This is a genomic window from Streptomyces flaveus (genome assembly GCF_014647675.1).
Lineage (GTDB): Bacteria > Actinomycetota > Actinomycetes > Streptomycetales > Streptomycetaceae > Streptomyces > Streptomyces flaveus.
In genome coordinates, this window is sequence record NZ_BMPQ01000016.1 from 1 (window position 1) to 57,151 (window position 57,151).

The following is a 57,151-nucleotide window of genomic DNA, read 5'->3' on the forward strand; positions in this document are numbered from 1 at the left end:
TCCTCGAACAGCGACGCCTCCCACAAGGCGGACTCGACCAGCGCCTCGGGCGTCGCCCTGCCGTACTTCTGCAGCAGACGGCGATCCAGCGACCCGGCGTTGACCCCGATCCGGATCGGCGTGCCATGGTCCTTGGCGGCCCGCGCGATCTCTTTCACCTTGTCGTCGAACTGCTTGATGTTGCCCGGATTCACCCGCACCGCGGCACAGCCCGCCTCGATCGCGGCGAACACGTACTTCGGCTGGAAATGGATGTCCGCGATCACCGGGATCTGCGACTTCCGGGCAATCACCGGCAGCGCGTCCGCGTCGTCCTGCGTCGGGCAGGCCACCCGGACGATCTGGCAGCCCGACGCCGTCAGCTCGGCGATCTGCTGCAACGTGGCACCGATGTCCGACGTACGCGTCGTCGTCATCGACTGCACCGACACCGGCGCGTCTCCCCCGACCGCCACCGGCCCGACCTGGATCTGCCGCGAGACACGGCGCTTCGCGATCGGCCGGACCGGCAACTCGGGGACCCCCAGGGAAATGGCGGTCACGGCGTCACCCGCGGTTTCCGGAGACGGTCTCGCGGGCGGCCCGCAGCGACTCCTTGAGGGAGCCCATGGTGGCCATGACGGCGGTCGGCTCGTAGCCGCAGTGCGCCATGCAGTTGGCGCAGCGCGGGTCCTTGCCCCGGCCGTAGGCGTCCCAGTCGGTGTCCTCGATGAGTTGCTTGTACGTCGTGACGTACCCGTCGCTCATCAGATAGCAGGGCTTCTGCCAGCCGAACAGCGAGTAGTTGGGGATCGCCCACGCCGTACACGGGAAGTCGACCTTGCCCTCGAGGAAGTCGAGGAACAGGGGCGAGTGGTTGAGCCGCCAGCGCAGCCGGTTGCCGCCCGCGAAGGCCTTCTTGAACAGTTCGCGGGTCTGCTCGACGCCGAGGAAGTGCTCCTGGTCGGGCGCCTTCTCGTAGGCGTACGCGGGCGAGATCATCATCTCGTCGACCTTCAGGTCGTCGTTGAGGAAGTTGAGCACCTCGATGATGGTCTGCGGGGTGTCGGTGTTGAAGAAGGTCGAGTTGGTGGTGACCCGGAAGCCGCGCTTCTTGGCCTCCTTGATGGCCGCCACGGCCTCGTCGAACACACCCTCCTTCGCGACGGACTCGTCGTGCCGCTCGCGCAGACCGTCGATGTGCACGGCGAACGCGAAGAACGGCGAGGGCTTGAACTTGTCCATCTTCTTGCGCAGCAGCATGGCGTTGGTGCACAGGAAGACGTACTTCTTCCTGGCCACCAGCTGCCGCACGATCTCGTCGATGTGCGGGTGCATCAGGGGTTCGCCGCCGGCGATGGACACCATCGGAGCACCGGATTCGAGCACCGCCCCCACGGCCTGCGCCACCGGCATGCGCTGCTTGAGCACTCCGGCCGGGTGCTGGATCTTGCCGCAGCCCTCGCACTTCAGATTGCAGGCGTACAGCGGTTCCAGCTCGACGATCAGCGGAAACTTGTCCCGCTTGCGCAGCTTCTGTTCGAAGAGATATGTCGCGACCTTGATGGTCTGGCGGAGTGGCATGGCCATCTGGCTCACCTCCTGGGGAGCAGCAAAGAACGGTGCCATTCGAAAAAAGCGGGAAGGACGGCACGAAGTACGCGGAAAGCTGATATTCCACCGCGTATCGTGCCGATCCGGACGAGTTCATGTTCTGGAGCGTCCACGACCACCCGGACGGCCGCAACCGGGCGTGCGCCCGCGCGGAGGGCGCTGTGGAGTGTGGCCGCCGACTCCATGTCGACCGCGATTGCGCCGATCGTGAGCAGTTCCGACCGTTCGTGTCCGCGGACGACGTGGTCGGAGCCGGTGAGCGGTCCGGTGTGGACGGTGCGCCCGGGCACGGCACGCACCAGTTCCTTGACGAGCAGGTCGGTGCCCACGCAGGGGGTGTGGCCCCGCGCGTCCCGGGTCTCCTCGGCGACGACCAGGTCACCGGGGTGCATCCCGGGCGCGAGTCCGGCGCAGAAGCCCGTGGCCAGGACGGCCGCGTCCCTCAGCGCCGGGTCGGCGAGCGCCCGGTCGACCGCTCGGTCGGCGGCCAGGGGTCCCATGCCGGTACGCAGCACGGTGACTGGGCCTGCCGCACCGCCTGCCGCGCCACCGCGAGCGCCACCGCGCAGGGCAAGGCGTTCGATGCCGAGCGCGCAGGCGATCAGCAGCGGGGCGGCGGCAGGTGTCGTGGACATCAACTCCCTTTCGTCTGTGGGCCGGTGAACGGTTCGCCGTGGACGTACCGGCCGAGGGCGGTCAGCGGGAAGACCTGCCGGTAGAGGTGGTAGTTGATCGAGAAGTCCCACGGGAACCCGGTGCCGGTGAAGTACGGCTCATCCCAGGTGCCGTCCTCCCGCTGGGTCTGGGCGAGCCAGGCGATCCCACGCTCCACGGCCTTGGACTCCCGCTCCCCCGCCGAGAGCAGCGCGAGCAGGGCCCAGGCGGTCTGCGAGGCGGTGGAGGTGCCCCGGCCGCTCCACTCGGCGACGTAGCGATAGGAGCGCAGGTCCTCGCCCCAGCCGCCGTCCTCGTTCTGCACCAGTTCCAGCCAGTCGACGGCACGGCGGATCGCCGGATGCGAGCCGGGCAGTCCGGCGGCGACCAGCGCGGGCACCACCGACCCTGTGCCGTATACGTAGTTGACGCCCCAGCGGCCGAACCAGGAGCCGTTCGCCTCCTGTTCGGCGAGCAGCCACTCGATGCCCCGCCGGGTGCGGGGATCGTGGGACAGTCCCTCGACGGCGAGCATCTCCACGACGTGCGCGGTGACATCGGCGGACGGTGGGTCGATGACCTCGCCGAAGTCGCAGAACGGCAGCCGGTTGGGGAAGGAGCTGGTGTTGTCGACGTCGAAGGCGCCCCACGCGCCGTTCTTCGACTGCATGCCGAGGTTCCAGCGCACCCCGCGTCCGATGGCCTTCTCGACGCGCTCCGGGTCGTGGTGCTTGACACGGCGCAGCGCGAGGACGACCTCGGCGGTGTCGTCGATGTCGGGGTAGTTGTCGTTGTGGAACTCGAACGCCCAGCCGCCGGGCGGCAGTTGAGGCCTGCGCACGGACCAGTCGCCGGGCCGTACGATCTCCTCGCCGAGCATCCAGTCCGCGGCCTTCACCAGCTGCGGATGGTCGGCGGGCAGTCCCGCGTCGGCGAGTGCGATGGTCGCGAGGCAGGTGTCCCACACCGGCGACTGGCAGGCCTCGATCATCCGGGCTCCGTCCTCGCGCCATACGGCGAAACGGTCCAGCGACGCCAATCCCTCGCGCATCACCGGGTGTTCGAGGTCGTAGCCCAGCAGGTGCAGCGCGATGACCGAGTACACGGCGGGTGGCTGGATGCCTCCCCAGCAGCCGTCGTTCTCCTGCCGCTCGATGATCCAGCGGGCGGCGCTGTTCATGGCGGCCTTGCGCAGTCGGCGCGACGCGACCTTCCGGTAGACGTGCAGCGCCTTGTCGAGCCGCTGGAAGACGCCGTCCCAACTGGCCGCCGGGGCAAGCGGCTTGATGGGGTTCGGGTTGCGTGGGTCGGTGTGCAGCTCGTCCAGCGGGAACGGCGCGGGCCGCACCGGGCGCTTCGCCGAGACGATGGTGAGGGGCACGATGGTCTGCCGGGCCCAGCACCCGAAGTCGTAGATGTTGAGCGGCATCCACTTGGGGAAGTAGATGAGCTCCGGCGGGAGTTCGGGCAGGTCGTCCCACTTCCACCAGCCGAACAGGGCCAGCCAGATCCGGGTGAAGACCCGGGCCGCGGCGATACCGCCCTGTGCACGGATCCAGGCCGAGGCCTTCGCCATGTGCGGCGCTTCCGGGCTGTCACCGGCCAGCCGCAGCGCGACGTACGCCTCGATGGTGGTGGAGAGTTCGCCTGGCCCGCCGTAGAACGTGGCCCAGGTGCCGTCCTCGTGCTGCTCGCCGCGGATGAACAGTCCGGCGGCGTGCGTCGTCTTCTCATCGAGGATGCCCAGAAACTGGCGGAGCAGCAGGTCCTCGGCGTCCATCGTGACGTTCGTCTCGAGGTCGCCCTTCCACCAGCCCTGGGCGTCCTGCGTGGCGAGCAGGAAATCGGTGGCGCGCTGTATCGCGCGCTGGGCGGCGTCCGATACGTCCAGGCTCCCGGCCGCCACGGGAGTCGTCTTGAGTGTTTCGTTGGCCGAGGCTGCGCGGGGCGGCAGTGCCCCGGTGCTTCCGTCGGTCGTCGCTGTCATGGCTTCCCCTTCGTGCAGTGCTACGTCTCTGCTGTGGGTCCGCCGTCGGCCGGTGCTCGTTCTCCCGCGGCACCGGCCGGCGACTACGCGAGGCTTGTTCGACCGATAGTGATCATCTCTTTCGTACGACGACGAAGTCGGCGAGCGCCACCAGCTCGGCCCGTACCCGGTCCGGCATCGGGATCGAGTCCAGGGCGTCGATGGCGGTCGTGTGCTGGCGGCGGGCCTCCTGGGCGGTCCACTCGCGGCCGCCCGCCTCCTCGATGAGCGCGGCGCGCGCGGCGAACTCCTCCTCGGAGAAGTTCTCGAAGTCGCTGGCCTTGGCGTCCTCGGCGAGCAGCTCGCCGAGCCGCTCGGAGGACGGTCCGCCCGCCGCGAGAGCGGCCACGACCGGCAGGGACTTCTTGCGCTGGCGCAGATCGCTCCAGGGCCGCTTGCCGGTGGCCTCCGGGTCGCCCCAGATGCCCAGCAGGTCGTCCACGGCCTGGAAGGCGAGGCCGAGGTGGTAGCCGTACTTCTCCAGCGTGTCGGCCGTGTGGTCGTCGGCGCCGCCGAGCACGGCGCCGATGGAGCAGGCGCAGGCGAGCAGGGCGCCCGTCTTGTTGCCCTCCATCTCCAGGCACTCCTCGACGGTGACCCGCTCCCGGTGCTCGTAGGAGATGTCCTGCGCCTGACCGTCGATCAGTGCGCGGGTGGCGCTGGTGAGGCGGCGGGTGGCGCGGCCCGCCTCGACGGTGCCGAGTTCCAGGAGCAGCTCGTTGGCCAGGGCGAACAGGGCGTCGCCGACGAGGATCGCCTGGGCGGGACCGTGCACCTTCCATACGGTGTCGCGGTGGCGGCGCTGTTCGTCGCCGTCCATCAGGTCGTCGTGCAGCAGCGAGAAGTTGTGCACCAGTTCAACGGCGACGGCACCCGGTACGCCCACCTCGGGGGCGGCTCCGGCGGCCTGCGCGGACAGGACGGCGAGCGCGGGGCGTACGGCCTTGCCGCCGTCGCCGTCCGCGGGGTTGCCCTCGGCGTCGATCCAGCCGAAGTGGTAGGCGGCGACAGTGTCCATGGGAGGGGCCAGGCGGTCGATGGCCGCCCGCAGTACCGGTGTGGCCAGGGTCCGGCCGCGCTCCAGGAGCGCGGTCACGTCCACCGAGGTCCCTCGAGCGGGCGTTGGTGCCGGGGGCACAGTGGGCACAGTCTCTCCTCTATTTGCGATACGGGGGGTGCGGGAGCCTGCTCTGCTCGGATAAAGCGTCACGCCGCCTCCTCGAATAGCTCGAAGAGGTGATCGCGAGGCCGGCCCAGGGCGCTCAGCGCGGCACCGGCCGCACTCACGCCGCTGCGGACCGCACTCTCCATGGTCGCGGGCCACCCTGTGGCGGTCCACGCTCCGGCCAGGTAGAGGCCGGGTGCCTTGGTGCGGGCGCCGGGCCGCAGCCGCCCGACGCCGGGGGTCGGAGCGAACGTCGCGGTGCGCTCCCTGGTCACGAAGAAGTCCCGTACCTCGGCGCCGCGTGTGCCCGGCAGCAGCCGCTCCAGTTCCGGCAGGTAGCGCTCGCGCAGCTGGGAGACGGGTGCGTCGATCTCGTCGTGTGCGGCCGACTGCGACAGGGCGAGGTACTGGCCCTCGGTGAGGCCTGATGCCTCGGTCCGGTCGAAGACCCACTGCACGGGGGTGCCGAGCGCGGCGAAGAACGGCTTGCCGAGCACCTTGCGGTCGTACACGACATGGATGTTGAGGATGGGCGCGGTGCCGATCTCGAGCAGCCGCTCGGGGGCGTCGAGCGCGCCCTCGGGCAGCAGATCGTGGGCCTCGCGCTGGGGTACGGCGAGGACGACCGCGTCGGCGTGGAGCGTCTCGCCGGGAACCTGAACCCTCCAGCGTCCGTTCTCGTGTTGGGAGATGGAGGTGACCCGTGTTCTCAGTTCGGTACGGACGCCCGCGGAGTCGAGCGCCTTGCGCGCCCTCAGATCATGCAGTTCGCCCAGTGGGACGCGCGCCCAGCCGATGTCGGCCGCGCCCGGGTCGGACAGCAGACCGGTCTTGAACACCATCGCGGCGAGCCCGAGCGAGGCTTCGCCGGCCACCGCGTTGAGGGTGGCGACCCCGACGAGGTCCCACAGTGCTTCGACGGCACGCGCCGACTGACCGTGCCGGGTCAGCCAGCTGCCGAAGTCCTCGGTGTCGAGGGCCGGGTCGGCGAGGTCGAGTGCCTTGAGCGCGAGCGCGGCACGTCCGACCTTGGCGCGCTCGGCGAGCGAGAGATGCGGGTAGGTCGCGAGGCTGCGTCCGAGATGCAGCGGTACGGGCAGCGCGTCGCGTCGTAGTCTGCCGAGCCGGCTGCCCGCCCGTTTCTCCAGGTCGAGTACGGGCACGTCGAGCCGGTCCTGGAGCGGTGCGAGTTCGGCTCCGTCGACGCGGTCGAGAAACCAGCGGTATGCGGTGCAGCAGCGCAGGTACACATGCTGGCCGTTGTCCACGGTGAGCTTGCCGCGCTGGAAGGAGAAGGCGAGCCCGCCGAGCCGTGGCCGGCCTTCGAGCAGCGTGACGCGTACGCCCGCGTCGGCGAGCGCCAGCGCGGCGGTGATGCCGGCGAGCCCGCCGCCGACCACGACAGCCTCCCGCTCGGGGCCGCCCGGTCGGCCCGGTCGGTCCGCGTCGAACCCCTTGGCCTGCGTGGTGTCGCTCATCGTGCACCCTCCCCCGCGGCCGTGCCGTGGCGATGGAGCGGTGCACGGCAGGCCGTTGAAGTCAGGGACGCCGTCACCGACCGGAGGGTTGCGCACCGTTTCCCGGGAGTTGTGTCACCTTGGCCCAGAGTGTCCATCAGACGCGCCTCCTGACGGTCCGGCGGGAGACATGCCGGGCGTCCAGGCCGGAGAGGCCGCGCATGGCGACGTACGCCTTCTCGCGTCCGGGCAGCGAGACACGGCCGCGCAGGACCGCCTCCGGATCGTGCTCGATGCGGTCGAGCAGTCGGCGGTAGATGCCGGCCATCGCGGCGACGCAGGCGCCGCTGCGTCGGTCCAGCATGGGCAGCAGACGGTAGCCCTCCGCGAAAAGTGTGCGGGCCCTGCGCACTTCGAAGTGCACCAGGCCCGCGAAGTCGGAGCCGTCCGGTGGCGTGGTTCCCTTGAACCCGTCCGAGCAGCCGAACTTCGCGAGGTCGTCAGCGGGCAGGTAGGTCCGCCCGCCCTCGGCGTCCTCGCGAACGTCCCGGAGAATGTTGGTGAGTTGGAGCGCGAGGCCGAGTGTGTCGGCGTACTCAGGCGCGCGCTCGGCTCCCCGCGCCCCTGGTTCGGTGCCGAACACGCCGAGCGATAGCCGCCCGATCGCCCCGGCCACGCAGCGGCAGTAGACCTTGAGGTCGTCCCAGGTCTCGTAGGTCTCGCCGCGTACGTCCATCAGGACGCCGTCGATGAGTTCGTCGAGGCCGCCGAGCGGAATGGGGAAGTGGTCCGCGGTGTGGCTGAGGGCGACCGCCACCGGGTCGGTGTCGTCCTCGGCCACGGAGCGGTCCCGGACCCGGGCGAGCAGCGCCCGGGTGTCCTCCAGGCGGGCCGCCTTGACCTCGGGTGCGAGCGCGCCGTCGCCGATGTCGTCGACACGCCGCGAAAACGCGTAGAGCGCCGACATGGCTCGGCGCTTGTGCGTCGGCAGGAGTCTGATGCCGTACGCGAAGTTACGGGCCTGCTGTCCGGTCACTGCCTCGCAGTAGCTGTATGCGGCGAGTACCGGTGCGGACACGTGTGGTGGAGACTCCACCGTCCGGATCACCCCTCTCCTCGCAGAGTCATGCCCGCCTCGCGCAGCAGCCGGAGCTTGCCGGGTCTGGGCGGGCCGGGAAGTACGTCGTATTCGGCGGCGACCATCGCATGGATGGCCGCCTTCCCCCCTGCCACGAACCCTGCGAGCAGCAGCCTCAGCCTGCCGTGGACGCTACCCACGAGGGGGGTGCCTTCATTCAGGAGGTTCCGGGCGCGTTCTGCTTCGTACGCGACCAGTGCGCGCACTGATGCGCCTGCTGTGGCCATGGCGAGATCCGCCTCCTGGACATGGAAGCGCTTCATGTCCTCGGCGGGCAGATAGATGCGGTCGCGGCCGAGGTCCTCGCTGACGTCCTGGAGGTGCTCGACGATCTGGAGCGCGGTGCAGACGGCGTCGGAGCGGCGCACCCGCTCGGGCGTCGAGGTGCCGGTGACGGCGAGGACGAGGCGGCCGACGGGGTTGGCGGACAGCTCGCAGTAGGCGAGCAAGTCGTCGTACGTCTCGTACCGCTTGACGAGCTGGTCCTGGCGGTTGGCCGCGATCAGGCCGAGGAACGGCTCGGGGCTGAGGCCGGCGCGGCGGACCGTCGGCTGGAGGCGGCGCAGGAGGGGGTGGCGCGGGGTCGCGTCGAAGACCCTGCGGAGGTCGGCCTCGAAGGCGTCGAGGAGGACCAGGCGGTCCTCGGCCTGTTCGGGGGACACACCGAGGAGGCGGGCGTCGGCTCCGCCGGGGGCCAGGTCGCCGTCGCCGATGTCGTCGACGAGACGGGCGAAGCCGTACACGGCCATGAGGTCGGCGCGCCAGGCCCTGGGCAGGAAGAAGGGGGCCACGGGGAAGTTCTCGTCCGCGGCCTTGTCGAGGGTGGTGCGCTCCGAGTCGGAGGCGCGCGCCGTGCCGGCTGCCGTCACCGCTCGCTGCCCGGTACGGGGACGGCACACGCTTCGGGGAGCTGGAGAGTTTCCGTAGCCATTGCCGTCACGTCTCCCGTTCTACACCGCTGACCCAATATGCGCCCATTTCGGACACGCCGCCCGGACGTCCGCGCCTTCGCGGGGCGCCGGTCTCGCGCATTATCGCCCTACTTGCCGCGAATAAGCACCGGTACAGCTTACGTTGTACAACGTTCCGTGCTTCCCCTGGGTGTCCTGCACATCACAACAACGCACCGATTGGCGTCAAGCTTCCTGCGGCGAACCAGAGTTGGCTTCCTCTTTGCCCGACTTGATCATCCCCTGCACAAGCCGTGCCCGAGCTCCGCACGCGAGACCCCGCCGAAGCGTTCCGGCGGGGTCAGGAGGGTGTGGCCGGGCTACTTGCCGGTGAACTTCTCGTACTCCTTGAGGACCTCGTCGGTCGGGCCGTCCATACGCAACTCGCCGCGCTCCAGCCACAGGACACGGTCGCAGGTGTCACGGATCGACTTGTTGTTGTGGCTGACGAGGAACACCGTGCCCGCGTGCTTGCGCAGCTCGCGGATGCGGGCCTCGGAGCGTTTCTGGAAGGAGCGGTCGCCGGTCGCGAGCGCCTCGTCGATCATCAGGACGTCGTGGTCCTTGGCGGCGGCGATGGAAAACCGCAGGCGGGCGGCCATGCCGGAGGAGTACGTCCGCATGGGCAGCGTGATGAAGTCGCCCTTCTCGTTGATGCCGGAGAAGTCGACGATCTCCTGGTAGCGCTCGCGGATCTGCTCGCGGGACATGCCCATCGCGAGGCCACCGAGGATGATGTTCCGCTCGCCGGTCAGGTCGTTCATCAGGGCCGCGTTCACGCCGAGCAGCGAGGGCTGGCCGTCGGTGTAGACCTTGCCCTCCTCGGCGGGCAGCAGTCCGGCGATGGCGCGCAGCAGCGTGGACTTGCCGGAGCCGTTGGAGCCGATCAGGCCGACGGCCTCGCCGCGATAGGCGACGAAGGAGACACCGCGCACGGCGTGCACCTTGCGGACGCCGCGCTCCTCGCCGCCTCGCTTGAGTATGCGGCTGAGGGCGGCGGTGGCGCTGCCCTTGCCGGTCTTGGCGCCGTTGACGCGGTAGACGATGTGCAGATCGTCGGCGATGACGGTGGGGATCCGGGAATCGGTGATCTGTTCAGCCACGGCCGTACCGCTCCTCAGCCTTCCAGAAGTACACGAACCCGCTCGCGGCAACGAGTACGGCCCAGCCGACGGCGACCAGCCAGGCGAACGGCGGCAGATTGACGTCCCACTCGTAGCCGTCGATCAGCGTCCAGCGCATCAGGTCCATGTAGATGGCGGCCGGATTCCACTGCAGGACGTCCGTGATCCAGAGCGGCAGGTCGCGGCCTTCGAGCATGAGCGGGATCGAGAACATCACGCCGGACGCGTACATCCACGTACGCAGCACGAACGGCATCAGCTGCGCGAGGTCCGGCGTCTTGCTGCCCAGCCTCGCCATGATCATCGCGAGACCCATGTTGAACAGGAACTGCAGGGCCAGGATCGGGAGGATCGCCAGCCACTTGAGCGAGGGGTAGCTGCCGAAGCCGATCGTGACGCAGAACAGCACGAGCATCGAGAACAGCAGCTGCTGGAGCTGCTGCAGCGAGAACGAGATCGGCAGCGAGGCGCGCGGGAAGTGCAGCGCGCGCACCAGGCCGAGGTTGCCGGAGATCGCCCGGACGCCGGCCATCACCGAGCTCTGCGTGAAGGTGAAGACGAAGACACCGGTCACGAGGAACGGGATGTAGACCTTGATGCCCATGCCCCGGTCGGCCTGGAGGATCAGGCCGAAGATGAGGAAGTAGACCGCCGCGTTCAGCAGCGGCGTCGCCACCTGCCACAGCTGCCCGAGCTTCGCCTGGCTGTACTGGGCGGTGAGCTTCGCCTGGGAGAAGGCGAGGATGAAGTGACGCCGTCCCCAGAGCTGGCGGACGTACTCGACGAGTCCGGGCCGGGCACCGCTCACGGAGAGCCCGTACTTGGCGGCGAGGTCCGCCGCGGAGAGCCCGTCATCGGGCGACGGGGGGACGCTCACCGCGACTGACCCGTCATGCGTTGTCTCACTCACAGATGGAAACTTTCGTCCTCAATGTGCGCAGCCTGGTCGGGCCTAGGCAGGAGCCAGGGACCGGGTACCGCCGAATGCTCTCAGATACCGAGCTTGTCAGATGACGGGTGGGCGGCCCAGTCGAGTCAGGCGCCATACCGTACGCCACTTCATGGGGCGCCGGGGGCCGCAGGCGGTGGTCCAGCCCTCCTTGAAGCCGCCGAACCAGGCCTTCAGCGCAGGTCGCGAGGGGCGGCGGGCGAGGGTGAGCAGCATCCAGACGCCGAGGTACACGGGGACCAGCGGGGCGGGCAGATTGCGGCGGGCGAGCCAGACGCGGTTGCGGGCCACCATGCGGTGGTAGACGGCATGCCGGGAAGGGGCGGTCGTGGGGTGGTTGAGCACCATGTCCGCGCGGTAGTCGATCATCCAGCCGGCGTCGAGGGCGCGCCAGGCGAGGTCGGTCTCCTCGTGGGCGTAGAAGAACTCGTCGGGCAATCCGCCGACCTCGGCCAGGACCTTCGTACGGACCGCGTTGGCGCCGCCGAGGAAGGTGGTGACACGGGAGTTGCGCATCGGGTCGGCGGCGCGCAGACGCGGGACGTGGCGGCGCTGAGTGGAACCGGTGTCGGGGTCGGCGATGCGGAAGCTGATGATCCCGAGCTTCGGGTCGGCCTCGAAGGCCTGGCGGCACAGCTCGGCGGTGTCGTTGCGGGCGAGCAGGCCGTCGTCGTCCAGGAACATCAGGACGTCCACGTCGGTGCCGCCGGGGCCGAAAGCCTCGATACCGACGTTGCGGCCTCCGGGGATGCCGAGGTTCTCGGGCAGCTCGATGGTCCGTACGCCTTCGGGGACGTCCGGGACCGGGGAGCCGTTGCCCACCACGACCGCCTCGACCGGGTCGCCGTCCTGCTTGGCGACCGAGTCGAGGAGGGCGCGGAGTTCGTCGGGGCGGTTGCCCATGGTGATGATCACCGCACCGACCTTCATGGCCGAGCTCACTTCAGCCTGCTCGACGCCAGGATGGACACCAGGTGCAGCAGGGTCTGCAGGAGCGCGATGCCTGCCAGCACGGCGACGCCGAGCCGCGAGAAGAACAGGTCGTCCCTGACCGTGTCCAGGACCGCCAGGACCAGGATCAGCAGCGAGGCCTCGACGCCGAGGACGAGCCGGTGGAACTTCAGCGCGGCGGCGGCCTTGCGGGCCAGCGCCATCCCGGAGGTGCGCGGCTCGGAGGCCGACTCCTGGACCGGCGGCTTCCCGGTCTGGTGCCGGGCAACGCCTACGAGGTCGGTCTCGGCCTTGATCAGGATCGCGCCGAGAGCGGCGAGGGTGCCGAGGAAGGCCCACAGCCAGTCGATCCGCCCGCTGCCCCACAGGTCGGCGGCGCGCAGCCCGAAGCCGACGAGGACCGCGGCGTCGCACAGGTAGGCGCCGACCCGGTCCACGTAGACGCCGGCGAGCGAGTACTGCTTGCGCCAGCGGGCGAGTTCGCCGTCGACGCAGTCGAACAGCAGGTAGAGCTGGACCATCAGCACGCCGAGCACGGCGCCCGGGATCCCCGGCACCAGCAGGGCCGGGGCGGCGAGGACGCCGAAGACGGTCATCAGGTAGGTCAGCTGGTTGGGCGTGACCTTCGTGTTCACCAGGTGCCGGTCGATACGCAGCGAGAGCTCGCGCATGTAGAGCCGGCCGGCCCAGTGCTCGCCGCTCCGCCGGTCCTTCACACCCGGGGGGTGCACGACCGGGCGGAGCTCAGCTACCGATGGCTTTTGCATAGTCGGCGTATGCGTCCCTGATCTGGTCGGCGGACAGGTCGAGGTGCTCGAGGATCGTGTAGCGGCCGGGCCGGGTCTTCGGGGCGAACTTCACCACCTGGACGAACTCGTCCAGGCTGAAGCCGATCTCCTCCGGGAGGACGGGCAGCCCGTGGCGGTGCAGCACCTCGGCCATGTGCCCGGCTGTCTCGTGGTCGCCCCGCAGGAACGTGGCGAACGCGCCGCCGAGGCCGCACTGCTCGCCGTGCAGGGCGCTGCGCTTGGGGAAGCTCAGGTCGAAGGCGTGGCTGATCTCGTGGCAGGCGCCGGATGCGGGGCGGCTGTCGCCGGCCACCGACATCGAAATGCCGCACAGAACCAGCGCCTCGGAGAGCGTCGTCAGGAAGGTGTCCTCGCCGACACCTCCTGGGTGGCGCAGCACGGCCTCCGCGGCCTGGCGGGCCATGGCGGCGGCCAGTCCGTCGACCTGCTCGCCGTTCTCCCGGTGCGACAACTCCCAGTCGGCCACGGCGGAGATCTTGCAGATCACATCGCCGATTCCGGCCCGTACGAATCGCACCGGAGCCTCGCGGATGACATCGAGGTCGATGACGATCCCGATCGGGTTGGGCACGCCGTACGAGCCACGGCCCGCGTCGTTGTCGAGCGTGGCCACGGGTGAGCACAAGCCATCGTTCGCGAGGTTGGTGGCCACGGCCACCAACGGCAGGCCAACGCGTGCGGCAGCGTACTTGGCGCAGTCGATGACCTTGCCGCCGCCGAGCCCGACCACGGCGTCGTAGTGACCGCCCTTCTTGATCGAGTCGGCGAGCCGTACGGCGCCGTCGATGGTGCCGTCGGCGTCGCAGAACCAGTCGGCCTCCGGGAACGCGGGGGCGAACCGGTCGCGCAGCGCCTGGCCGGAGCCGGCGCTGATAGCGAAGGCCAACCGGCCCGACGGCGCGATGCGCTGGTCCGACAGGATCGTCGCCAGATCATCGAGCGCGCCCGGACGGATGTCCACGACGACCGGCGAGGGGATGAGCCTCGTCAGTACTGGCACGCGATCACACGTCCCTTGGCGAGGTCGTCGTGGTTGTCGATCTCGACCCAGCTGACGTCGCCGATGGGCGCCACGTCGATGCGGAAGCCGCGGTTCACGAGCTCCTGGTAGCCGTGCTCGTAGAACTGCTGCGGGTCGGTCTCGAAGACCGTCTTCAGGGCGTCGGCCAGCTCGTCGGCGGCCTCGCCCTCGATGAGGGTGACGCCGATGTACTCACCGGTCGCCTCGGCCGGGTCCATCAGCTTGGTGATCTTCGTCATGCCGCCCTCGGGGCCGACGACGACCTTCATCTCCTCGTCGGCGAGGGACTTCACCGTGTCGAGGGCCAGGATGATCTTCTTGCCGTCGCCGCGGGCGGCGAGCAGGGTCTTCTCGACGGAGACGGGGTGCACGGTGTCGCCGTTGGCCAGGATCACCGAGTGCTTGATGGCGTCACGCCCGCACCACAGGGAGTAGGCGTTGTTCCACTCCTCGGCCTTGTCGTTGTCGATGAGGGTGATCTTGACGCCGTACTTCTGCTCCAGCGCCTCACGACGCTCGTAGACGGCCTCCTTGCGGTAGCCGACGATGATCGCGACCTCGGTCAGGCCGATCTCGGCGAAGTTGCCGAGGGTGAGGTCGAGCACGGTGATGCTGTCCTCGTTGCCTTCCGGGCCCACCGGCACCAGCGCCTTGGGCAGGGTGTCCGTATAGGGGCGCAGACGCCGTCCGGCGCCTGCCGCCAGCACGAGGCCGATCATGCGGGTTCTCCTTCATCGTGTACGGCGGGTGCGCCAAGTTTGTGAGCGGTCACCCAGAAGCGGATGCTCTCCACGAGCACCACGAGGGCCACAGCCACGGCGAGTGCCGTGAGCGCGACCTTGAAATCAGTGGCGGCGAGCAGCGCGGCCAGAACGGTGACCAGCAGCGTCCTGCCTTCGTGCCCGCCGATCGCCCGCACCAGCCAGTTCGGCGGCGCGCCGGCGTTGCCGCGGATGCGGTACACCGTGTCGTAGTGATGGTAGGCGACGGCGCCCACCAGGCCGAAAGCCGCGGGCAAGGCTCCGTTTACGTCCGCTTTGGCTGCCAGCACCAGGACGGTGACGTATTCGGCGGTGCGGAAGAGGGGCGGAACGAGCCAGTCGAGGGCGCCCTTGAGGGGCAGGGCGACGGCCGCGGCCGAGGTCAGCGTGTAGAGCACGGCGGCGAGGACGGGCAGCCAACTGCCGTACGGCTCAAGGCAGGCGGCGGCTACGAGGATCACAGCGCCGGACAGTGCGACGAGAACGCGCGCTCCGAACGGGGGCTTGGCGGGCAGCTTCTTCAACAGCCGCGCCAGTGCCTGAGCGATCGCGCCGCTGTCCGCGAGGTCCGCCAGCGCCCGCGCCGCCCGGTCGGTACGCCGGGCCTTGCGGGTCAGGGACCGCAGGACGCGCCCCGCCGTGGTGTAGGTCGCCGCGAACGCGCACCCGATGAGCAGCGCGTAGAAGGTGATCCGCGGCGTCGTGACCGCCGTGAGCACGGCGATCATCGCCCAGCGTTCGCCGATCGGCAGGACGATCATCCGGCGCACCCAGACCGTCCAGCCGACGCTGTCGAGCCTGCCGGAGAGGGCAGCGGTGGGGCTGGTGTTGGCGGTGGCGTCGTGATTCGCCTCGTTGAAGGAGAAGTCGACGACATGTCGACAGGTCTGCAAAACCATCGCGCCGAGAGCCAGGGCCCATACGTCGTCGCCGCCACGGGCCGCGCCGAGCGCGAGGCCCGCGTAGTAGGCGTACTCCTTGGCACGGTCGAAGGTCGCGTCGAGCCAGGCGCCGAGCGTGGAGTACTGCAGCGAGTAGCGGGCGAGCTGTCCGTCCGTGCAGTCCAGGACGAAGGAGAAGAGGAGCAGCAGTCCGGCGGTGACGAAGCCGGCGCGGGTGCCGGTCGCCGCGCAGCCCGCCGCGATCAGCGCGGTGAACAGCGAGGCCGTGGTGACCTGGTTCGGGGTCAGACCGCGGCGGGCGCACCAGCGGGCGAGATAGCGGGAGTACGGGCTGATGCAGTACGTCGTGAAGAAGCCGTCGCGGGACTTCACGGCCGTACGCAGCCTGATCGCCTCGTCGTCGACGGCGGCCACGGCCTGCCGGGCTTCGTTGCGGGCCTGCGGGTCGCGGGGGACTTCGGCGACGAGTTCGCCGAGTTCGGGGCGGTGCAGTTCGGTGTCGAGCAGTTCGGCGACGCGGTCGGCGACGATACCGACGACCACGGAGCCGTTCGAGGCGTCCCCGGCGGCCGTGCGCAGCGCGCGGTCCAGCGCGGGACGGGCGGCGGGACGGACGGTCACGGCGCCGGGGATCGCGGCGGCGTCGAAGCGGGGGTCGGTGAGCCCGAGGCGCAACGCGTGGACGTGGCCCACAAAGCGGGCGTCGACGACGGCGACCCGCTGGTCAGCGGGTACGGCGGCGAGGAGCGTCTCGGCGTCGGCCGCGTCGGAGGCGACCCGCACGTCGAAGCCGAGCGACCGCAGATCGCCCTCGAGCGACGATCCGGGGACCGGCTGACCGGTGAGGATGGCGGTCGACAGACGAACTCACTCCCTGGGTTCCGACGCATCCGCGGCGCCGGGCATGTACGCGATGGGGGGCGCCCCGGGCGGGGCCCAGGGCGGCGTGTCGGCAGAGGCTATCGGATGATGGGAAGCTGCCGTTCACCGCCTGTTCACGGCCCGATCAGCATGATCTGTGAGCCGCGTCCGCTGCGATCATCATCAAGGATCGGGGCCCCGCGCCCAAATCGCGGTCCCAGAACGGTGCTTTTCAGGGCAAGAATCCCGGCCCGCACCGGAGCCGATCCGTCCGGCATAGGGTGAAGGACCATGACATGGCTGATTACCGGTGGAGCGGGCTATATCGGTGCGCATGTGGCGCGGATCATGGCCGATGCGGGAGAGCGGGTCATCGCGCTCGACGATCTCTCGGCCGGCGTTCCCCACCGGCTGCCGACGGACATCCCTCTCATTCAGGGCTCATCGCTCGACGGAGAGCTACTGAAGCGGACGTTCGCTGAACACACGGTGACGGGAGTGGTGCATCTCGCCGCTCGCAAGCAGGTCGGCGAGTCCGTGGCCCAGCCCACGCACTACTACCAGGAGAACGTCGGCGGCCTCGCAACCCTCCTCGAGGCGGTCGCCGAGGCGGGCATCGAGCGCTTCCTCTTCTCCTCGTCCGCGGCCGTCTACGGCAACCCGGATGTGGACCTCATCACGGAGGACACCCCCTGTGCCCCGATGAGCCCGTACGGCGAGACAAAGCTCACCGGTGAGTGGCTGGTGCGCGCGGCGGGCCGGGCACACGGCATCGCGACCGTGTGCCTGCGCTACTTCAACGTGGCGGGCGCGGCGGCACCCGAACTGGCCGACACCGGCGTCTTCAACGTCGTACCGATGGTCTTCGACCGGCTCACTCGCGACGAGGCCCCGCGGATCTTCGGCGACGACTATCCGACTCCGGACGGCACCTGCGTACGCGACTACATCCACGTCGCCGATCTCGCCGAGGCGCACCTCGCGGCGGCCCGGCGGCTGACCGCGGCCGGCGCGACGGGCGATCTGACGGTGAACATCGGCCGCGGTGAGGGCGTTTCGGTACGCGAGCTCGTGACGCTCATCGGCGAGGTCACCGGCGACACCCGCCCCGCGATCGTCGAGCCGCGCCGCCCTGGCGACGCCCCGCGCGCGGTGGCCTCGGCCGCGCTGGCCGCCAAGGAACTGGGCTGGACGGCGCGGCGCGGGGTGCGCGAGATGGTGGAGTCGGCGTGGCGGGGCTGGCGGCTCCACCACGGCGGTTGATCGCGCATTCCGGCTCCTCGCGCCGCAGGGCGCCGGAGCAGCCGTCGTACGTGCCGTACCGCGCGCCCCTAAGGAGGCCGCAGGCCTCTTAGGGGCGCGGGGCTGTATCGATTTGCGGCTCCGCCGCGTGGGCGCGACCAGCCACAACGGACCCGCAGCTTCGTACCGCATTCCCAGCGGAGCGCTCCGGTTCGGCCGCGCGGCGGAACCGGACAAGCAGGACACCGCGTGATGTCAGGAGTGCCGGTTCAGTACGGCAGACTTGGGGCTCGTAGACCGATGCGAAGGATGGGTATGCCGATCACACGTGGCACCGCGACGCACACCTCGTCGAACGGCTCCGCCGAAGCGATCCTGCTGGAACTGGTCGACGAGGACGGCACGACGATCGGTACCGCGGAGAAACTCGCCGCGCATCAGCCGCCCGGACAACTGCACCGGGCGTTCTCGGTGTTCCTGTTCGACGAGCGGGGCCGACTGCTGTTGCAGCAGCGCGCGCTCGGCAAGTACCACTCCCCCGGCGTCTGGTCCAACACCTGCTGCGGCCACCCCTACCCCGGTGAGGCGCCCTTCGCGGCGGCTGCGCGACGCACGTACGAGGAGCTCGGGGTCTCGCCGTCGCTGCTCGCCGAGGCGGGCACCGTCCGCTACAACCACCCGGACCCGCACTCCGGTCTGGTGGAGCAGGAGTTCAACCACCTCTTCGTCGGCATGACCCAGTCGCCGCTGCGGCCGGATCCGGAGGAGGTCGGCACGACAGCCTTCGTGACGGCCGCCGAGCTGACGGAACGGCACGCCAGGGACCCGTTCTCCGCATGGTTCATGACGGTCCTGGACGCGGCCCGCCCGGCGGTCAGGGAGATGACGGGCCCGACCGCGGGCTGGTGACTGGGACTAGGGCGCGGGCTTGAGGGGCAGGGCTGCCCAGATGACCTTGCCGCCGGTCGCGGTGTGTTCGACGTCGTATACGCCGCCCGCCTCCTTGGTGATCTCGGTCACCAGGAGCAGGCCGCGGCCGCCGGTCTGGGCGTGGTCGGCCTCCAGAGCGGTCGGGCGGTAGGGGTGGTTGTCCTCGACGGAGACCCGCACCCACTCGGCTCCGACGGCGACCTCCACGGCGAGCATCGGCGAGAGCAGCGCCGCGTGCCGCACCACGTTGGTCACCAGCTCGGAGACGATCAGCAGCAGCCCCTGGACGAGGTCGTCCGAGGCGGGCACGCCCTGGCGGGCCAGCAGATCGCGGACGGCGTGCCGCGCCTGTGGCACCGAGGCGTCGACGGAGGGAGCGGTGAACCGCCAGACTCCCTCGTACGGCAGCGGCTCGGGCGGTCTTCTGTCGGCGTTCGTGTCCCCGCCGCCTTCAGGGCGTGGGCCGGGCCCCCGCCCATCGTCGTCCATCGTCCGGTCGCCACCCTTGCGCTCGATTGTCACCACGTGTCAAGTGTTGGTAACGCAGCGGTGCATACCCAAGAGCTGTACAGAAGTCGGCGAATATCGGCGTTTTCTGACCGACCTCGTATGACATCGAGAGCCCGCGCGACAACTCCCTGCCCCCCTTGTACCGAATTCGGAACTCTTCGGGTTGTACGCGTACGGATAGCATCCGGCGTATGGAGCCGCAGTTGTTGCACAGCGTCACCGACGGGGTCGCCACCGTCGTGATTCACCATCCGGCGAAGCGCAATGCCATGACGGCCGGCATGTGGGCGGCGTTGCCGCCGCTGCTCGACGCGCTGGCCGCCGACCCCGTCGTACGGGCGCTGGTGCTCACCGGTGAGGGCGGGACCTTCTGCGCCGGGGCCGACATCTCGACACTGCGGGGCTCCGCCGACGAGGCGCAGGGTCTTGCGGTACGCGCCGAGGACGCGCTCGCGGCTTTTCCCAAGCCGACGCTCGCCGCGGTGCGCGGCCACTGCGTGGGCGGCGGATGCCAGCTCGCGGCGGCGTGCGATCTGCGGTTCGTGGACGAGGGCGCGCTGTTCGGGATCACTCCGGCGAAGCTGGGGATCGTGTATGCGGCTTCGTCCACGCGGCGGTTGGTGTCGCTGGTGGGGCCCCCCACCGCCAAGTACCTGTTGTTCTCGGGCGAGTTGATCGACGCGGAGCGCGCGCTGCGGACCGGCCTGGTGGACGAGGTACTGCCGGAGGGCGAACTCGGCAAGCGGATCGCGGAGTTCACGCGCGTACTGGCCACGCGCTCGCAGCTGACACAGGCCGCGGCGAAGGAGTTCGCGGACGGCCGCATGGACCGGGACGCGTACTGGGCCGAGCAGGCGCGCGGGAGCGGCGACACCTCGGAGGGTGTCGCCGCTTTTCTGGAGCGCCGGCAGCCACGCTTCACGTGGAGCGTGTGACCTCTCGCCCCCAGGGTGGGACCAGTCGGGGTCACGTCAGGATGAAGCGGCTCCTCGCGCGCAGGGCGTCGACGAGGTGTGCGGGCGCCTTCTGCGGGGATCCTGCGTCGTAGGGCGGCTGCGGGTCGTACTCCGTCGCCAGCTGGACGACCTGGGCGCGCTCGTCGCCCGCGATGCGGCCCAGCAGGGCGAGGCCCATGTCGATGCCGGAGGAGACGCCGGCCGCGGTGACGTACTTGCCGTCGAAGACCACCCGTTCTCCCGTGGGCTCGGCGCCGAGCCGCTTCAGCTCGTCGAGGGCCAGCCAGTGCGAGGTCGCGCGGCGGCCCTCCAGAAGTCCGGCGGCGGCGAGCAGCAGGGAGCCCGTACACACGGAGGTCGTCCAGGTGCTGGAGCTGTCGACGGCCCGCAGCCAGCCCAGGAGGGTCTCGTTGTCCATCTGGTCGCTCTGGCCGGGACCTCCCGGGACCAGCACGATGTCGGGATCCGGCACCTCCGCGAGGGTCCTGTCAGCGGTCATCGCCAGGGTTCCGGTGTCGTTACGGACGGGGCCGGTCTCCTCGGCGACGAAGACCGTTTCCGCGTCGGGGAGGCGGCTCAGGATCTCGTACGGGCCCACCGTGTCCAGGGCGGTGAAGCGGTCGTAGAGGACGATCGCGATCTGCATGGGGTTCCCTTCAGCGAGCTTCAGTGAGTGGGCGCGGGCACGGGGCGGAAGCGGCGGCGGTACTCCGCCGGGGCCGCACCGAGGGTCCGTAGGAAGGCGCGGCGCATCGACTCCGGGGTGCCGTAGCCGCAGGCGCGGGAGATCTCCTCGATGCCGTCGGGGGTGTCCTCCAACAGACGCCGGGCGTGTTCGAGACGGACGCGGTCGACGTACCGGCCCGGGGTCATGCCCGTCTCCGTCTGGAAGGCGCGGGCGAAGTGGCGCGGGGAGAGGTTGGCGCGGGCGGCGAGCGACTCGACGGTCAGGTGCCCGCCGGGATGTTCGCTGATCCACTGCTGAACATCGCGGAGCGGTTGGCGCTGTGCGGTCTGCGCGGCGAGCTGGGCGCTGAACTGCGCCTGGTTTCCCGGGCGTCGGAGGAACACGACCAGATGGCGGGCGATGGCGAGGGCGGTCTTGCGGCCGAGGTCCTCCTCGACGAGCGCGAGGGCGAGGTCGATGCCGGAGGTGACGCCCGCCGAGGTCGCCACGTTCCCGTCGCGTACGAAGATGGGGTCCGGGTCGACGTCGATCGCCGGGTGGTCGCGGGCGAGCATGTCGCAGGACGCCCAGTGGGTCGTCGCCCGGCGGCCGTCCAGGAGGCCCGCGGCGGCGAGCAGGAGCGCGCCGGTGCAGACGGACACCAGGCGCTCCGCGCGCGGGCCGTGCTCACGCAGCCAGTCGACGAGGTCCGGGTCCGGGTTCCGGGTGCCGTTGCCGCCCGGGACGAGCAGGGTGTGCGGGGCGGGAGCGTCGGCGAGGGCGTGGTCCGGGACCAGGGTGAGGCCGCTGGTGGCGCGCGCGGGGGCGCCGTCCAGGGTGGCCGTGCGGATGCGGTACGTACCGGGGTGGCCGGTCTCGGCGCCCGCGAAGACCTCCACGGGGCCCGTGACATCGAGACTCTGGATGCCCTCGAAGAGGACGACGAGAACGGTTCGGGGTGCCATGTGCTCGATTCTTGGCGCGCACTGCGACGGCCGCAATGACGAGCACCCCACCTTTCCTGCCACGCCGACGACCCGGCCGCGGGAGTCTGCCGAGGAGGATCGACGGCCGGGCATTCCGCTCGTACTGAGCAGTCGGTTAGCCTGCGGCTCATGACCAGTGCTCTGCAGGAGCGCGCCGGACGGCGCTGCCACAACGTCCTCAATCCGCTTCACTCCGCGCACTACTTCTCGCCGGATCTGGGGCGGGAGCTGGCCGATCTCGGGGTCACCGACCGCGATGCCGCGTACTTCGCGGCGCGGGCCGCGGCCATGGGGGCGGTGAGTGCGGGTGTGGTGACCGCGACGTTCTACAACTTCCGCCATGAGCTGGTGGCGAAGCACGTACCCGAGGTGTGGCGGACCGCGTCGCCGCAGGCGGTGCTCGCGGCACGCGCGCGTGCCGCCGACGCGACGTTGCGGCGGCTGCTCGGTGACGAGGTGATCGGGTCCCGGGAGATGGCCGAGGCGGCGGAGCTGGCGCTGCGGGCGACCGAAGCCTGCGTACGGACCGCGCGCCCGCTGTACGCGGCGCACGCGGACCTGCCCGTACCCGACGAACCGCACCTCGCCCTGTGGCACGCGGCCACGCTGCTGCGCGAGCACCGCGGAGACGGGCACCTCACGGTGCTGCTCGGCGCGGAACTCGACCCCGTGGAGGCGCTGGTGAGCCACACCGCGACCGGCAAGGGCATGTCGCCCAGGTGGGTCCTCGCCACGCGTGGCTGGCGGCGGGCGGACTGGGATGCCGCGGCCGGTCGGCTCCGGAAGCGTGGACTGCTCGACGCCGAGGGCGAGTTGACGACGTCCGGCGTCGAACTGCGCCGAGCCATCGAGTCGGACACGGACCGTCTGGACCAGGCCCCGTACGAGCACTTGGGCGCGGCACACGTGGAGCGTCTGCGGGAGCTGGCGACGGGGTTCCTCATGACGTCGCTCGCGGCGGGGGCGTTTCCCGAGGACATGATCGGCAAGGGCTGAGTGATCCAACCGCCGGAGGCCCACGCATCAGAAGTGTTCTCCGAGGTACCCGGACGTCCCAGGCCGCGACCGAACGGGCCGGGAGACGAAAGGAGAAGCACGTGCTCCGTGCGATCGCTGACGTGTTGCGACAGATTGGCGGGGCGCTCGCCACAGTGGTGACGCTGCCGTTCCGGGCCCTTGCCCGGCTGTTCGGCGGCGCCTCGCACTCGACACGACGCACCGGGCGGGCCCGCAGGATCTGACCGCGGACCGCCTTCGGAGCCGGACCCGCCGAGGGCGTGTCCGGCTCTCTTGATGCTCTGGCGCCGCCCTGATCCCCCGTTGTCGGTGCCACCTGCCACAATTGCCGCGCAACCTCAGTGAAGAAGGCGGTACGGGATCGTGACGACACCCCTCGTAGGGTCCATCGAAGGCAGGATCGCCGAGGAGCTCGGCGTACGGGAGCGGCAGGTCAGGGCTGCCGTGGAGCTGCTCGACGGCGGTTCGACGGTGCCCTTCATCGCCCGCTACCGCAAGGAAGCGACCGAGATGCTCGACGACGCGCAGCTGCGCGCGCTCGAGGAGCGGCTGCGCTATCTGCGGGAGCTGGAGGAGCGGCGGACTGCGATCCTCGAGTCGGTGCGCGAGCAGGGCAAGCTCACCGACGAACTGGAGGCGCGGATCCGCGGCGCCGAGACGAAGGCGCGCCTGGAGGACATCTATCTGCCGTTCAAGCCGAAGCGGCGGACGAAGGCGCAGATCGCGCGCGAGGCGGGTCTTGAGCCGCTGGCCGAGGGCCTGCTCGGCGATCCGACCGTCGATCCCCTGGCCGCGGCAGCGGCGTTCGTGGACGCCGACAAGGGCGTGGCCGATCCGCAGGCGGCCCTCGACGGTGCCCGCGCGATCCTCACCGAGCGGTTCTCGGAGGACGCCGACCTGATCGGCGAGCTGCGCGAGCGCATGTGGGTGCGCGGGCGGCTCGCGGCCAAGGTGCGGGAGGGCAAGGAGGAGGCGGGCGCCAAGTTCGCCGACTACTTCGACTTCGCCGAGCCCTTCACGGAGCTGCCCTCGCACCGCATCCTCGCCATGCTGCGCGGGGAGAAGGAGGAGGTCCTCGACCTCGTCCTGGAGCCCGAGGAGCCGACGGACGGTCCTTCCTCGTACGAGGGGATGGTCGCGCACCGCTTCGGAATCACCGACCGGGGCCGCCCCGCCGACAAGTGGCTGCAGGACACGGTCCGTTGGGCCTGGCGCACCCGCATCCTCGTGCACCTCGGCATCGACATGCGGATGCGGCTGCGGACGGCCGCCGAGGACGAGGCGGTCAACGTCTTCGCGGCGAACCTGCGCGACCTGCTGCTCGCCGCCCCGGCGGGCACGCGCACGACGCTGGGGCTCGACCCCGGTTTCCGTACGGGCGTGAAGGTGGCCGTCGTCGACGCGACCGGCAAGGTCGTCGCCACGGACGTCATCTATCCGCACGTTCCGCAGAACAAGTGGGACGAGGCCGTCGCCAAGCTCGCGCGGCTCGCCAAGGAGCACGCGGTCGAGCTGGTCTCGATCGGCAACGGCACGGCGTCCCGGGAGACGGACAAGCTCGCCGGTGAACTCATCGCCAAGCACCCGGAGTTGAAGCTCACGAAGGTAATGGTGTCCGAGGCCGGCGCCTCCGTCTATTCGGCCTCGGCCTTCGCCTCGCAGGAGCTGCCCGGCATGGACGTGTCGCTGCGCGGCGCCGTCTCCATCGCGCGGCGCCTGCAGGACCCGCTCGCCGAGCTGGTGAAGATCGACCCGAAGTCGATCGGCGTCGGGCAGTACCAGCACGACCTGTCCGAGGTGAAGCTGTCACGGTCGCTGGACGCGGTGGTCGAGGACTGTGTGAACGGTGTCGGGGTGGACGTGAACACCGCCTCCACGCCGCTGCTCTCCCGGGTCTCCGGCATCACCTCCGGACTCGCGGAGAACATCGTGGCGCACCGCGACGCGAACGGCCCGTTCAAGTCGCGGTCAGAGCTGAAGAGCGTGGCGCGGCTGGGTCCGAAGGCGTACGAGCAGTGCGCGGGCTTCCTGCGGATCCGGGGCGGTGACGACCCGCTGGACGCGTCGAGCGTGCACCCGGAGGCGTATCCCGTGGTGCGGCGGATGGTGAAGACGGCGGGCAGTGAGGTGGCCTCGCTGGTCGGCAACACGAGTGTGCTGCGCTCGCTGAAGCCGACCGACTTCGTGGACGAGACGTTCGGTCTGCCGACGGTGACGGACATTCTGAAGGAGCTGGAGAAGCCGGGGCGTGACCCTCGCCCGGCCTTCAAGACGGCGACCTTCAAGGAGGGCGTGGAGAAGATCTCCGACCTGACGTCCGGGATGATCCTTGAGGGCGTTGTGACGAACGTGGCAGCGTTCGGAGCGTTCGTGGACGTCGGTGTCCACCAGGACGGCCTGGTGCACGTCTCCGCGATGTCCAAGACGTTCGTCAAGGATCCGCGTGACGTCGTGAAGTCCGGCGACATCGTCAAGGTGAAGGTCCTCGAGGTCGACATTCCGCGCAAGCGGATCTCGCTGACGCTGCGGCTGGAGGACGAGGCTGCGCCTAAGGAAGCGCGCGGTGGGGGGCGTCCGCAGCGTGGCGGGCGGGCGCCGCAGCAGCAGCGTGGGCAGCAGCAGGGGCGCGGTGGGGGCGGGTCTCGGCAGGCGTCCCCGCCCCCCGGCAACAGCGCCATGGCGGATGCGCTGCGGCGGGCGGGGTTGGTTGACCCTAAGGGGGGTCGGGGGCGGGGGTGAGCCCCGTGGGGGTGGGTGAGGGGTTTTCTTTCCCCAGGCCCGCCCCTTCCCGAAACTGGGGGCTGCGCCCCCAGGCCCCCAGGGGGTGGTGGGTGACAGTCGTGTCGCGGCTGCGGGTGCGTCGTGGCTGGTCGCGCAGTTCCCCGCGCCCCTGCGGGGCGCCCCCTGGCGAGGCGCCCCGCAGGCCGTTGGGCCGAGTGCAGTAGCAGGAGCGGCTGGTCGGGTCCCGGCGAGTGACGCTGGACGCCCAGTCCGGGTGCCCGCTGCCATTCAGGGAGAGCCGATGCCATCTTCCGCCCCGCCCCGTCGCCGTTCCCCGCTTGAGCCCCGCCTGGGCGCGGCCTTCCTCATCGCTGCCTGTCTGGCCTTGCTGGCCCCTGCCGCCGGTGCCTCCACGCCGCCAGGACCGGACCCCCGAGGCTCACTCCAGGACCAGCTGGAGGAGCTGGTCCGCACGCCGGGCGGGCCGCCCGGTGTCATCGCCGTCCTGCGCGACGGCAGGGGCAGCCGGGTCGTCCGGGCCGGCGTCGCGGACCTGGCGACCGGCCGCAGGCCCGACCCTGACGACCACATGCGCATCGCCAGTGCGGCCAAGGCGCTCAGCGGCGCGGTGGCGCTGTCCCTCGTCGACCGCCACGAACTAAGTCTGGACGACACCCTGCGGGAGCGGCTGCCCCGCCTGCCCGAGGCATGGGGCGCCGTGACGCTGCGCCAGCTGCTGAACCACACCAGCGGCCTGCCCGACTACTCGCAGGCCCCGGCGTTCGTGCAGACCGTTCAGGCCGACCCCCGGCACCGCTTCGACTCCCGACGGCTGCTCGACTACGTCGCCGACCAGCCGCTGCGCTTCCGACCCGGCTCCCAGTACCAGTACTCCAACTCCGACAACATCGCCGTCGCCCTGATGGCGGAAGCGGCGACCGGTACACCGTACGAGCGTCTGCTGCGCGAGCTGGTGTATCGGCCGCTGGGCCTGCGCGACACGAGCCTGCCGCAGGGCCACCGGATGCCGAGACCCTATCTGCACGGCTACGACGTGAGCCCGCCCGAACCGCCGGAGGACGTCAGCGAGGTCCTCGGCATGTCCGGTGTGTGGGCTTCGGGCGGCATCGTCTCCACGCCCGCCGACGCGACCCGCTTCATCCGCGGCTATGCAGGAGGCCGGCTGTACGGCCACCACGTCGTACGCGAGCAGAGGCGCTGGATCCCCGGGGCAGCGTCCGAGCCCGCCGGGCCGGGGCATAACGACGCGGGACTCGCGATCTTCCGGTACACGACCCGGTGCGGGGTGGTGCTGGGGCATACCGGCAACACTCTCGGTTACACGCAGCTGATCGCGGCCACGCCGGACGGGCGCCGGTCGCTGACCTTCTCCGCCACCACTCAGATCAACCAAACCCTGAAGCCCGATCTGCTGCGGAAACTGCGCACCGTCCAGGAGAACTTCGTCTGTGCGCTGCTGCGCCCCAGGGGCTGACGCCTCAGCGTTCCGTCACCTTGCCGCCTGCGACCTCCAGGCGGCGGGTGACGTGGACCGCGTCCAGCATGCGCCGGTCGTGGGTGACCAGGAGCAGCGTGCCCTCGTACGAGTCGAGCGCTGATTCCAGTTGTTCGATGGCCGGCAGGTCGAGGTGGTTGGTGGGTTCGTCCAGGACCAGGAGGTTGACGCCTCGGCCCTGGAGGAGGGCCAGGGCGGCGCGGGTGCGTTCGCCGGGTGACAGGGTGGCTGCCGGTCGCAGGACGTGGTGCGAGGTGAGGCCGAACTTGGCCAGGAGGGTGCGGACCTCGGCCGGTTCGGTGTCCGGGACCGCCGTGCAGAACGCGTCCAGGACGGACTCGGAGCCGTAGAACAGTTGGCGGGCCTGGTCGACCTCACCGACCAGGACGCCGGAGCCCAGGGAGGCATGGCCCGCGTCCACGGGTACGCGTCCCAGCAGGGCGGCCAGCAGCGTGGACTTGCCCGCGCCGTTGGCGCCGGTGACGGCCACCCGGTCCGCCCAGTCGATCTGCAACGACACCGGGCCGAACACGAAGTCGCCTCGTCGTACCTCCGCGTCGCGCAGGGTGGCGACCACAGCGCCCGATCGGGGGGCCGCCGCGATCTCCATGCGCAGCTCCCACTCCTTGCGCGGCTCCTCGACAACATCGAGCCGTTCGATCATGCGCTGGGTCTGCCGGGCCTTCGCGGCCTGCTTCTCACTGGCCTCGCTACGGAACTTGCGGCCGATCTTGTCGTTGTCGTTGCTCGCCTTGCGCCGGGCGTTCTTGACGCCCTTGTCCATCCAGGAGCGCTGCATCTGGGCCCGCCCTTCGAGCGCGGACCGCTTGTCGGCGTACTCCTCGTAGTCCTCGCGGGCGTGCCGGCGCGCGACGTCCCGTTCCTCCAGATACGCCTCGTATCCGCCGCCGTACAGCCTGATCTGCTGCTGTGCAAGGTCGAGTTCGAGGACCTTGGTGACGGTGCGGGTGAGGAACTCGCGGTCGTGGCTGACGACGACCGTGCCTGCGCGGAGACCGGAGACGAAGCGTTCCAGGCGTTCGAGGCCGTCCAGGTCGAGGTCGTTGGTGGGCTCGTCGAGGAGGAAGACGTCGTAGCGGGAGAGGAGGAGGGAGGCGAGTCCGGCGCGGGCCGCCTGGCCGCCTGAGAGCGCGGTCATGGGCTGGTTCAGGTCGACGCCGAGGCCGAGCGAGTCCGCGACCTGGTCGGCTCGTTCGTCCAGGTCGGCGCCGCCGAGGTCGAGCCAGCGCTCCAGGCTCGTCGCGTACGCGTCGTCCGCGCCCGGTGCCCCGTCGACGAGCGCCTGCGTCGCCTCGTCCATCACACGCTGGGCCTCTGCCACACCGGTGCGGCGGGCCAGAAACTCCCGTACGGTCTCGCCCGGCCGGCGTTCCGGTTCCTGCGGCAGATGCCCGACGGTGGCGGTCGGCGGGGAGAGCCGCAGCTCGCCCTGCTCGGGTTTCAGCAGCCCGGCGAGCATGCGCAGCAGCGTGGACTTGCCCGCGCCGTTGGCACCGACAAGACCGATCACATCGCCGGGCGCGACAACGAGATCGAGCCCGGAGAAGAGCGAGCGGTCACCGTGACCGGCGGCGAGGTTCTTTGCGACGAGGGTGGCAGTCATCAGGCGCTGATCCTAATCGCCCGCCCAGGAGACGGGCGCCAGGATTTTCCGCGCCCATGGCCGCCTCCGAGACAGCGCGTCCCACGGACCACCGCACCACCCCGCCCCTCAGCCCCCCATCGCCTCCACCAGCACACCCCCCGAAGTCCGCGCCACGATGAAGGACTCCCCCTTCGTCGCCTTCGCGTCCAGCGCGAGCCGGTGCTCCCCCGCTTCCAGCACCCCGTCGAAGACCTCGTACGCGTGCGTGCGGTACAGCCGGTCCAGGCGGTACGCGGTCAGCTGGACCCGGCACGGGGACGTGACCTCGACGCCCGCCGCGCCGTCCGCGGCGACGAGGCGGGTGAGGCGGCGCTGCTCCCGGGGGCTGCGGTCCAGGGCGTGCTCGATCTGGGCTACGAGGAGCGGGACGATCGGGGCGAGCCCGTCGACATACGAGACGTCGACACCGGCGCGCTCGAAGGACTGGCGTACGGCGGCACGTTCCTGCTCGCTGACATCGCGGCCGAAGGCGACGGCGCCGTACGTGCGCAGCTCTTCGTCGGAGACTTCGGCGGCGTCCCGGGTGATCTCGGCGCCGATACCGATGATGCGCAGGGCGGCGGCGAGCTTCGCGAGGACGGCGACGCGGGCGCCGATCAGCAGCACCCGACGGCGCTCGCCACCGGCGTCGCTGAGCAGGGAACCCAGCGCGGCGCGGTACTCGGCGCCGTGGAAACGGAACGGGCCGATGCCGTGGTAACCGTTGAGCTCCAGATCCGCCCGCTCGTCGGTCTGCCAGGCGAAGTCGCGCCACACATAGTCGTCGCCGAGCTTCTCGATCACGGCGGTGACGGCACCGCAGGCGAGGTCCTCGCACTCGGGGCAGCCGTAGATGACGTAGCGGCCGCCCGCCAAGGGGGCGTCGGCTTCCAGGAGGAGACTGCGTACCTGCGCGCTGAAGATCGCGGGTGGTATGTCGGAGGCGAGAGGGGAGACGGCATCGAGGTCGGAGAGCTGGAACAGCAGCGGCCGCCCGTCGACGATGAAGTCCACGAAATCCCGGTGCACTTGGTAGTCACCGTTGGCAAGGACTCCACCGGCGCGCATGGCCGGTGCCAGGCCGAAGGTCGCGTACTCGGCAGACATGCTGTGAGTATCCCCAGACTGCGGGTGTTCTGAGCACGGCATGACAGATTCCGTTAGCGTCCGGCTGTGAACAGTGAGCTGAACGATGACGTGATCGTGGTCGGCTGCGGTGTCGTGGGACTCACGACGGCCGTCGTCCTCGCGGAGAGCGGCAGGCGGGTCCGGATCTGGGCGCGGGAGCCCGCCGAGCGGACCACCTCGGCCGTTGCGGGCGCGCTGTGGTGGCCGTACCGGATCGAGCCGGAGGTGCTCGTCGGTGAGTGGGCGCTGCAATCACTGTCCGTGTACGAGGAGTTGGCGGCGCGGCCCGAGGAGACGGGCGTACGCATGGTCGAGGGCGTACACGGTGAGACGGTGCTGGACGGGCTCGGGTCGTGGGCCGCACGGGTGCCGGGACTGCGGGCGGCGACGGCGGGCGAGTACGCGGGGGTGGGGTTGTGGGCGCGGCTGCCGCTGATCGACATGCCCGTGCATCTGGCCTGGCTGCGCGAGCGGTTCGTGCGGGCCGGCGGGACGGTCGAGGAGCGGTACGTCACGGATCTCGCGGAGGTCCCGGCTCCGGTCGTCGTCAACTGCACGGGACTTGGCGCACGGGAACTCGTACCGGATCCGGGGATGCGGCCCGTGCGGGGGCAGTTGGTCGTCGTGGAGAACCCCGGAGTGACCACCTGGCTGACCTCGGGGGAATCCGACACCAAGGCGACGTACTTCTTTCCGCAGCCGGGCGGACTGATCCTGGGCGGGACCACGGAAGAGGACGACTGGTCCCTGACACCCGATCCGGCCGTGGCCGAAGCGATCGTACGGCGGTGCGCCGCCCTGCGGCCGGAGATCGCCGGGGCCCGGATCATCGACCACCGGGTGGGCCTGCGGCCGGCCCGCGACGCGGTACGGCTGGAGCGTGAACTCCTGCCCGACGGCCGGGTGTTGGTGCACAACTACGGGCACGGCGGGGCGGGTATCACCGTGGCGTGGGGCTGCGCACGGGAGGCGGCGGGCCTCGCCTCCCGCTGACGCGGTCCGGTGCGGTACCGCGCCCCTGAAGGAGGCCGCAGGCCTTCCTTCAGGGGCGCGGGGAACTGCGCGAGCAACCACAACGAACACGCAGCTTCAAACCGCGCCCCAAGCGGAGCGCTAACGGTGCTCGTGCCCGAGCGGGTCCCCTTCCGTATCGGTGCCGGGACCGGGACCGACACGGATCCCGAAGTCGCCGTCGTACTGCTTGTGGCCCTCGATCACCGCGAGCTCGACGGCCTCGGAACCCATCGCGCTGCGCACGATGACCGGGTCCTGGCGCAGATCGCGCATCAGGGCGAAACACATCCCGATCATGACAAGGACGAAGGGCGCGGCGGCGAGGATCGTGAGGTTCTGCAGGCCGGCGAGCGCATCGCCCTTGCCGCTGCCGATGAGCAGCATGATCGCGGCGACGGCCCCGGTCACGACACCCCAGAACACCACGACGAGACGGCCGGGTTCGAGGGCCCCCTTCTGGGAGAGCGTGCCCATCACGATGGACGCGGCGTCGGCTCCGGAGACGAAGAAGATGCCGACCAGGATCATCACGAGCAGGCTGGTGACCGTCGCGATGGGGTACTCCTGCAGGACGCCGAAGAGCTGGCCCTCGGGCGTTGCCTCTTCGCCGAGCCGGTCGGCCTCCTGCAGCTTCATCGCCGAACCGCCGAAGACCGCGAACCAGACGAGAGAGACGGTGCTCGGTACGAGGATGACGCCGCCGACGAACTGCCGGATGGTCCGGCCACGGCTGATGCGGGCGATGAACATGCCGACGAACGGCGTCCAGGAGATCCACCACGCCCAGTAGAAGACCGTCCAGCCGCTCAGCCAGTCCGCGACTCCTTCGCCGCCGCTGGCTTCGGTGCGCCCTGCGAGCTGCGGCAGGTCACCCAGGAAGGAGAAGACCGAGGTGGGCAGCAGATCGAGGACGATGACGGTCGGGCCTGCGATGAACACGAACACGGCGAGCACCAGCGCCAGCACCATATTGGTGTTGGACAGCCATTGGATGCCGCGCTCGACGCCCGAGACGGCCGAGGCGACGAAGGCCAGCGTCAGTACGGCGATGATGGTGACGAGCAGTGCGGTGCTCGCCTTGTCCAACCAGTCCAGCTCTGTGAGTCCGGAGCCGATCTGGAGCGCGCCGAGGCCCAGCGAGGTCGCGGAGCCGAAGACGGTGGCGATGATCGCGAGGATGTCGATCGCCCGGCCCGGGTGGCCGTTCGCGTGCTTCTCACCGATGAGCGGGGTGAACACCGCGCTGATCGTCTGGCGCCGGCGTTTACGGAAGGTGCTGTAGGCGATGGCGAGGCCGACCACCGCGTAGATCGCCCACGGGTGCAGGGTCCAGTGGAAGAGGGTGGTGGCCATCGCCGTCTCCATGCGCTCCGCGGAGTCGGCGGGGCTGGTGCCCGGCGGGGGTGTGGTGTAGTGCGACAGCGGCTCGCTCACACCGTAGAACATCAGGCCGATGCCCATACCGGCGCTGAACATCATCGCGACCCAGGACACGGTGCGGAACTCGGGCTCCTCGCCCTCGGTGCCCAGGTGGATCCTGCCGTAGCGGCTGGCCGCCAGCCAGAGCGCGAAAACGACGAAACCGGAGGCGGCGAGCACGAAGGCCCAACCGCCGTTGTGCATCAGGCCGTCGAGCATCTTGGTCGAGGCGCTCTCCAGGGAGTCGGTGGCGACCGCGCCCCAGATCACGAAGGCCACGGTGAGCGCTGCGGTGACGCCGAACACCACACGGTCGGTTTCGTGGCCGGGGCCGCCCGGGACGTCCGAAGGACTTCCCGAGCCTCCCCTCTTCTTCAGGTCTTCAGTCATCGGCGGCACCTTCCCCTGGAGGCCGAACGGAAACACTTGTTCCTGGTTGCGCCCCTAGGAACTACCACAGGTGCCGCCGATCTCAACCCTTTCAGCGGTTGTCCCCCGGCACCCGCTGCGGGGTCCCGGGCTCGTCGACCCCGTCGAGAGTGGCATCCGGGCTGACGTGCGCGGATCCCGAGGTGGCGCCCGAGAAGGCCTTGGCGCCTCCGACGAACGGGACGCGGGCCCACGTACGGGACAGGTCGAGCTTCAGCGTCGGGGTGGTGGACGGCGGGTCGATGAGGCCCTGGTCGGTGCCCGCGACGATCAGCGCGAGACGGTGCCCGGCCGGGACGACGTGGTCGCTCGCGTGCAGGTCGAGGCTGATGGTGTACGGCTTGCCCGGCGTGAGCGGGACACCCTTCAGGTCCGAGGCATGGTTGCCGAGATCGGCCCAGCCTCGGCTGAACACCGTGTAGTCGACGTCCGCGGTCTTCGCCTGCGTCTCCTTGTAGCAGGAGCTGTCACCCGTGGTGCTCGGGCCCCAGCAGCTGCGGTCGGTGAGCGTGGTGATGCCCTCGCCCGCGGCCGCGTAGTCACGGATGGTGTCCGGGCCGAGGTCGACAAGTACCGCCGACAGATGGGCCGTTGTGGTGCTCGGCGTGGCGGTGACGGTCACCTTGGAGGAGCCGGACAGCCGAAGGTCGCGGGTGAGCGGCTTCGTGGTGAATCCGGCCTTGCCGGCCGTGGACTGGTCGATCTGCGCGGCCCAGTCGGTCTCGTCCTGGCTCGGGTCGTCGGTGAAGGTCTCGGTGCCCGATCCGGTACGCAGTCCAAGGGTACCGACGCCCGCCTGTTCGCCCTTGCCGGGTCGCAGGCTCACGGTGTCCGTGCCGCGCGGCGGCCAGACCCTCGACGTCTCCCACTTGTCGGGGGCGCGCTCGATGTCGGCCATCGGCTCGTCGTCGATGCCGTTGTCGTAGCCGAGGAGTTCGTGGTCGAACCAGCGGTGCAGGGTGTCCACCCACTCGGCGCGGCGGAAGTCGAAGGGGTCGACGTGGCCGGTCTGCGACAGCCAGATCTTGCGCTCGACACCGTTCTTCGCGAGGGCGTCCCACCACTGGCCGAAGTGCTTGGCGCGGACGTTGAGGTCCTGCATGCCGTGGATGACGAACACGCTCGCGTCGACCTTGTGGGCGTCCTTCACGTGGTCGCGCTCGGTCCACAGTTTCGTCCAGTCGCCGGTGCGCGGAGCTCCTTCGACGAGCTTCTGCTGCACGGCGGCGCACTTGGTGCGGGCGTCGGGGCTCTCCACGTAGTTGGACAGCCAGTCGGGTCCGGAGTCGTACAGCGGGGCGCCCTTGGCGAAGTAGTAGTCGTACCAGGAGGAGATGGCCCCGATCGGGACGATCGTCTCCAGGCCCTCGACTCCCGTCGCGGCGACGCCGTTTGCGACGGTGCCGTCATAACTCTTGCCGATCATGCCGGTCTTGCCGTTGGTCCAGTCCGCCTTGGCCTTCGTGCTCCCCGTCCGGGAGGTGTAGCCCTTGGCCCGGCCGTTCAGCCAGTCGACGACGGCCTTCGCGGACTGGACGTCGGAGCGCCCGCCTACGTCCACGCAGCCGTCGGAGCGGTTGGTGCCGGCGAAGTCGACGCCGACGAACGCGTAGCCGCGCGGCACGAAGTAGTTGTCGTAGAACAGCGGCATCTGGACGACGTTGCCGTTCGCGTCGTACGTCTTCTTCTGGCTCTCGTTGCCGCGTCCGCAGCAGGAGTAGTACGGGCTGGCGTCCATGATCACGGGTATCTTGCGGCCCTGCCGGGCGAGTTCGCGGGGCCGGACGACATCGACGGCGACACGGTCCCTCTTCCCGTCCTTGTCGCCGTCGAGTCCGGTGTCCACCCACACGGACTCGCGTATCGCGTTGTCGTACGAGTACACGGGTTTACTCTCCCGCGGGGCGCTCTGTGCGGCGGCCGGGGTGAGGAGTGTGGCCATCAGGGCGGCGGTGGCCGCCGTCGCGAGCGTTCTCCAGGTCCTGAAGCGCATGACGCGCGCACGTGTCGGCATGGGCGGAAGGTACCCCGGTCAACTCCTGGGCAAAAGAGGGCCGTTCGGGATCCGAAGGGGCGAACGCGTCCTGCGGGAAGGATGGTCAGGAGACCGTCTCTGAACGGTCCGTGCTTTCCCACCGCTGGTGAGACAGCAATACTGTTGCACCGCACCCGGGCGTTACCGCAGTACGCGAAGGAGCAGCGCCATGGCGACGGATATCGAGGAGCCGAAGCTCACCGTCGACGAGCTGGCCGCGCGTGCGGGTGTCACGGTGCGTACGGTGCGCTTCTACAGCACCAAGGGTCTGCTGCCGCCGCCCGTGATCGGTCCGCGTCGCGTCGGGCACTACGGGCAGGCTCATCTGTCCCGGCTGGCGCTGATCGAGGAGTTGCAGCGTCAGGGGATGACGCTGGCCGCGATCGAGCGGTATCTGGAGCAGTTGCCGGCCGACCTGAGTGCCCATGACCTGGCGATCCACCGTGCCGTGGTGGCCTCGTGGGCGCCCGAGTCGACCGAGGAGATGAGCCGCGCCGAGCTGGAGCGCCGGGCGGGGCGCCCGCTGGGCGAGGAGGACCTGGACCGGCTCGCCGCGATGAACGTCGTCGTACGGACTTCGGACGCGCAGGCTTATCAGGTGGATCCGGGGCTGCTGCGGCTGGGCCTACAACTGCTCGACGTGCCGATCGCGCACGAGACGATCCTCGCCGCGCGTGCGGTCCTGCTGGAGCACACGCGCGCGGCGGCCCGGGAACTGTCCCGGCTGCTGCGCGACGAGATGTCCGGGCATGAGTCGATGGCGGCGGTGAAGTCCCTGTCGGCGCATATGCAGCCGCTGGTGGTGCAGGCGCTGCTGACCACGTTCCAGCGCTCCCTCAACGAGGAGTTGCGGGAGTGGCTCAAGAGCCCACGGTGAGCGGGGCCGTTCCGGTCTCCCGAACGGCCCCCGCCCGCACCGTACTTACCTCACGCGTCGCTGAACCGCTCCCCCTTCTCCGCCTTCTGGACGAGCAGCGCCGGTGGCGTGAACCGCTCCCCGTAGCGCTCGGCGAGCTCACGCGCGCGGGCCACGAATCCGGGCAGGCCGGCACCTGCCCCGGCGTAGCCGTCGTAGCCGTTGATGTACTGCAGGACGCCACCGGTCCAGCCGGGGAAGCCGATCCCGAGGATGGACCCGATGTTGGCGTCGGCGACGGACGTCAGTACGCCCTCCTCCAGGAGCCTGACCGTGTCCAGGGCCTCGGAGAAGAGCATGCGCTCCTGCATGTCCCTGAAGGGGATCTCGGCGCCTTCGCGCGTGAAGTGCTCGCGCAGTCCGGGCCAGAGCCCCGCGCGCTTCCCGTCGACGTACTCGTAGAAGCCCGCGCCGCCGCTGCGGCCCGTACGGCCGAACTCGTCGACCATGCGGTCGATCACCGCCTCGGCGGGATGCGTCACCCAGGTGCCGCCGGATTCCTCCACGGCCCGCTTCGTCTCGGCGCGGATCTTGCGCGGCAGGGTGAGCGTCAGCTCGTCCATGAGGGAGAGGACCTTGGCCGGATAGCCGGCCTGGGCCGCGGCCTGCTCGACGGAGGCGGGCTCGATGCCCTCGCCGACCATCGCCACGCCCTCGTCGAGGAAGTGCCCGATGACCCGGGAGGTGAAGAAGCCGCGCGAGTCGTTGACGACGATCGGGGTCTTCTTGATCTGCCGCACGAGGTCGAAGGCGCGCGCCAGGGCTTCCTCGCCGGTCCGCTCGCCCTTGATGATCTCGACGAGCGGCATCTTGTCGACGGGCGAGAAGAAGTGCAGCCCGACGAAGTCGGCCTGCCGCTCGACGCCTTCGGCGAGTGCGGTGATCGGCAGCGTCGAGGTGTTGGAGCACAGCAGTGCGTCCGGCTCGACGATGTGCTGGATCTCCTGGAACACCTTGTGCTTGAGCGCCGGGTCCTCGAAGACGGCCTCGATCACGGCGTCACAGCCCGCGAGGTCCTGCGGGTCGGCGGTGGGCGTGATGCGGGAGAGCAGTTCGTCGGCCTTCTCCTGCGTCGTACGTCCCCGGGAGACGGCCTTGGCGCAGAGCTTCTCGGAGTAGCCCTTGCCCTTGGCCGCCGCCTCGGCCGACACGTCCTTGAGGACGACGTCGATGCCCGCGCGTGCGCACGAGTAGGCGATGCCCGCGCCCATCATCCCCGCGCCCAGGACGGCGACCTTGCGGACCTGACGCGGCTCGACGCCCTTGGGGCGGTTGGCGCCGGAGTTGACGGCCTGGAGGTCGAAGAAGAAGGCCTGGATCATGTTCTTGGAGGTCTGGCCCGCGGCCAGCTCCACGAAGTAGCGCGACTCGATGACCTGCGCGGTCTCGAAGTCCACCTGGGAGCCCTCGACCGCCGCCGCGAGGATGTTGCGCGGGGCCGGGTAGGGCGCGCCACCCGTCTGCTTGCGCAGGCTCGCCGGGAAGGCGGGCAGGTTCGCCGCGAACCTGGGGCTGGACGGCGTGCCGCCCGGGATGCGGTAGCCGGGCTTGTCCCAGGGCTGCGAGGACTCGGGGTTGGCCTCGATGAAGGCGCGGGCCTTGGCGAGCAACTCCTCCTGTGTAGCGGCCACTTCGTGGACGAGACCGTTCTCCAGCGCGCGCCGCGGACTGTACTGGGTGCCCTGGAGAAGCACCTTCAGCAGGGCGTCGGCGATACCCAGGAGGCGTACGGTCCTGACGACACCGCCGCCTCCGGGCAGCAGGCCGAGCGTGACCTCCGGGCAGCCGATCTTGGAACCGGGGGCGTCGAGGGCGACACGGTGGTGACAGGCCAGGGCGATCTCGTAACCGCCGCCCAGGGCCGCGCCGTTCATCGCGGCGACGACGGGCTTGCCCAGCGTCTCGATACGGCGGAGGTCGCGCTTGATGGCGAGGGCCCGCTCGAAGGCGTACTGGGCGTTCTCGGGGGTGACCGCGATCAGTTCGCGCAGGTCGCCGCCCGCGAAGAAGGTCTTCTTGGCGGAGGTGAAGATGATGCCGCGGATGGAGTCCTTCTCGGCCTCCAGGCGGTCGGCGGTCGCGGTGAGCGACTCCCGGAACCCCTGGTTCATGGTGTTCGTGGACTGGTTCGGATCGTCGAGGACGAGGGTGACGAGGCCGGTCCTGTCCTGTTCCCAGCGGATGGTGCTCTCGGTCATGGCTTGTTTCTCCGTAAGGGGACGCCGCAAGGGCCGTAAGGGGGACGGACAGGACGTTCAGAGACGCTCGACGATCGTGGCGATGCCCATGCCGCCGCCGACGCACAGCGTGGCGAGGCCGAACCGCTTGTCCTGGCGCTCCAGTTCGTCGACGAGGGTGCCGAGGATCATCGCTCCGGTGGCGCCCAGGGGGTGACCGAGTGCGATCGCTCCGCCGTTGACGTTCACCTTGTCCAGCGACAGGTCCATGTCCCGCACGAAGCGGAGCACGACGGCGGCGAAGGCTTCGTTGATCTCGACCAGGTCGATGTCGTCGATGGTCAGCCCGGCCTTGGCGAGCGCCTTGCGGGTGGCGGGCGCGGGCCCCGTGAGCATGATCGTGGGCTCGGAGCCGGAGACGGCGGCGGCGACGATACGGGCGCGCGGCCTCAGCCCGTACCGCTCCCCCACCTCGCGCGAACCGATCGCCACCAGCGACGCGCCGTCCACGATGCCGGAGGAGTTGCCCGCGTGGTGCACGTGGTCGATCTTCTCCACCCAGTGGTACTTCTGCAGCGCCACGGCGTCGAAGCCGCCCAGGTCACCGATGTCCGCGAACGACGGCTTGAGGCCGGCCAGCGAGTCGGCGGTGGTGCCGGGGCGCAGGTGCTCGTCGTGGTCCAGGACGACGAGTCCGCTGCGGTCCTTCACCGGCACGACGGACCGCTCGAAACGGCCGTCCTTCCAGGCCGCGGCGGCACGCTCCTGGGACAGGGCCGCGTACTCGTCGACGTCCCGGCGCGTAAAGCCCTCGATGGTGGCGATGAGGTCGGCGCCGATGCCCTGGGGGACGAAGTTGGTGGCGATGTTGGTCATCGGGTCGGCGAACCAGGCGCCGCCGTCGGAGGCCATCGGCACCCGCGACATCGACTCGACACCGCCCGCGAGCACCAGGTCCTCCCAGCCCGAACGGACCTTCATCGCGGCGAGGTTGACGGCTTCGAGGCCGGAGGCACAGAAGCGGTTCTCCTGGACGCCCGCCACCGTGTCGGGCAGTCCGGACGCGATGGCGGCGATCCGCGCGATGTCCGAACCCTGGTCGCCGACCGGGCCGACGACACCGAGCACGATGTCGTCGATCGCCGCCGGGTCGAGGTCCGGGAAGCGGCCCCGGATCTCGTGGATGAGCCCGACGACGAGGTCGATGGGCTTCGTGCCGTGCAGGGCGCCGTTCGCCTTGCCGCGCCCGCGCGGGGTGCGGATCGCGTCGTACACGTACGCTTCGGTGCTCACTGGTCAGCCTTTCGAGGAGGGTTGCTCAGGCGCGGAGGGTTGCTCAGGCGCGAGGATCCGCCGCTTCATCCGGGTTCATTCGGGGCCGCCCTTCAGGAGGCCGGGTACGTCCCAGTCGCGGGCCACGTCCTCGGTGTCGGCGCCCGGCTGCGCGGGCCCGCCGCGGACCGAGGTGTGGGTGGCGGAGAAGCGGGGGGCGGGGGCGGGCTGGGTGATGCCGCCGTGGTCGGTGAAGGTGCCGCGGGCGGCGAGGTGCGGGTGGTGCGGCGCCTCGCTCAGGGAGAGGACCGGCGCCACGCACGCGTCGGAGCCCTCGAAGAGTGCGGTCCATTCCTCGCGCGTACGGGTCTTGAAGCGGGCCGCGACCGCCTCGCGCAGCTCGCCCCAGCGCGCCGGGTCCTTGTGGGCCGAGGCGTGTTCCGGGATGCCGAGGACGTCCACGAACTCCGCGTAGAACTGCTTCTCGAGCGCGCCCACCGCCATGTGCTGGCCGTCGGCCGTCTCGTACGTGCCGTAGTACGGGCAGCCTCCGTCGAGGAGGTTGGCGCCGCGCCGGTCCTGCCAGCGGCCGGCGGCCAGCATGCCGTGGATCATCGCGGCCAGGTGCGTGGCACCGTCGACGATGGCCGCGTCCACGATCTGTCCGGTGCCGGTCGCGCGGGCGTGGTGGAGGGCGGCGAGGACGCCGACGACGAGATAGAGCGAGCCGCCCGCGTAGTCGCCGAGCAGGTTCGCGGGGACGGCGGGCGGTGCGTCCGGGTCGCCGATCATGCCGAGGGTGCCGGTCAGCGCGATGTACGCGATGTCGTGGCCCGCGCGCTGGGCGAGCGGGCCCTGCTGGCCCCAGCCGGTCATCCGTCCGTAGACGAGCTTCGAGTTGCGGGCGTGGCAGGTCTCGGGGCCGACGCCGAGGCGCTCGGCGACGCCCGGGCGGTAGCCCTCGATGAGAATGTCGGCGCGTTCGACCAGGTCGAGGACGCGGGCCGGGCCGTCGTCCGCCTTCAGGTCGACGAGCACGGAGCGCTTGTTGCGGTTGGTGATGTCGTAGTCCGGGTTGATGACGAGGCCCGCGCCGCCGGGCCGGTCCACACGGACGACATCGGCGCCCAGGTCGGCGAGGAGCATGGCGGCGAACGGTCCGGGTCCGATACCGGCCAGCTCGACCACGCGCACCCCGGCGAGCGGGCCGTGCCCTGCCGTCCCTGTCGCTGTCATCAAGCCCCCAACACTGTGACACTACTGATGTAACACCCGTGATGCTAAGAACGCGTTCCACGCCGCACAAGACTTTGGCAAGCAAGCGCTTAGCCACTCCGCTCAACCATTCTCAACGCCCGGCGCCGACAAGGGAATCGCCAAGGGAATCAGCGCGCCTCGAGCTCCGCTATGAACTTCTTCGGAGCGATCGTGCGGTAACTCTCCTCGATCCAGTCGCACAGCAGCTCAGCGGCCGGGGAGCCCTCCTCATCCAGCGGGATGCTCACCCAGCCCGCCTTCCCGAGCCCGTACCCGGCGGGCTCCGCGCCCGGCGAGGTCATCGCGTGGGCGTGCGCCGCCTCGTCCTTGAGCTTCACCGTCATGCCCATGGGATAGCTGCCGTCGGTCACACCGAGGAAGACGAACACCTTCTTGTTGACCTTCGCGACGGTCTCGCCCCAGGGGAACTCCTCGGTCGCACCCGGCAGTCCGAGGGCGAACTCGCGCACTTTCTCCCATTTCTTCAGGGCGTTCTCGGTCACGGCCACGGCTGCCTCCGGTTCTTGGTGCGGCTCCTCGCACGGGGCCATGGTTCGGCTCCTCGCACTTCACGCTAACCTCAGCCACCGACAACGGCGCGGGGTGCAGGGCAGAGAGGTGCCATGAGCAGGCAGAACGGGACGGAGCGGGCGTATGACGTCGTGCTCTTCGGGGCCACGGGTTTCGTCGGAAGGCTCACCGCGGAGTACCTCGCCGCGCATGCGCCCGAGGGGCTGCGTTGGGCGATCGCGGCACGCGACACCGCGAAGCTGGAGCGGCTGCGCGAGCGGCTGGCCTCGATCGACCCGGACTGCGCTCAGCTGCCCCTGCTCCGGGCGGACGTCGCAGATCCGGCCTCCCTGCGCGAACTCGCGGCCCACGCGCGCGTGGTGGCCACGACCGTCGGGCCGTACCTGAAGTACGGCGAGGAGCTGCTCGCCGCCTGCGCGGACACCGGCACCGACTATGTCGACCTCTGTGGAGAGCCCGAGTTCGTGGACCTCATGTATGTGCGGCACGACGCACGCGCGCGTGAGACCGGCGCGCGGCTGGTGCACGCGTGCGGCTTCGACTCCATTCCGCACGACCTGGGCGCGTACTTCACGGTCCGTCAGCTTCCCGAAGGGGTGCCGCTGACCGTTGACGGATTCGTGCGCGCCGACGGGATGTTCTCGGGCGGTACGTTCGGCTCGGCCCTGAACCAGTTCTCGCGCGGGCCACAGATGGCTGCCGCGGCGCGGGACCGAGGGCGGCACGAGCCACGGCCGACGGGCCGACGGGCGTACGCACCGCTGAGCGCGCCCCGGTACGCCAAGGAGGTGGGGGCGTGGGCGGTGCCGCTGCCCACGATCGACGCACAGATCGTGCAGCGCTCGGCCCGGGCCCTGGAGCGGTACGGGCCCGACTTCCGCTACCGGCACTACGCGGCGGCCAAGCGGCTGCCGTTCGCGGTGGGCGGGGTGGCCGCGGCCGGTGCGGCCTTCGCGGCGGCGCAGCTGCCGCCGACCCGGCGCTGGCTGTCGGACCGGCTCAAGCCCGGGGAGGGGCCGAGCGAGGAGAAGCGGGCGAGGAGCTGGTTCTCGGTGCGGTTCGTGGGCGAGGGCGGCGGGCGCCGCGTCTTCACGGAGGTCGCGGGCGGCGATCCCGGTTACGGCGAGACCGCCAAGATGCTCGCCGAGTCCGCCCTGTGCCTGGCCTTCGACGAACTGCCCCCGACATCGGGCCAGGTCACCACCGCGGTGGCGATGGGCGACAGGCTCATCGAGCGCCTGCGGGAGGCGGGGATCAGCTTCCGGGTCGCGGCTTCCCGCTAGCTGACCTACCAGCCCATGACCGTGTAGATCATCCCTACTATCCAGCCGACCCCGGCGAGGACCGCGAGGATCAGACCCGCCATCAGGACGCGCTCGACGGGCTGGCTGGGGGTGGCGGTGGGCTTCGTGGCGCGGTGTGTCGTCATGCGGGCCAGCCTGCCGAGCACGACGGGGCCCTGGCATCCGTACAAGTACTCAGAACAAGTACTCAGACGACGTACTCAGTCGCCTTCAGAGCCTTGCGGCACAGCGCGTCCGCGCGACGGGTCGTCTCCGGGAGGCGGAAGCGCGGCGCGAGTCGCAGAGTGTGGGCGCAGGCGTTGTCCAGGCTCACCCGGTGGCCGACCGAGACGAAGACCGGCTTGACGTCCTGCTGGGTGCGCAGCGCACGGCCGACCTCCTCCTCGCCCGCGAGCAGCGGGGACGAGGATCCGCGCGGGGCGTCCGGCTCCTCGTACGCGAAGGTGAACGGGTTCTTGGCGACGCCGATCGTCGGCAGACCCGTGAGGACGCCGAGATGGGCGGCCAGTCCGAAGCGGCGGGGGTGGGCGAGACCGTAGCCGTCGCAGACGACGAGGCCCGGCTCGCAGGGCAGGGCGTCGAGGGCGGCCAGGACGGCCGGGAGCTCGCGGAAGGCGAGCAGCCCGGGGACGTAGGGGAAGGGCACCCGCCCCACGGCCGTGGACTCGGCCACGACGTCGAGAGTCGCCGCGTCCAGGACGACGGCCGCGGCCACGACGACGTCACGCTCGTCGTCGTACGCCACGTCCACCCCCGTAACCCGGCCGGTCCCCGGCGGCGGCCCCGGCTCGTCGAGTACGACGCGACCGCGCAACTCGTCCTGCACGGCGCGGGCTTGCGCTTCGGTGGCGGGCCAGCCCGCCGGGATGCGTACGGTCGTCATGGTGGGATCGAGCGTACGCGGCCAGGCGACAAGGACGGACGGCGTTCAGACGAGCACGGCGTTCAGCGGCCGAGGGCCCGGGACAGCTCCTCCTTGTTCATCTTGGAACGGCCCTCGATGTTGCGGCTCTTCGCCTCCTCGTAGAGCTGGTCGTACGTGGCCCCTTCGCGGGACTCACGGCCGCCGCGACGGCCGGTCGAGGTGTCCTGGGCCGACGTACGGCTCGTGCTCGTGCTCTTCGACTCGCCGCGCTGAGCGCGTTCCTTGTCGGTGGTCCGGGCGGCGATCTCCTCTGCGCGCCGCTCGCTCGCGCCGCGTTCGCGCTCGCTTTCCCTGATGTGTTCCTGCTGGCGTTCCCGCTTGGAACTCGAGCCACGTGCCATGGCCGGACTCCTTGCTGCTAGAAGACTGCTGGAAGCCGCCCCTGTCCAAGCCAAACACGGCCCGCGCCCGCTCGCATCAGCGCTCGAGGCGGGCCACCCGGCCCTTCTCGCCGGACGCCCAGCAGCCCAGGTCAGGGGTGCAGTCGACGGTGTCGTACGAGCCCGTGTCGAGGGTGCGCCAGGTCCGGCCGCCGTCCGTGGTGAGGTCGGTTCCGGTGGGGCCGACGGCGAGGGCGGCCGAGCGGCTGTGCGGGAGCCAGGTGACGCCGGAGCGGTAGGCGGGCGGCGGGCGGTCGGCGGGCGTCCATGTGCGGCCGGCGTCGCCGCTGACGGCGGCGGCCCGCGGTGACGCCTGGTCCGCGCGGTAGTCGCCGCCGACCGCGATGCCGTGCGTACGGTCGCGGAAGGCGAGGGCGAAGACTCCGCGCGCCGGGTCGCCCGCGGGAATCGGGGTGTCAGCGGCCCTCCAGGTCAGTCCGCGGTCGGAGGAGTGCAGCACGCGCGCGCGTGCGGCCCCGCCCGTGGCCAGCCACACATCGCGCGGCCCCGAACTGACCAGACACTGCCCACTGGCCGCGAAGCCCGCCTCGCCCTCCTGCGCCGCGGGCATCCCGTTGCTGGGCAGCACCTTCCAGGAGCGTCCGCCGTCGCTGGTCGACAGGATCCGGAACTTGCCGTCCACGGGGTCACTCATCGCCAGTCCGTGGCGCCGGTCGAAGAAGGTGACACAGTCGTAGAAGGCCTTCGCGTCGATGTTGCGGAAGGACTCGGTCCAGGTCTCGCCGCCGTCGTCGGTGCGGAAGATCCGGGAGGCCTCGCCCTCGCCGATGGCCAGCACCACGGCACGTCGGCTGTCGAACGCCTCGATGTCGCGGAACTCCAACTCGGCGGCGCCGGGCGGCGATACGTTCCGCCAGCTCGCGCCGCCGTCGGAGGTGCGCAGCACGGTGCCCTGCGATCCGGCCAGCCAGGCGGTGTTCCGGCTGACGGCGGAGAGCCCGCGGAAGCGTACGTCGGTGCCGCTGTCCTTGAGTTCCCAGTGCGGAGCCTGCCGGTCCGGTTCTTCTGCCTGTGCGGGCGCCGTGAGTACGGCGGCGAGCGCGGCCCCGCACACCCCCGCTGCCAGCAGTCGCCTCATGAATATCTTCGGTCGCGTCTTCCCCAAGCCCCTCATGGCGGGCGAAGCTAGCCCACTACCCCGGTGGCGTCCAGATGCCCCAAATGACAACAGTGGCCACTTCGGTGATTGAAGGCGGTGACACAGGTCACTCGAACTTAATGCGTCTTCGTGAGCACGGAATGGCTGATTCTGGCGTCTCTTCAAGTGACCGGCGTCATCCGTGCACCGTTCGTCAAGCCGTCACAAGGGAGCAGGCGTTGTCCACTGTCATCGAGCAGCCTGTCGAGGCCCGCCTCGTCGCCGCCGCGCCGCGGATGCCGAGCATTCCCGCGGCGCTCCACTACGACCCTCGTGAGCCGTTCGCCGTCCGTATGACCTTCCCGGCCCCGGCCACCCTCGAAGGCGTGGACGTGTGCTGGACCTTCGCCCGCGAGCTGCTCGTCTCGGGTCTGGAGGAGCCGGTGGGTGACGGCGACGTACGGGTCCGGCCGTACGGATACGACCGCCTCGTCCTGGAGTTCCACGCTCCCGAGGGCACCGCTGTGATCCACGTCCGCGCGGGCGAAGTGCGGCGCTTCCTTCAGAGCACGGCGGAGCTGGTGCCCGTCGGCCTGGAGCACCAGGACCTGGACCACGCCCTCGCCGAACTGCTGCGGGACGCCGGCTGATCCCTCGTCCCCCTCGTCCCCGCGTCCAGCAGCTCCCGCGCGACGCGGGGACGAGCGTGTGCACGGCTCGGCTCCGTTAATTCGTTGACATGAACCGAGCCCCCTCCTACGGTGTACAACGGTTCTGTTGCCGTTGATTGGAGAAGGACGTTGCTCGTCTGAGGTCCTGAGACACCGCGCCACACCTGTCTGCGTGTGTGCGCCGCGTGCGACCTCGGCATACGAGCCGTCCTCCGGAGCGGGATCTTCCCCCGGACCTCCAGGACTCCTGCCCGTCTTTTCGGCCGTCGTCGCCGCCCCGGTGCCCTGCCCGGTGCCTGCCGGTGTCTCGATACGCGTTGCCCTGACCGCATCAAGCAACCGCGAGGCCCCATGTCTACCTCCCCCACCGCCATCACCTGCACCTCCCTCCGCTTCGCCTGGCCGGACGGCAGCACCGTCTTCGACGATCTGCAGGTGGCCTTCGGACCCGGAAGAACCGGGCTCGTCGGCGTCAACGGATCAGGAAAATCAACCCTGTTGAAGCTGATCGCCGGGCAGCTCACCCCGACCGACGGCACCGTCCGGGTGGCGGGCGAGGTCGGTTATCTGCCGCAGAACGTCACCCTCGACACCGCGCTGCGCGTCGACGAGGCGCTCGACATCGCCGCCAAGCGCGCCGCGCTGCACGCCATCGAGGCGGGCGACGTCGCCGAGCACCACTTCGACGTCGTCGGCGACGACTGGGACGTAGAGGAACGCGCCCTCGCGACACTCGGCGAACTCGGCCTCGACCACATCGAGTTGGACCGCACGATCGGCGAGGTCTCGGGCGGCGAGTCCGTCCTGCTGCGCCTGGCCGCGCTGCTCCTGCGCCGACCCGACGTACTCCTGCTGGACGAGCCCACCAACAACCTCGACCTGTACGCGCGTCGGCGCCTGTATGCCGCGGTCGATGCCTGGTCCGGAGTGATGGTCGTGGTCAGCCACGACCGTGAACTCCTCGAACTGGTCGACCAGATCGCGGATCTTCACTCCGGCGAAGTCACTTGGTACGGCGGCAACTTCTCCGCGTACGAGGAGGCGCTCGCCACCGAGCAGGAGGCGGCCGAGCGCATGGTGCGTGTCGCCGAGGCCGACATGAAGAAGCAGAAGCGCGAACTGGTCGACGCCCAGGTCAAGTTGGCGCGTCGCAAGAGGTACGCACAGAAGATGTACGACACCAAGCGCGAACCCCGGGCCGTGATGAAACTGAAGAGCCGCTCGGCTCAGGTGTCCGCCGGCAAGCACCGCATCATGCACGAGGACAAGCTCGCCGAGGCCAAGGACCGCCTCGACGAGGCGGTCGACGCCGTACGGGACGAAGACGAGATCCGCGTAGAGCTCCCGTACACGGCCGTGCCGCCCGGCCGCACCGTACTCACGCTCCTGGACCTGGAGTTGAGGTACGGCGCCCGCGTGGCCGGCGGCTTCGACCTCCGCGGCCCCGAGCGGATCGCGCTGATCGGACGCAACGGCGCGGGCAAGACGACGCTGCTGCGGACGATCGCCGGGGAGCTGGAACCGGTCTCCGGGGAGGTACAAACCCACGTACCCCTGCGCTTTCTTCCTCAGCGCCTCGACGTACTGGACGACGACCTGACCGTCGCCGAGAACGTGGCGAGCTTCGCGCCGAGCGCCACCAACAACCGGATCCGGGCCCGCCTCGCCCGCTTCCTGTTCAAGGGCGCCCGCGCCGACCAGCGCGCCGCGACGCTCTCCGGCGGCGAACGCTTCCGGGCGACGCTGGCCGCCCTGATCCTGGCCGAGCCCGCACCCCAGCTCCTGATGCTCGACGAGCCGACGAACAACCTCGACATGGCGAGCGTGCGGCAGCTGACCTCGGCCCTGGAGTCGTACGAGGGCGCGCTGATCGTGGCGAGCCACGACGTGCCGTTCCTGGAGTCGATCGGGATCACACGCTGGCTGCTGCTGGAAGGAGAACTCAAGGAAATCACGCCAGAAGCTGTCGGGTATCCCGGCTAGCTTCGCCGGTATGAGCCAACTGACCACCGGTACTCATCATCAGTTCATCCAGGTCAAAGGAGCCCGGGAGAACAACCTCCGCGACGTCACCCTCCGTATCCCGAAAGGCCGGCTGACCGTCTTCACCGGCGTTTCGGGATCGGGGAAGTCGTCCGTCGTCTTCGACACGATCGCGGTCGAGTCGCAGCGCCAGCTGAACGAGACCTTCACCTGGTTCATCCGCAACCGGCTGCCGAAGTACGAGCGGCCGCACGCCGAGGCCATCGACGATCTCTCACCGGCGATCGTCGTCGACCAGCGGCCGGTCGGCGGTCACTCCCGGTCCACCGTGGGCACGATGACGGACGTCTACTCGGTGATCCGCGTGCTGTTCTCGCGGTACGGCACACCGAGCGCGGGTCCGGCGACCGCGTACTCGTTCAACGATCCGTCGGGCATGTGCCCCGAGTGCGACGGTCTCGGGCGCACGGTCCGGCCCGACTGGGACCGCATCCTGGACCCGGACCGGTCGCTGGCGGACGGCGCGATCCGCTTCCCGCCGTTCGCCGCGGGGACCTGGCAGGGGCAGGCGTACACGAACACCACCGAGCTGGACCCGCACAAGCCGGTACGCCGATTCACCGCCACCGAGCGGGAGTTCCTGCTGCGTGGGCGTCCCGGCAGCAAAGTCACCATCAGCGGTTCCGGCGGCACCTGGAGCACCGACTACGAAGGACTCGCCGACCGTTTCGAGCGGCTGTACCTCAAGCGGGACCTGTCGGCGCTCAGCCAGAAGACCCGCGATCAGGTGCAGGGCTTCCTGACGGAGGACACCTGCCCGGTGTGCCACGGGGCACGGCTGAACGCGGCGGCACTCGCCACCCGCGTCGGCGGACTGTCCATCGCCGACTGCACCCGGATGCAGGTCAGCGACCTGATCGCGGTACTGAAGAACATCGACGAATCCGACGACCCCGTCGCCGGGCCGATCGCGGGCGCGGCCGTGGCCTCGCTGGAGCGGATCGAGGCGATCGGGCTCGGCTACCTCAGCCTCGACCGGGAGACCGCCACGCTCTCCGGCGGAGAGGGCCAGCGCCTGAAGACGGTGCGGCATCTCGGATCGAGCCTGACCGGGATGACGTACATCTTCGACGAACCGAGCGTCGGGCTGCACCCGCGCGATGTGGGCCGCCTGGGCGACCTGCTGCTGCGGCTGCGCGACAAGGGGAACACCGTGCTCGTCGTCGAGCACGATCCGGACGTCATCGCCCTCGCCGACCATGTCGTCGACCTGGGGCCCGGCGCGGGGGCCGACGGCGGGCGCGTGGTGTTCGAGGGAACGCCGGACGAGCTGGCCGCGGCCGACACCCTCACAGGCCGCTGCCTGCGTCGCCGCACCCAGCTCAAGGAGCGCCCCCGGCAGGCCACCGGCGGGCTGTGGGTGAAGGGCGCGGACCTGCACAACCTGCGGGACGTCACGGTGGAGTTCCCCACCGGTGTACTGACCGTGGTGACCGGTGTCGCGGGCTCCGGCAAGAGCACGCTCGTCTCCCAGGCGTTCACGGCCGCCCACCCGGACGCGGTCGTCGTCGACCAGTCGTCCATCGGCATCTCGGCGCGGTCCACCCCGGCGACGTACGTCGGCATCATGGACACCGTACGGAGGATCTTCGCACGCGAGACGGGAACCGAGCCAGGGCTGTTCAGCTTCAACTCCGAAGGTGCGTGCGGGACTTGTCAGGGGCGCGGGATCAGCTACACGGATCTCGCGTTCATGGACCCGGTGACCACGACCTGCCCCGACTGTGAAGGACGGCGCTTCAAGGAGGAGGTGCTGCGGCTGACCGTGGGCGGCAACTCCATCGTCGACGTACTGGAGATGACGGCTGACCAGGCGCTGGAGTTCTTCACGGACACGGGCGTACGCCGCCGTCTGCGCGCCCTGCGGGACGTGGGGCTCACGTATCTGACGCTGGGCCAGCCTCTGTCCACGCTCTCCGGTGGGGAGCGGCAGCGGATCAAACTGGCGACCCGGTTGCATCAAACGGGAGCGGTGTACGTCCTCGACGAGCCGACGACCGGGCTGCACATGTCGGACGTCGACGGACTGCTCGCCCTCCTCGACCGGCTGGTCGACACCGGCAACACCGTCCTGGTGGTCGAACACAACCTGGACGTCGTGGCGCACGCCGACTGGGTCATCGACCTCGGGCCCGACGGCGGCAAGGACGGCGGCCAGGTGATCTTCGAAGGACCGCCGCGCCGGCTGTTCGACGCGGAGGAGTCGTTCACGGCCGAACATCTGCGGCGGGTGGTCGGCATGGGCTGAGACGCAGGAATACGCGGGCCCGGGCGCCCAAGCGCTGACCATGGGGGCTGTCGCCGGGCGGGGCACGGGCTGCATGATGTGCGGATACACCTCTGCGAACCCCTTCGATTCGGAGACCCGCGTGCCCAGCCAGAAGGCCCTCATCCGCCGACCCAGCCCCCGACTGGCCGAAGGACTGGTCACGCACATCGAGCGGGAACCGGTCGACGCCGAGCTCGCGATGCGGCAGTGGGAGGCGTACGTCGAGGCGCTGGACGCGCACGGCTGGGAGACCATCGAGGTGGAGCCCGAGGACGACTGTCCCGACTCGGTGTTCGTGGAGGACACGGTGGTCGTCTTCCGCAATGTGGCGCTCATCGCCCGCCCGGGCGCCGAGTCACGGCGTGAGGAGACCGCCGGGGTCGAGGAGGCCGTGGCCCGGCTCGGCTGCTCGGTGAACTGGGTGTGGGAGCCGGGCACACTCGAGGGCGGCGACGTCCTGAAGATCGGCGACACCGTGTACGTGGGGCGCGGCGGGCGCACCAACGCGGCGGGCATCCAGCAGCTGCGGGCCACCTTCGAACCGCTCGGCGCCCGCGTGGTCGCCGTACCGGTGAGCAAGGTGCTGCATCTGAAGTCGGCGGTCACCGCGCTGCCGGACGGCACGGTTGTCGGGCACGGGCCGCTGGTGGACACGCCTTCGCTGTTCCCGCGCTTCCTGTCGGTGCCGGAGGAGTCCGGTTCGCATGTCGTGCTCCTGGGCGGCGGGAAGCTGCTGATGGCGGCGAGCGCGCCCAAGACCGCCGAGTTGTTCGCCGATCTCGGCCACGAACCGGTCCTCGTGGACATCAGCGAGTTCGAGAAGCTCGAGGGCTGTGTGACGTGCCTCTCGGTCCGGCTGCGGGAGCTCTATGCCTGACCGGCCGGCCGGGGCGCCCACCCCGCCGGGGACCTGCGAGTCCGTGTGAGGCAGGCTTGCAGTCGAAGATCCCGCTGTTCAGGGGCTATTCACCCATGTGACGGTCCCTTATAGCGCACTTAACCTACGGTGTCGTAACCTACGGTTTCGTAGCCTACGATGCCGTAGGTTCGTGCCCTTTGCTCGTACGTCCCCCTGGAGCACCCATGACGATCACTTCCCCTCACCTCGGCAGCCCGTCCTCCGCCTGGACCGACGCACGTCTGCTGTACGCGCTGGAGGAAGTTGTCGAGCAGGAGCTCAACCGGCATCTGAAGGTCGCCAAGGACTGGATGCCGCACGAGTACGTGCCGTTCAGCGACGGCCGCAACTTCCCGGGCATCTTCGAGGACGGCGAAGCCTGGGAGAAGGAGCAGTCCAAGGTCACCGAGCTCGGCCGGATCGCGCTGGTGGTGAACCTGCTCACCGAGGACAACCTCCCCAGCTACCACCACGAGATCGCCAGCCTCTTCGGCCGTGACGGCGCCTGGGGCACCTGGGTGCACCGCTGGACGGCCGAGGAGGGCCGGCACGGCATCGTGATGCGGGACTACCTGCTCACCTCGCGCGCGGTGGACCCGGACCAGCTGGAGCAGTTCCGCATGGCCCACATGAGCGAGGGCTTCGAGTCGGACAACCGCCACTCGATGCTGCACTCGGTGGCCTACGTCGCCTTCCAGGAGCTGGCGACCCGCGTCTCGCACCGCAACACCGGCCACCAGTCGGGTGACCCGGTCTGCGACCGCATGCTGGCGCGCATCGCGACCGACGAGAACCTCCACATGGTCTTCTACCGCAACCTGCTGAAGGCGGCCTTCGACCTCGCGCCCGACCTGACGATGCAGGCGGTGCGCGACGTGATCGTGAACTTCCGCATGCCCGGTCACGGCATGCCCGGCTTCGAGCGAGCCGCCGCGCAGATGGCGATCGGCGAGGTCTACAACATGCGCATCCACCACGACGACGTCATCCAGCCCGTGCTGCGCTTCCTGAAGGTCCTGGAGATCGACGGTCTCGGCCCGGAGGGCCTCAAGGCGCAGGAGGAAATCGGCCTGTACATGGGCGGCCTGGACGCGGAGGCGTCCAAGTTCGACGAGAAGCTGGCGGCCCGTAAGGCCAGGATGGCGGCGCGCGCCGCCCAGGCGTAAGCAGCCCGTACGAGCCCCGCAGGCGCCCGGCCCAACCGCCGGGCGCCTATTCGTGTGCCGTGACCACCGCCAGTGCCGCGTCCCGTACGTCGGGCAACGCGTGGCGGCGTAGCAGTCTGAGGTGTTCGCGCCAGGGTGCCGGCCAGGCCGTGCGGGCGCCGAGGGCGCCGGTGAGGGCCACGGCGAGCAGACCCTGGGCGTGGCCGCCATGGGCGGTCAGGCGGCGGGCCACGTGCAGCAGGGCCTCGGGGTCGCCCTCGTGCACCGGGCGGCGCAGCCGCTTGCCGACTTCTTGTGCCATGCGAGCCGCGAGCGCCGGACGGCCCTCGGTGAGGGCGGCGAGACGGTCCAGCCGCTCCAGATCCGCGTCCAGGTCCAGATGGAACGCGGCGATTTCGACGGCCTGCGGAACGAAGTCCTCGTATCCCGCGAGGAGTTCACTCGCGGCGAGAGCGGCGGGGCGGATGAGCCGCGGGGCGGTTCTGCCATGAAGACTGAGGCGCAGGACGAGGTTCTCGATACGGCGGCGGGCGGGGCGGTCGCGACGTTCCCCGGCGTCGTGCAGGGTCTCCACGGTCGCGGGCGCACCCTCCGCCTCCGCCAGCGCCCGCAACGCCCGGAGCAGGCCCTCGCCGCCCCGCTCCGATCCCTCCGCGGCCGTCACGAGGCCGTTCGCGGCAGCGCGCCAGGAGACGCGCTCCGCCAGGTCCGAGGCGGCGTCGGCCAGCACCGTCGGCGCGTCCGGCGACCACGGCGCCCAGCGGGCCAGCGCGCCGAAGGCCATGGACGCCGTCTTCGGGTCGTCGGTGTCGCAGACGTCGCGCACCAGTCGGGCGTACCGCTCGCGATGGGACTCGGAGAGGTCCAGCGGCGAGACACGCAGAACGGCCGCACGCAGGACGGGTTCCGCGCCCGCGGCATCGCCGAGCAGCTCCCGCACGGCCTCCTCGGCGAGCAGGGGGACCGCGGAGGCGACGCAGGCGGCGCGTACGTGGCGATGGGTGCCCTCTCGTGCGTACGCCTCGGTGAGCAGCTGCGCCGCCTGCGGCACCGGGAGGCGTACGGCGGCCAGGCGGGCGGCCTCCTTACGGCTGGTCACCTTGACGTCCGGTCCGAGCAGCATGACGCGGAGCTGCTCGGCGAGGAGGGACGGCGCCGCGTACCGGGATGCCTGCGTGGCCGCGTACACCGCCACGCGCGCGTGCTCGCCGCCCGCGTGCGCGAGCAGTTCGGGCAGCGCTTCGGCAGGACGGTCGGTACGGGCGAGGGCGGCCAGGGCCGCCTCGGCGAGGACGACGTCCTCGGAGGCGGTCCAGCGTCGTACGAGATCGGCGCCGATGCCCGGCACGAGCGCGCTCTGCTCGATCGCCTCGGCTCGCAACCCCTGCCAGAGCCCGTCGTCCTCGGCGAGGGCCGCCAACTGCCGGGCCACCGCCTGCTGTTGACGCGGCACCCAGCGCCGGATGTTCCGGTCCACCCATACGGACCAAGGCTTGCCCTTGGTCAGGAAGCGGCCGTACGGCGGGGTGTCGGCCAACAGCGGGTCGAGCAGGTCCGTACGGCACCGGGTGACGATCGCCTGAACCGGTTCCAGCTCACCGGCGGACGGTTCCAGCGCGAGGATCCGGGCCACGCGCTCGCTCCGGGTCGCGGGCGGCTCCAGCCACAGGCGGACCGCCAGAGGTGCGGTCGTGTCAGCGCCGTAACGGATCGCCTGCCACAGGAATTCCTGCAGCTCGTGCATGCCGGCGGCGCGCCGGCCCACCGCTCGGGTGAGGGCGAAGACAAGGCTGTAGTCAGACTTCTCGGCACCCGCCTCGATCCAGGGACGCAGCGCTTCGTACACCTGATGTTCCTGGCCGCGCCGCAGTGTCTGGTCGAGGCGGCCGAGATCGACGGCGCCGGTGTTGCCGGAGATCCGCACCAGGGTGCGCAGTGCCCAGTTCACCAACTCCCGTCGCCCGCTTGCCGCGTGCTCGCGCAGCACACCGACGGCGAGCCGGCTCAGGTGGTACCGGGTGTCGGACGAGGAGTCGGGAGCCTGGACGGCGTCGACGGCGATACGGTCGAGGTGCGGTTCCGAGTCCTCGGTGAACAGGGCGGGCCGGACCCGGGCGAGCGCTCCGAGCGCCGCCTCGCGCACCGGGTCCTGCTCGTTGCACAGCCGCCCCATCTCCTCCAGTACGGCGGTGACGGCTTCGGGGTCGCCGGAGCGGTCCGCGTTGCGGATCAGGAACGGCCAGGCCTGGACGCGATCCTCGGCGGCCGGAAGCCGGGTGGCCTCGACGAGCCGTTCGCGGACTTCGGCGACGGGCAGGAAGGAGTCGAAGCCCAGCACCTGGATCTCCCGGCTGCCGCCTTCGCGCAGCGTCGCGGCCATCCGGCGGGCCTCGTCGACGGCATGGCTGCGGGGCAGCGCTTCGAGAAGGCTCTCGGAGAAGGGCCGGGTGCCCCGGCCCTCGTACACCTCGGTGTAGAAGGCGTACCGCTGAGCGGGCGGCAGCGCCCTGAGGAGCGGGGGAAGGCTGCCGTTCGGGACCAACGTCCTGCCGTACGCGATGAGTTCGGGTGCCCCGGAGCGGGCCAGGCGGCGCCGTACGGTGGCGCTCATCGAGTGAATGTCGAGGACGCCGGACCAGGCGGGTGTGAGGAGCAGACGCACCACGCGCCGTGGGTCGGCGGTGGCGAACGCGGGTACGTGGGCGCGGAGTTGGTGGGGCAGGGTCGCGGGGCCGAGGCGTTCCAGGAGGTCGAGCACGCGCAGGGGCTGGGCGGGCGTTACAGCGGCCACGGCGTCCGCGTAACGGTCCCACCAGGCGCCGCGCATCGCCTCGGGCAGGCTGGTCAACTCCCGTTCCGTCACGTCGAGTAGGGCAGAGGGGTGCCGTTTGGCGAGCTGCCGCCAGCCGGTGACCGCGTGGAACAGTTCGGGCAGCAGCCGGGCGGCCGTGTCCGCCGAACAGCCGGGCAGCAGCCGGGCCGCCTCGGCGTCGCCCCAGTCACGTCGCAGCCCGTCGATCAGCCGGTCGGCGAGCGCGGTGCGCCGCCCGGCCACGATCGCGCGCAGCAGCCCGCGACGGATGGCCTCGGGCGCGTCCGCGAGCGCCGACTCGTAGACGGAGTCGGCAACTTGAAGGCTGTCGGCGACGCGCAGTGCGTGTCCCCGGACGTACGGATCGGGGTCGGCGACGCGTGCGGCGATCCACTCGGCGTCACGGGCGACGGAGGCCGCGACGACGGCGATCCCGCGCTCGTAGGGGCCGCGGGCTTCGAGTGCCTCCAGCACGGGCCGCAGCGAGTGGCGCAAGTCCCGTACGCGCGCGGCGAGTTCGCGCATACGCTGCGGATACGGAAGCGGGTCGAGGACGTTCAGCAAGCTCTCGGTCTCGTCATCGGCCTCGTACTGCGGGGTGCTGGGCATGCGCTGGATTCTGCATGCCCATGGCCGTCACGTGGACTGAATTTCGAGAAACGAAGCTCCGACTACTGCTGGTGCGTCCGCCGGAGACTGAGCCGTTCCTTCTCGGACAGGCCGCCCCAGACGCCGAACCGTTCGTCGTTGGCGAGCGCGTACTGGAGGCAGGCGGACCGCATCTCGCACAGCCCACAGATGCGCTTCGCCTCACGCACCGAGCTCCCCGGTTCGGGAAAGAAGAAGTCGGCCCCGGTCTGCGCGCACAACGCCTGTTCCTGCCAGGAGAGGTCGGGTGCGGCGATGCTTTCGATGTGCATGGCTCCGAGGGTGCCGAGCGGCGAAAAACGTTCGCTCAACGTGGGCTTAATGCCTCCGGCGGTTGGGCGGTTTTTGGGTGCGGGTTGAGTGTGGCTGGTCGCGCAGTTCCCCGCGCCCCTGGGTGGGTGGGGGTGCGGGGCCGTGGGCCGGTGCGTCAGCCCGTCGCAGGGCGGGCATACGACCCTGGCCTGGTACAGGGTGCGGGTTCTCCGAGACCGGACCTAAGCGACGGGCATACGACGCACCGGCCCACGCCCCCTCCCGCCGGAGAGAAGCTGCGGGTCGTTGGGGGTACGGGCTTGCCCGGGGCGTGGTCAACTTTTGAACGGATGAAGATTTTGGGAGCGCTCTCAGTCGTAACCCTTGACGCCTCAACTCCCCCTGGGGACATTGGTGCAGACCGCAGGAGCTGGGCCGATCCCCACACATCGGCTCGCTCGGCACCCCCCACGCCCCAGGAGACCTTCCGTGATCTCACGTAGAACGTTCCTGACCTCGGCCGCCGCTATCGGGACCGCCGCCAGCTACCCCACTTGGGGAAGCGCTCTCAGCCCTGCCGCCAAGGCCGCCCCCGCCACCTGCGAACTCGCCCTGCAGAACGTCTCGTTGCCGGGCACGGTGCGCGCGTACGTCACCGGGCACGAGCAGCCCACCGGCAACTGGGTGCTGCTGCGGGCCGACGGCGGCGTCTACCGGCCCGAGTCGCCCTCGGCGCCCCAGACCCCGCTGCCCGTCGACTGCGCCATCCCGCTCGGTGCCGCCGGTTCCGCGCCGAAGGTGCTGACGCTGCCTCAGATGTACGGCGCCCGCGTCTACTTCGTACGTGACAACACGCTCGACTTCTTCCTCAACCCGGGACCCGGGCTGGTGGAACCGGCCTTCGCCACACCCACCGACGCGAACTACGGCAAGACGTGGTCGTTCTGCGAGTTCACGTTCAACCCTCAGCAGTTGTTCGCCAACATCAGTTACGTCGACCTGGTGACCGCCCTGCCGATCGGCCTGACCCTGGAGGGCGACGCCACGCACACCGTCGCCCCGCTGCCCGACGGCGCCGTCGACAAGATCGCCTCCGGCCTCGCGGCGCAGGCGGCGAAGGACGGACAGCCCTGGGACAAGCTCGTCATCCGGAACGACGGCGGTGACGTGCTCCGGGTGATCTCCCCGCAGAACCTGATGGCGCCCTACTTCGACCGCCCTGCCGAGATGCCGTTCCGCGACGTCTGGAACAGCTACATCGACCAGGTCTGGGAGAAGTACCGTACGACCGACCTCAAGATCGATCTCCAGGGCGGGCGGGGCGTGTTCACCGGCCGGGTCAGCGGCGACACCCTCACCTTCAACGGCGGCCACACCTTCGCCAAGCCCACGTCGAAGGACATCTTCACCTGCAACCACGGCCCGTTCACCAACAACCCGAGCGACCCCGACGACAAGAAGGGCCTCCTCGCCCGCCTCGCCGCCGGCTTCAATCGCTCCATCATGCTCACGCACGCCAGCCAGCCGAACGGCGCAACGGCGGCCGATTACTACAAGGGCGAGATCACGAACCATTGGTCGCGTGTGGTGCACGCCAACTCCCCCATCGGTTACGCCTTTCCGTACGACGACGTACGCCCGGACGGCGAACCGGACGTGTCGGGGGCGGCGCATGACGGCAACCCGCGAAGGTTCACGGTGACGGTGGGTTCTTAGCCCTGGTAGGCAGCGGTCAGGGGCGCCCCCTTAGGGGCGCGGGGAACTGCGCGACCAGCCACAACCGGCCCGCAGCCGCCCAACTACCCTGCCGGGCAGACGCTTTCGCGGAACCTACGCGGAGGCGCGCCGCACCAAAGTTGTCGGCAGGACAACGCTGGAGGGCGCCTCCAAGCCACCCTGCGAACCCGCGGCAGCGGCAAGCCCCCGCAACAGCAGCCGAGCCATCAACCGACCCA

The 57,151-nt window shown here is 70.2% G+C and carries 49 protein-coding genes and 1 pseudogene (1 of these 50 cut by a window edge); 16 read left to right on the forward strand and 34 right to left on the reverse strand.

Annotation, left to right across the window (positions count from 1 at the left end; genetic code table 11):
- From IEZ21_RS27425 to IEZ21_RS27495, 16 genes are all read right to left on the reverse strand, one after another.
- Window positions 1-542, reverse strand: a 542-nt coding sequence (locus IEZ21_RS27425) for a flavodoxin-dependent (E)-4-hydroxy-3-methylbut-2-enyl-diphosphate synthase (RefSeq protein WP_189324562.1), incomplete at its 3' end; no start/stop codon positions are given.
- 4 nt (window positions 543-546) lie between these two features.
- Window positions 547-1,569 carry an adenosyl-hopene transferase HpnH gene (gene hpnH, locus IEZ21_RS27430; protein ID WP_189324563.1) on the reverse strand — a complete coding sequence of 341 codons (1,023 nt, stop codon included), beginning with the start codon at window positions 1,567-1,569 and terminating at the stop codon, window positions 547-549.
- A gap of 5 nt (window positions 1,570-1,574) precedes the next feature.
- Window positions 1,575-2,228, reverse strand: coding sequence for a 5'-methylthioadenosine/S-adenosylhomocysteine nucleosidase family protein (locus IEZ21_RS27435; RefSeq protein WP_189324564.1), 654 nt, complete (start codon window positions 2,226-2,228; stop codon window positions 1,575-1,577).
- Window positions 2,228-4,234, reverse strand: coding sequence for a squalene--hopene cyclase (shc, locus tag IEZ21_RS27440; protein WP_189324565.1), 2,007 nt, complete (start codon window positions 4,232-4,234; stop codon window positions 2,228-2,230). The genes IEZ21_RS27435 and shc overlap by 1 nt, the downstream gene beginning before the upstream one ends.
- A 112-nt stretch (window positions 4,235-4,346) precedes the next feature.
- Window positions 4,347-5,420, reverse strand: coding sequence for a polyprenyl synthetase family protein (locus tag IEZ21_RS27445; protein ID WP_246568190.1), 1,074 nt, complete (start codon window positions 5,418-5,420; stop codon window positions 4,347-4,349).
- A 59-nt stretch (window positions 5,421-5,479) separates the two neighbouring features.
- Window positions 5,480-6,916 (reverse strand): hydroxysqualene dehydroxylase HpnE, encoded by a 1,437-nt coding sequence (hpnE, locus tag IEZ21_RS27450; protein ID WP_189324566.1) that lies wholly within the window; start codon window positions 6,914-6,916, stop codon window positions 5,480-5,482.
- Window positions 6,913-7,053, reverse strand: coding sequence for a DUF6380 family protein (locus IEZ21_RS48895; protein WP_220450456.1), 141 nt, complete (start codon window positions 7,051-7,053; stop codon window positions 6,913-6,915). The genes hpnE and IEZ21_RS48895 overlap by 4 nt, the downstream gene beginning before the upstream one ends.
- Window positions 7,053-8,003: a presqualene diphosphate synthase HpnD gene (hpnD, locus tag IEZ21_RS27455; RefSeq protein WP_189324567.1), complete on the reverse strand. Its 951-nt coding sequence runs from the start codon at window positions 8,001-8,003 to the stop codon at window positions 7,053-7,055. The genes IEZ21_RS48895 and hpnD overlap by 1 nt, the downstream gene beginning before the upstream one ends.
- A complete protein-coding gene (gene hpnC / locus IEZ21_RS27460; protein ID WP_189324568.1) occupies window positions 8,000-8,902 on the reverse strand; it encodes a squalene synthase HpnC in 903 nt (300 codons plus the stop codon). The genes hpnD and hpnC overlap by 4 nt, the downstream gene beginning before the upstream one ends.
- A gap of 401 nt (window positions 8,903-9,303) precedes the next feature.
- Entirely contained in the window at window positions 9,304-10,086 is a 783-nt protein-coding gene (locus IEZ21_RS27465; RefSeq protein WP_189324569.1) for an ABC transporter ATP-binding protein, read from the reverse strand.
- Window positions 10,079-11,017 (reverse strand): ABC transporter permease, encoded by a 939-nt coding sequence (locus IEZ21_RS27470; RefSeq protein ID WP_033327198.1) that lies wholly within the window; start codon window positions 11,015-11,017, stop codon window positions 10,079-10,081. Before IEZ21_RS27470 ends, IEZ21_RS27465 begins: the two co-directional genes overlap by 8 nt.
- Window positions 11,018-11,113: 96 nt before the next feature.
- Window positions 11,114-11,998, reverse strand: a complete 885-nt coding sequence (locus IEZ21_RS27475) for a glycosyltransferase family 2 protein (RefSeq protein ID WP_189324570.1) — start codon at window positions 11,996-11,998, stop codon at window positions 11,114-11,116.
- The gene (locus IEZ21_RS27480) at window positions 11,995-12,774 is read right to left on the reverse strand and encodes a CDP-alcohol phosphatidyltransferase family protein (RefSeq protein WP_189324571.1); all 780 of its coding nucleotides are present in this window, start codon (window positions 12,772-12,774) and stop codon (window positions 11,995-11,997) included. The genes IEZ21_RS27475 and IEZ21_RS27480 overlap by 4 nt, the downstream gene beginning before the upstream one ends.
- A complete protein-coding gene (locus IEZ21_RS27485) occupies window positions 12,752-13,816 on the reverse strand; it encodes an iron-containing alcohol dehydrogenase family protein (protein ID WP_189324572.1) in 1,065 nt (354 codons plus the stop codon). The genes IEZ21_RS27480 and IEZ21_RS27485 overlap by 23 nt, the downstream gene beginning before the upstream one ends.
- A complete protein-coding gene (locus IEZ21_RS27490; RefSeq protein ID WP_033327190.1) occupies window positions 13,804-14,556 on the reverse strand; it encodes a phosphocholine cytidylyltransferase family protein in 753 nt (250 codons plus the stop codon). Before IEZ21_RS27490 ends, IEZ21_RS27485 begins: the two co-directional genes overlap by 13 nt.
- The gene (locus IEZ21_RS27495) at window positions 14,553-16,361 is read right to left on the reverse strand and encodes a DUF5941 domain-containing protein (protein WP_189324716.1); all 1,809 of its coding nucleotides are present in this window, start codon (window positions 16,359-16,361) and stop codon (window positions 14,553-14,555) included. Before IEZ21_RS27495 ends, IEZ21_RS27490 begins: the two co-directional genes overlap by 4 nt.
- Window positions 16,362-16,652: 291 nt before the next feature.
- Here IEZ21_RS27495 and galE point away from each other — a divergent pair, with 291 nt between their 5' ends.
- Complete coding sequence (gene galE, locus IEZ21_RS27500; protein ID WP_189324573.1) at window positions 16,653-17,624, forward strand: UDP-glucose 4-epimerase GalE; 972 nt, start codon at window positions 16,653-16,655, stop codon at window positions 17,622-17,624.
- Between the two features lie 294 nt (window positions 17,625-17,918).
- Entirely contained in the window at window positions 17,919-18,512 is a 594-nt protein-coding gene (gene idi, locus IEZ21_RS27505; RefSeq protein WP_033327184.1) for an isopentenyl-diphosphate Delta-isomerase, read from the forward strand.
- Window positions 18,513-18,518: 6 nt separating this feature from the next.
- On the opposite strand, the gene IEZ21_RS27510 is transcribed toward idi, so the two are convergent.
- Window positions 18,519-19,022 (reverse strand): ATP-binding protein, encoded by a 504-nt coding sequence (locus IEZ21_RS27510; RefSeq protein WP_189324717.1) that lies wholly within the window; start codon window positions 19,020-19,022, stop codon window positions 18,519-18,521.
- A 212-nt stretch (window positions 19,023-19,234) separates the two neighbouring features.
- On the opposite strand from IEZ21_RS27510, the gene IEZ21_RS27515 reads away from it, so the two are divergent.
- Window positions 19,235-19,978, forward strand: coding sequence for an enoyl-CoA hydratase/isomerase family protein (locus tag IEZ21_RS27515; protein ID WP_189324574.1), 744 nt, complete (start codon window positions 19,235-19,237; stop codon window positions 19,976-19,978).
- A gap of 31 nt (window positions 19,979-20,009) precedes the next feature.
- On the opposite strand, the gene IEZ21_RS27520 is transcribed toward IEZ21_RS27515, so the two are convergent.
- Window positions 20,010-20,645, reverse strand: coding sequence for a DJ-1/PfpI family protein (locus IEZ21_RS27520; RefSeq protein WP_189324575.1), 636 nt, complete (start codon window positions 20,643-20,645; stop codon window positions 20,010-20,012).
- A 20-nt stretch (window positions 20,646-20,665) separates the two neighbouring features.
- Complete coding sequence (locus tag IEZ21_RS27525; protein WP_189324576.1) at window positions 20,666-21,631, reverse strand: GlxA family transcriptional regulator; 966 nt, start codon at window positions 21,629-21,631, stop codon at window positions 20,666-20,668.
- Window positions 21,632-21,781: 150 nt separating this feature from the next.
- Between IEZ21_RS27525 and IEZ21_RS27530 the strand changes: the two genes are divergently transcribed.
- The 4 genes from IEZ21_RS27530 to IEZ21_RS27540 all read left to right on the forward strand — a co-directional run bounded on the left by IEZ21_RS27530 (window position 21,782) and on the right by IEZ21_RS27540 (window position 26,885).
- On the forward strand, window positions 21,782-22,648 hold the full coding sequence (locus IEZ21_RS27530; protein ID WP_189324577.1) for an SCO6745 family protein: 867 nt from the start codon (window positions 21,782-21,784) through the stop codon (window positions 22,646-22,648).
- A gap of 101 nt (window positions 22,649-22,749) precedes the next feature.
- Window positions 22,750-22,893 (forward strand): LPFR motif small protein, encoded by a 144-nt coding sequence (locus IEZ21_RS48490; protein ID WP_281399532.1) that lies wholly within the window; start codon window positions 22,750-22,752, stop codon window positions 22,891-22,893.
- Between the two features lie 139 nt (window positions 22,894-23,032).
- Window positions 23,033-25,408, forward strand: a complete 2,376-nt coding sequence (locus tag IEZ21_RS27535; RefSeq protein WP_189324578.1) for a Tex family protein — start codon at window positions 23,033-23,035, stop codon at window positions 25,406-25,408.
- A 283-nt stretch (window positions 25,409-25,691) separates the two neighbouring features.
- The gene (locus tag IEZ21_RS27540; protein WP_189324579.1) at window positions 25,692-26,885 is read left to right on the forward strand and encodes a serine hydrolase domain-containing protein; all 1,194 of its coding nucleotides are present in this window, start codon (window positions 25,692-25,694) and stop codon (window positions 26,883-26,885) included.
- A gap of 4 nt (window positions 26,886-26,889) precedes the next feature.
- Here the strand turns inward: IEZ21_RS27540 and IEZ21_RS27545 are convergent, their stop codons facing one another.
- Both IEZ21_RS27545 and IEZ21_RS27550 read right to left on the reverse strand, forming a co-directional pair.
- The gene (locus tag IEZ21_RS27545; protein WP_189324580.1) at window positions 26,890-28,530 is read right to left on the reverse strand and encodes an ABC-F family ATP-binding cassette domain-containing protein; all 1,641 of its coding nucleotides are present in this window, start codon (window positions 28,528-28,530) and stop codon (window positions 26,890-26,892) included.
- Window positions 28,531-28,638: 108 nt separating this feature from the next.
- Window positions 28,639-29,658, reverse strand: a complete 1,020-nt coding sequence (locus IEZ21_RS27550) for an oxidoreductase (RefSeq protein ID WP_189324581.1) — start codon at window positions 29,656-29,658, stop codon at window positions 28,639-28,641.
- Window positions 29,659-29,748: 90 nt separating this feature from the next.
- Between IEZ21_RS27550 and IEZ21_RS27555 the strand changes: the two genes are divergently transcribed.
- The gene (locus tag IEZ21_RS27555) at window positions 29,749-30,672 is read left to right on the forward strand and encodes an FAD-dependent oxidoreductase (protein WP_373302313.1); all 924 of its coding nucleotides are present in this window, start codon (window positions 29,749-29,751) and stop codon (window positions 30,670-30,672) included.
- A 120-nt stretch (window positions 30,673-30,792) separates the two neighbouring features.
- Here IEZ21_RS27555 and IEZ21_RS27560 read toward each other — a convergent pair whose 3' ends face one another.
- Window positions 30,793-32,502 carry a BCCT family transporter gene (locus IEZ21_RS27560; RefSeq protein WP_189324583.1) on the reverse strand — a complete coding sequence of 570 codons (1,710 nt, stop codon included), beginning with the start codon at window positions 32,500-32,502 and terminating at the stop codon, window positions 30,793-30,795.
- A 91-nt stretch (window positions 32,503-32,593) separates the two neighbouring features.
- The gene (locus tag IEZ21_RS27565; protein WP_189324584.1) at window positions 32,594-34,555 is read right to left on the reverse strand and encodes a Xaa-Pro dipeptidyl-peptidase; all 1,962 of its coding nucleotides are present in this window, start codon (window positions 34,553-34,555) and stop codon (window positions 32,594-32,596) included.
- Between the two features lie 81 nt (window positions 34,556-34,636).
- Here IEZ21_RS27565 and IEZ21_RS27570 point away from each other — a divergent pair.
- Window positions 34,637-35,453: pseudogene (locus IEZ21_RS27570) on the forward strand (MerR family transcriptional regulator).
- Window positions 35,454-35,503: 50 nt separating this feature from the next.
- Here IEZ21_RS27570 and IEZ21_RS27575 read toward each other — a convergent pair.
- The 4 genes from IEZ21_RS27575 to IEZ21_RS27590 all read right to left on the reverse strand — a co-directional run bounded on the left by IEZ21_RS27575 (window position 35,504) and on the right by IEZ21_RS27590 (window position 40,749).
- Complete coding sequence (locus IEZ21_RS27575; protein ID WP_189324586.1) at window positions 35,504-37,690, reverse strand: 3-hydroxyacyl-CoA dehydrogenase NAD-binding domain-containing protein; 2,187 nt, start codon at window positions 37,688-37,690, stop codon at window positions 35,504-35,506.
- A 57-nt stretch (window positions 37,691-37,747) separates the two neighbouring features.
- Window positions 37,748-38,962 (reverse strand): acetyl-CoA C-acetyltransferase, encoded by a 1,215-nt coding sequence (locus IEZ21_RS27580; protein ID WP_189324587.1) that lies wholly within the window; start codon window positions 38,960-38,962, stop codon window positions 37,748-37,750.
- Window positions 38,963-39,037: 75 nt separating this feature from the next.
- Window positions 39,038-40,177, reverse strand: coding sequence for a CaiB/BaiF CoA transferase family protein (locus IEZ21_RS27585; RefSeq protein ID WP_189324588.1), 1,140 nt, complete (start codon window positions 40,175-40,177; stop codon window positions 39,038-39,040).
- A 149-nt stretch (window positions 40,178-40,326) separates the two neighbouring features.
- Window positions 40,327-40,749 carry an MmcQ/YjbR family DNA-binding protein gene (locus IEZ21_RS27590; protein WP_189324589.1) on the reverse strand — a complete coding sequence of 141 codons (423 nt, stop codon included), beginning with the start codon at window positions 40,747-40,749 and terminating at the stop codon, window positions 40,327-40,329.
- A gap of 72 nt (window positions 40,750-40,821) precedes the next feature.
- On the opposite strand from IEZ21_RS27590, the gene IEZ21_RS27595 reads away from it, so the two are divergent.
- On the forward strand, window positions 40,822-42,012 hold the full coding sequence (locus IEZ21_RS27595) for a saccharopine dehydrogenase family protein (protein ID WP_189324590.1): 1,191 nt from the start codon (window positions 40,822-40,824) through the stop codon (window positions 42,010-42,012).
- Between the two features lie 5 nt (window positions 42,013-42,017).
- Here the strand turns inward: IEZ21_RS27595 and mmpA are convergent, their stop codons facing one another.
- From mmpA to IEZ21_RS27615, 4 genes are all read right to left on the reverse strand, one after another.
- Complete coding sequence (gene mmpA / locus IEZ21_RS27600; protein WP_189324591.1) at window positions 42,018-42,158, reverse strand: morphogenic membrane protein MmpA; 141 nt, start codon at window positions 42,156-42,158, stop codon at window positions 42,018-42,020.
- Window positions 42,159-42,220: 62 nt separating this feature from the next.
- Entirely contained in the window at window positions 42,221-42,916 is a 696-nt protein-coding gene (locus IEZ21_RS27605; RefSeq protein ID WP_189324592.1) for an endonuclease V, read from the reverse strand.
- 62 nt (window positions 42,917-42,978) lie between these two features.
- Window positions 42,979-43,299, reverse strand: a complete 321-nt coding sequence (locus tag IEZ21_RS27610; RefSeq protein ID WP_189324593.1) for a plasmid stabilization protein — start codon at window positions 43,297-43,299, stop codon at window positions 42,979-42,981.
- A 76-nt stretch (window positions 43,300-43,375) separates the two neighbouring features.
- Window positions 43,376-44,437 (reverse strand): WD40/YVTN/BNR-like repeat-containing protein, encoded by a 1,062-nt coding sequence (locus IEZ21_RS27615; RefSeq protein WP_189324594.1) that lies wholly within the window; start codon window positions 44,435-44,437, stop codon window positions 43,376-43,378.
- A gap of 239 nt (window positions 44,438-44,676) precedes the next feature.
- Here IEZ21_RS27615 and ssgD point away from each other — a divergent pair, with 239 nt between their 5' ends.
- The 5 genes from ssgD (at window position 44,677) to IEZ21_RS27640 (ending at window position 51,484) form a co-directional block, all read left to right on the forward strand.
- Complete coding sequence (gene ssgD / locus IEZ21_RS27620; RefSeq protein WP_033327144.1) at window positions 44,677-45,087, forward strand: spore wall synthesis regulator SsgD; 411 nt, start codon at window positions 44,677-44,679, stop codon at window positions 45,085-45,087.
- 372 nt (window positions 45,088-45,459) lie between these two features.
- Window positions 45,460-47,091, forward strand: coding sequence for an ABC-F family ATP-binding cassette domain-containing protein (locus IEZ21_RS27625; RefSeq protein WP_189324595.1), 1,632 nt, complete (start codon window positions 45,460-45,462; stop codon window positions 47,089-47,091).
- A gap of 10 nt (window positions 47,092-47,101) precedes the next feature.
- Window positions 47,102-49,399 carry an ATP-binding cassette domain-containing protein gene (locus tag IEZ21_RS27630; protein ID WP_189324596.1) on the forward strand — a complete coding sequence of 766 codons (2,298 nt, stop codon included), beginning with the start codon at window positions 47,102-47,104 and terminating at the stop codon, window positions 49,397-49,399.
- 121 nt (window positions 49,400-49,520) lie between these two features.
- The gene (gene ddaH / locus IEZ21_RS27635; RefSeq protein ID WP_189324597.1) at window positions 49,521-50,297 is read left to right on the forward strand and encodes a dimethylargininase; all 777 of its coding nucleotides are present in this window, start codon (window positions 49,521-49,523) and stop codon (window positions 50,295-50,297) included.
- Between the two features lie 206 nt (window positions 50,298-50,503).
- Window positions 50,504-51,484, forward strand: coding sequence for an acyl-ACP desaturase (locus IEZ21_RS27640; protein WP_189324598.1), 981 nt, complete (start codon window positions 50,504-50,506; stop codon window positions 51,482-51,484).
- 46 nt (window positions 51,485-51,530) lie between these two features.
- On the opposite strand, the gene IEZ21_RS27645 is transcribed toward IEZ21_RS27640, so the two are convergent.
- Both IEZ21_RS27645 and IEZ21_RS27650 read right to left on the reverse strand, forming a co-directional pair.
- Window positions 51,531-54,905: a hypothetical protein gene (locus IEZ21_RS27645; RefSeq protein WP_189324599.1), complete on the reverse strand. Its 3,375-nt coding sequence runs from the start codon at window positions 54,903-54,905 to the stop codon at window positions 51,531-51,533.
- A gap of 62 nt (window positions 54,906-54,967) precedes the next feature.
- Complete coding sequence (locus tag IEZ21_RS27650; RefSeq protein WP_189324600.1) at window positions 54,968-55,216, reverse strand: WhiB family transcriptional regulator; 249 nt, start codon at window positions 55,214-55,216, stop codon at window positions 54,968-54,970.
- Between the two features lie 469 nt (window positions 55,217-55,685).
- Here IEZ21_RS27650 and IEZ21_RS27655 point away from each other — a divergent pair, with 469 nt between their 5' ends.
- Entirely contained in the window at window positions 55,686-56,912 is a 1,227-nt protein-coding gene (locus IEZ21_RS27655) for a glycoside hydrolase family 64 protein (protein ID WP_189324601.1), read from the forward strand.
- 114 nt (window positions 56,913-57,026) lie between these two features.
- On the opposite strand, the gene IEZ21_RS27660 is transcribed toward IEZ21_RS27655, so the two are convergent.
- Window positions 57,027-57,151 carry the 3' end of a LacI family DNA-binding transcriptional regulator gene (locus IEZ21_RS27660; protein ID WP_246568192.1) on the reverse strand. The gene runs 919 nt beyond the window's last position, so 125 of the gene's 1,044 nt are visible here — the last part of the coding sequence; its start codon lies off the right edge, out of view — the gene reads right to left on this strand; it ends in the stop codon at window positions 57,027-57,029.

Excerpts from the sequence above, each read along its gene's own strand:
- IEZ21_RS27550 (WP_189324581.1), bottom strand. The coding sequence starts at position 29,658 with ATGTCTGCCGAGTACGCGACCTTCGGCCTGGCACCGGCCATGCGCGCC.
- IEZ21_RS27525 (WP_189324576.1), bottom strand. The coding sequence starts at position 21,631 with ATGGCACCCCGAACCGTTCTCGTCGTCCTCTTCGAGGGCATCCAGAGT.
- IEZ21_RS27575 (WP_189324586.1), bottom strand. The coding sequence starts at position 37,690 with ATGACCGAGAGCACCATCCGCTGGGAACAGGACAGGACCGGCCTCGTC.
- IEZ21_RS27565 (WP_189324584.1), bottom strand. The coding sequence starts at position 34,555 with ATGCCGACACGTGCGCGCGTCATGCGCTTCAGGACCTGGAGAACGCTC.
- IEZ21_RS27540 (WP_189324579.1), top strand. The coding sequence starts at position 25,692 with ATGCCATCTTCCGCCCCGCCCCGTCGCCGTTCCCCGCTTGAGCCCCGC.
- IEZ21_RS27645 (WP_189324599.1), bottom strand. The coding sequence starts at position 54,905 with ATGCCCAGCACCCCGCAGTACGAGGCCGATGACGAGACCGAGAGCTTG.
- IEZ21_RS27520 (WP_189324575.1), bottom strand. The coding sequence starts at position 20,645 with ATGCAGATCGCGATCGTCCTCTACGACCGCTTCACCGCCCTGGACACG.
- hpnH (WP_189324563.1), bottom strand. The coding sequence starts at position 1,569 with ATGGCCATGCCACTCCGCCAGACCATCAAGGTCGCGACATATCTCTTC.
- IEZ21_RS27605 (WP_189324592.1), bottom strand. The coding sequence starts at position 42,916 with ATGACGACCGTACGCATCCCGGCGGGCTGGCCCGCCACCGAAGCGCAA.
- IEZ21_RS27595 (WP_189324590.1), top strand. The coding sequence starts at position 40,822 with ATGAGCAGGCAGAACGGGACGGAGCGGGCGTATGACGTCGTGCTCTTC.
- IEZ21_RS27625 (WP_189324595.1), top strand. The coding sequence starts at position 45,460 with ATGTCTACCTCCCCCACCGCCATCACCTGCACCTCCCTCCGCTTCGCC.
- idi (WP_033327184.1), top strand. The coding sequence starts at position 17,919 with ATGCCGATCACACGTGGCACCGCGACGCACACCTCGTCGAACGGCTCC.
- IEZ21_RS27490 (WP_033327190.1), bottom strand. The coding sequence starts at position 14,556 with ATGATCGGCCTCGTGCTGGCGGCAGGCGCCGGACGGCGTCTGCGCCCC.
- IEZ21_RS27545 (WP_189324580.1), bottom strand. The coding sequence starts at position 28,530 with ATGACTGCCACCCTCGTCGCAAAGAACCTCGCCGCCGGTCACGGTGAC.
- IEZ21_RS27530 (WP_189324577.1), top strand. The coding sequence starts at position 21,782 with ATGACCAGTGCTCTGCAGGAGCGCGCCGGACGGCGCTGCCACAACGTC.
- galE (WP_189324573.1), top strand. The coding sequence starts at position 16,653 with ATGACATGGCTGATTACCGGTGGAGCGGGCTATATCGGTGCGCATGTG.
- IEZ21_RS27610 (WP_189324593.1), bottom strand. The coding sequence starts at position 43,299 with ATGGCACGTGGCTCGAGTTCCAAGCGGGAACGCCAGCAGGAACACATC.
- shc (WP_189324565.1), bottom strand. The coding sequence starts at position 4,234 with ATGACAGCGACGACCGACGGAAGCACCGGGGCACTGCCGCCCCGCGCA.
- IEZ21_RS27590 (WP_189324589.1), bottom strand. The coding sequence starts at position 40,749 with ATGGCCCCGTGCGAGGAGCCGCACCAAGAACCGGAGGCAGCCGTGGCC.
- IEZ21_RS27510 (WP_189324717.1), bottom strand. The coding sequence starts at position 19,022 with ATGGACGACGATGGGCGGGGGCCCGGCCCACGCCCTGAAGGCGGCGGG.
- IEZ21_RS27515 (WP_189324574.1), top strand. The coding sequence starts at position 19,235 with ATGGAGCCGCAGTTGTTGCACAGCGTCACCGACGGGGTCGCCACCGTC.
- IEZ21_RS27585 (WP_189324588.1), bottom strand. The coding sequence starts at position 40,177 with ATGACAGCGACAGGGACGGCAGGGCACGGCCCGCTCGCCGGGGTGCGC.
- IEZ21_RS48895 (WP_220450456.1), bottom strand. The coding sequence starts at position 7,053 with ATGGACACTCTGGGCCAAGGTGACACAACTCCCGGGAAACGGTGCGCA.
- IEZ21_RS27615 (WP_189324594.1), bottom strand. The coding sequence starts at position 44,437 with ATGAGGCGACTGCTGGCAGCGGGGGTGTGCGGGGCCGCGCTCGCCGCC.
- IEZ21_RS27650 (WP_189324600.1), bottom strand. The coding sequence starts at position 55,216 with ATGCACATCGAAAGCATCGCCGCACCCGACCTCTCCTGGCAGGAACAG.
- IEZ21_RS27640 (WP_189324598.1), top strand. The coding sequence starts at position 50,504 with ATGACGATCACTTCCCCTCACCTCGGCAGCCCGTCCTCCGCCTGGACC.
- mmpA (WP_189324591.1), bottom strand. The coding sequence starts at position 42,158 with ATGACGACACACCGCGCCACGAAGCCCACCGCCACCCCCAGCCAGCCC.
- hpnE (WP_189324566.1), bottom strand. The coding sequence starts at position 6,916 with ATGAGCGACACCACGCAGGCCAAGGGGTTCGACGCGGACCGACCGGGC.
- IEZ21_RS27560 (WP_189324583.1), bottom strand. The coding sequence starts at position 32,502 with ATGACTGAAGACCTGAAGAAGAGGGGAGGCTCGGGAAGTCCTTCGGAC.
- IEZ21_RS27480 (WP_189324571.1), bottom strand. The coding sequence starts at position 12,774 with ATGCAAAAGCCATCGGTAGCTGAGCTCCGCCCGGTCGTGCACCCCCCG.
- IEZ21_RS27435 (WP_189324564.1), bottom strand. The coding sequence starts at position 2,228 with ATGTCCACGACACCTGCCGCCGCCCCGCTGCTGATCGCCTGCGCGCTC.
- IEZ21_RS27630 (WP_189324596.1), top strand. The coding sequence starts at position 47,102 with ATGAGCCAACTGACCACCGGTACTCATCATCAGTTCATCCAGGTCAAA.